Source organism: Gloeotrichia echinulata CP02 (assembly GCA_038087035.1).
GTDB classification, from domain to species: Bacteria; Cyanobacteriota; Cyanobacteriia; order Cyanobacteriales; family Nostocaceae; genus Gloeotrichia; species Gloeotrichia echinulata.
This window is the reverse complement of the sequence record CP051187.1, coordinates 3501183-3558853: the sequence shown is the minus strand read 5'-3', so window position 1 is coordinate 3558853 and position 57671 is coordinate 3501183. Positions and strand designations below refer to the sequence as shown.

42 protein-coding genes and 3 pseudogenes (1 of these 45 only partly in view) are annotated in these 57671 nt (G+C 43.1%); 22 read left to right on the top strand and 23 right to left on the bottom strand.

Annotated features, from left to right (window positions below):
• The first annotated feature begins 26 nt into the window (after nucleotides 1-26).
• Nucleotides 27-482 carry a pre-16S rRNA-processing nuclease YqgF gene (locus tag HEQ19_15600; GenBank protein ID WYM00722.1) on the top strand — a complete coding sequence of 152 codons (456 nt, stop codon included), beginning with the start codon at nucleotides 27-29 and terminating at the stop codon, nucleotides 480-482.
• Between the two features lie 222 nt (nucleotides 483-704).
• Here HEQ19_15600 and HEQ19_15595 read toward each other — a convergent pair whose 3' ends face one another.
• The 9 genes and pseudogenes from HEQ19_15595 to HEQ19_15555 form a co-directional block, all read right to left on the bottom strand.
• Nucleotides 705-968: a DUF3146 family protein gene (locus tag HEQ19_15595; protein WYM00721.1), complete on the bottom strand. Its 264-nt coding sequence runs from the start codon at nucleotides 966-968 to the stop codon at nucleotides 705-707.
• 357 nt (nucleotides 969-1325) lie between these two features.
• The gene (locus HEQ19_15590; GenBank protein WYM00720.1) at nucleotides 1326-1715 is read right to left on the bottom strand and encodes a type II toxin-antitoxin system VapC family toxin; all 390 of its coding nucleotides are present in this window, start codon (nucleotides 1713-1715) and stop codon (nucleotides 1326-1328) included.
• 5 nt (nucleotides 1716-1720) lie between these two features.
• Nucleotides 1721-1945 (bottom strand): DUF2281 domain-containing protein, encoded by a 225-nt coding sequence (locus HEQ19_15585; protein WYM00719.1) that lies wholly within the window; start codon nucleotides 1943-1945, stop codon nucleotides 1721-1723.
• 231 nt (nucleotides 1946-2176) lie between these two features.
• On the bottom strand, nucleotides 2177-2320 hold the full coding sequence (locus HEQ19_31075) for an element excision factor XisI family protein (GenBank protein ID WZI67234.1): 144 nt from the start codon (nucleotides 2318-2320) through the stop codon (nucleotides 2177-2179).
• Between the two features lie 84 nt (nucleotides 2321-2404).
• Nucleotides 2405-2740 (bottom strand): XisI protein, encoded by a 336-nt coding sequence (locus HEQ19_15575; protein WYM00718.1) that lies wholly within the window; start codon nucleotides 2738-2740, stop codon nucleotides 2405-2407.
• Nucleotides 2728-3144 (bottom strand): XisH family protein, encoded by a 417-nt coding sequence (locus HEQ19_15570; GenBank protein WYM00717.1) that lies wholly within the window; start codon nucleotides 3142-3144, stop codon nucleotides 2728-2730. The genes HEQ19_15575 and HEQ19_15570 overlap by 13 nt, the downstream gene beginning before the upstream one ends.
• A 73-nt stretch (nucleotides 3145-3217) precedes the next feature.
• Nucleotides 3218-3754: pseudogene (locus HEQ19_31070) on the bottom strand (GUN4 domain-containing protein).
• Nucleotides 3755-5582: 1828 nt separating this feature from the next.
• Entirely contained in the window at nucleotides 5583-6086 is a 504-nt protein-coding gene (locus tag HEQ19_15560) for a hypothetical protein (protein ID WYM00716.1), read from the bottom strand.
• Between the two features lie 290 nt (nucleotides 6087-6376).
• Nucleotides 6377-8533, bottom strand: coding sequence for a polyribonucleotide nucleotidyltransferase (locus HEQ19_15555; protein ID WYM00715.1), 2157 nt, complete (start codon nucleotides 8531-8533; stop codon nucleotides 6377-6379).
• Nucleotides 8534-8727: 194 nt separating this feature from the next.
• On the opposite strand from HEQ19_15555, the gene HEQ19_15550 reads away from it, so the two are divergent.
• Nucleotides 8728-9933, top strand: coding sequence for an ISL3 family transposase (locus HEQ19_15550; GenBank protein WYM00714.1), 1206 nt, complete (start codon nucleotides 8728-8730; stop codon nucleotides 9931-9933).
• Nucleotides 9934-9960: 27 nt separating this feature from the next.
• On the opposite strand, the pseudogene HEQ19_15545 reads toward HEQ19_15550, so the two are convergent.
• A pseudogene (locus tag HEQ19_15545) lies at nucleotides 9961-10489 on the bottom strand (N-acetyltransferase).
• 158 nt (nucleotides 10490-10647) lie between these two features.
• On the opposite strand from HEQ19_15545, the gene HEQ19_15540 reads away from it, so the two are divergent.
• Complete coding sequence (locus HEQ19_15540) at nucleotides 10648-13983, top strand: DEAD/DEAH box helicase (GenBank protein WYM00713.1); 3336 nt, start codon at nucleotides 10648-10650, stop codon at nucleotides 13981-13983.
• Between the two features lie 522 nt (nucleotides 13984-14505).
• Here the strand turns inward: HEQ19_15540 and HEQ19_15535 are convergent.
• Together HEQ19_15535 and tnpA (HEQ19_15530) are read right to left on the bottom strand one after the other, a co-directional pair.
• The gene (locus HEQ19_15535; protein WYM03433.2) at nucleotides 14506-15825 is read right to left on the bottom strand and encodes a hypothetical protein; all 1320 of its coding nucleotides are present in this window, start codon (nucleotides 15823-15825) and stop codon (nucleotides 14506-14508) included.
• Between the two features lie 732 nt (nucleotides 15826-16557).
• Nucleotides 16558-16965, bottom strand: coding sequence for an IS200/IS605 family transposase (tnpA, locus tag HEQ19_15530; GenBank protein WYM00712.1), 408 nt, complete (start codon nucleotides 16963-16965; stop codon nucleotides 16558-16560).
• 103 nt (nucleotides 16966-17068) lie between these two features.
• On the opposite strand from tnpA (HEQ19_15530), the gene HEQ19_15525 reads away from it, so the two are divergent.
• Nucleotides 17069-18376: a transposase gene (locus tag HEQ19_15525; GenBank protein WYM03432.1), complete on the top strand. Its 1308-nt coding sequence runs from the start codon at nucleotides 17069-17071 to the stop codon at nucleotides 18374-18376.
• Between the two features lie 61 nt (nucleotides 18377-18437).
• Here the strand turns inward: HEQ19_15525 and HEQ19_15520 are convergent, their stop codons facing one another.
• Nucleotides 18438-18719: a hypothetical protein gene (locus tag HEQ19_15520; GenBank protein ID WYM00711.1), complete on the bottom strand. Its 282-nt coding sequence runs from the start codon at nucleotides 18717-18719 to the stop codon at nucleotides 18438-18440.
• A 125-nt stretch (nucleotides 18720-18844) separates the two neighbouring features.
• On the opposite strand from HEQ19_15520, the gene HEQ19_31065 reads away from it, so the two are divergent.
• The 3 genes from HEQ19_31065 to HEQ19_15505 are packed head-to-tail and all read left to right on the top strand — an operon-like array spanning nucleotide 18845 to nucleotide 20515.
• Complete coding sequence (locus HEQ19_31065; protein WZI66924.1) at nucleotides 18845-19141, top strand: excisionase family DNA-binding protein; 297 nt, start codon at nucleotides 18845-18847, stop codon at nucleotides 19139-19141.
• A complete protein-coding gene (locus tag HEQ19_15510; protein ID WYM03431.2) occupies nucleotides 19072-19644 on the top strand; it encodes a tetratricopeptide repeat protein in 573 nt (190 codons plus the stop codon). The genes HEQ19_31065 and HEQ19_15510 overlap by 70 nt, the downstream gene beginning before the upstream one ends.
• A 34-nt stretch (nucleotides 19645-19678) precedes the next feature.
• On the top strand, nucleotides 19679-20515 hold the full coding sequence (locus HEQ19_15505) for an SWIM zinc finger family protein (GenBank protein WYM00710.1): 837 nt from the start codon (nucleotides 19679-19681) through the stop codon (nucleotides 20513-20515).
• A gap of 618 nt (nucleotides 20516-21133) precedes the next feature.
• Here the strand turns inward: HEQ19_15505 and HEQ19_15500 are convergent.
• From HEQ19_15500 to psbD, 3 genes are all read right to left on the bottom strand, one after another.
• Entirely contained in the window at nucleotides 21134-21757 is a 624-nt protein-coding gene (locus HEQ19_15500) for a Uma2 family endonuclease (GenBank protein WYM00709.1), read from the bottom strand.
• Between the two features lie 97 nt (nucleotides 21758-21854).
• Nucleotides 21855-23243, bottom strand: coding sequence for a photosystem II reaction center protein CP43 (psbC, locus tag HEQ19_15495; GenBank protein WYM00708.1), 1389 nt, complete (start codon nucleotides 23241-23243; stop codon nucleotides 21855-21857).
• Entirely contained in the window at nucleotides 23227-24282 is a 1056-nt protein-coding gene (gene psbD, locus HEQ19_15490; GenBank protein WYM00707.1) for a photosystem II D2 protein (photosystem q(a) protein), read from the bottom strand. Before psbD ends, psbC begins: the two co-directional genes overlap by 17 nt.
• A 586-nt stretch (nucleotides 24283-24868) precedes the next feature.
• Here psbD and HEQ19_15485 point away from each other — a divergent pair.
• From HEQ19_15485 to HEQ19_15475, 3 genes are all read left to right on the top strand, one after another.
• Nucleotides 24869-25435 (top strand): photosystem I assembly protein Ycf4, encoded by a 567-nt coding sequence (locus HEQ19_15485; protein WYM03430.1) that lies wholly within the window; start codon nucleotides 24869-24871, stop codon nucleotides 25433-25435.
• Between the two features lie 302 nt (nucleotides 25436-25737).
• Complete coding sequence (locus HEQ19_15480; protein WYM00706.1) at nucleotides 25738-26523, top strand: peptidylprolyl isomerase; 786 nt, start codon at nucleotides 25738-25740, stop codon at nucleotides 26521-26523.
• A 196-nt stretch (nucleotides 26524-26719) separates the two neighbouring features.
• On the top strand, nucleotides 26720-27907 hold the full coding sequence (locus HEQ19_15475; protein WYM00705.1) for a beta-ketoacyl-ACP synthase: 1188 nt from the start codon (nucleotides 26720-26722) through the stop codon (nucleotides 27905-27907).
• Nucleotides 27908-28136: 229 nt separating this feature from the next.
• Here HEQ19_15475 and HEQ19_15470 read toward each other — a convergent pair whose 3' ends face one another.
• Together HEQ19_15470 and HEQ19_31060 are read right to left on the bottom strand one after the other, a co-directional pair.
• The gene (locus HEQ19_15470; GenBank protein ID WYM00704.1) at nucleotides 28137-29219 is read right to left on the bottom strand and encodes a calcium-binding protein; all 1083 of its coding nucleotides are present in this window, start codon (nucleotides 29217-29219) and stop codon (nucleotides 28137-28139) included.
• Between the two features lie 840 nt (nucleotides 29220-30059).
• Nucleotides 30060-33605, bottom strand: a complete 3546-nt coding sequence (locus tag HEQ19_31060) for a hypothetical protein (GenBank protein WZI66923.1) — start codon at nucleotides 33603-33605, stop codon at nucleotides 30060-30062.
• Nucleotides 33606-33992: 387 nt separating this feature from the next.
• On the opposite strand from HEQ19_31060, the gene HEQ19_15450 reads away from it, so the two are divergent.
• Nucleotides 33993-35312, top strand: coding sequence for a folate/biopterin family MFS transporter (locus tag HEQ19_15450; GenBank protein ID WYM00703.1), 1320 nt, complete (start codon nucleotides 33993-33995; stop codon nucleotides 35310-35312).
• 130 nt (nucleotides 35313-35442) lie between these two features.
• Here HEQ19_15450 and HEQ19_15445 read toward each other — a convergent pair whose 3' ends face one another.
• Nucleotides 35443-36666 (bottom strand): type II secretion system F family protein, encoded by a 1224-nt coding sequence (locus tag HEQ19_15445; protein ID WYM00702.1) that lies wholly within the window; start codon nucleotides 36664-36666, stop codon nucleotides 35443-35445.
• 223 nt (nucleotides 36667-36889) lie between these two features.
• The gene (locus HEQ19_15440; GenBank protein ID WYM03429.1) at nucleotides 36890-38017 is read right to left on the bottom strand and encodes a type IV pilus twitching motility protein PilT; all 1128 of its coding nucleotides are present in this window, start codon (nucleotides 38015-38017) and stop codon (nucleotides 36890-36892) included.
• A 34-nt stretch (nucleotides 38018-38051) separates the two neighbouring features.
• On the opposite strand from HEQ19_15440, the gene HEQ19_15435 reads away from it, so the two are divergent.
• Entirely contained in the window at nucleotides 38052-38273 is a 222-nt protein-coding gene (locus HEQ19_15435; protein ID WYM00701.1) for a hypothetical protein, read from the top strand.
• A 20-nt stretch (nucleotides 38274-38293) separates the two neighbouring features.
• Here HEQ19_15435 and HEQ19_15430 read toward each other — a convergent pair whose 3' ends face one another.
• On the bottom strand, nucleotides 38294-40306 hold the full coding sequence (locus HEQ19_15430; protein WYM00700.1) for an ATPase, T2SS/T4P/T4SS family: 2013 nt from the start codon (nucleotides 40304-40306) through the stop codon (nucleotides 38294-38296).
• A 593-nt stretch (nucleotides 40307-40899) separates the two neighbouring features.
• On the opposite strand from HEQ19_15430, the gene grpE reads away from it, so the two are divergent.
• Nucleotides 40900-41646: a nucleotide exchange factor GrpE gene (grpE, locus tag HEQ19_15425; GenBank protein WYM00699.1), complete on the top strand. Its 747-nt coding sequence runs from the start codon at nucleotides 40900-40902 to the stop codon at nucleotides 41644-41646.
• Nucleotides 41647-41966: 320 nt separating this feature from the next.
• Nucleotides 41967-43928, top strand: a complete 1962-nt coding sequence (gene dnaK, locus HEQ19_15420) for a molecular chaperone DnaK (protein WYM00698.1) — start codon at nucleotides 41967-41969, stop codon at nucleotides 43926-43928.
• Nucleotides 43929-44368: 440 nt separating this feature from the next.
• Here the strand turns inward: dnaK and HEQ19_15415 are convergent, their stop codons facing one another.
• Nucleotides 44369-44542, bottom strand: a complete 174-nt coding sequence (locus HEQ19_15415) for a hypothetical protein (GenBank protein ID WYM00697.1) — start codon at nucleotides 44540-44542, stop codon at nucleotides 44369-44371.
• Nucleotides 44543-44851: 309 nt separating this feature from the next.
• On the opposite strand from HEQ19_15415, the gene dnaJ reads away from it, so the two are divergent.
• The 6 genes from dnaJ (at nucleotide 44852) to HEQ19_15385 (ending at nucleotide 54237) form a co-directional block, all read left to right on the top strand.
• Nucleotides 44852-45991: a molecular chaperone DnaJ gene (gene dnaJ / locus HEQ19_15410; protein WYM00696.1), complete on the top strand. Its 1140-nt coding sequence runs from the start codon at nucleotides 44852-44854 to the stop codon at nucleotides 45989-45991.
• A complete protein-coding gene (locus tag HEQ19_15405; protein ID WYM00695.1) occupies nucleotides 45988-46245 on the top strand; it encodes a sulfurtransferase TusA family protein in 258 nt (85 codons plus the stop codon). Before dnaJ ends, HEQ19_15405 begins: the two co-directional genes overlap by 4 nt.
• Nucleotides 46242-47357, top strand: a complete 1116-nt coding sequence (gene rsgA, locus HEQ19_15400) for a small ribosomal subunit biogenesis GTPase RsgA (protein ID WYM00694.1) — start codon at nucleotides 46242-46244, stop codon at nucleotides 47355-47357. Before HEQ19_15405 ends, rsgA begins: the two co-directional genes overlap by 4 nt.
• Nucleotides 47358-48429: 1072 nt before the next feature.
• On the top strand, nucleotides 48430-49026 hold the full coding sequence (gene cysC / locus HEQ19_15395) for an adenylyl-sulfate kinase (protein WYM00693.1): 597 nt from the start codon (nucleotides 48430-48432) through the stop codon (nucleotides 49024-49026).
• A 103-nt stretch (nucleotides 49027-49129) separates the two neighbouring features.
• Nucleotides 49130-50224, top strand: a complete 1095-nt coding sequence (locus HEQ19_15390) for a TIGR03032 family protein (protein WYM00692.1) — start codon at nucleotides 49130-49132, stop codon at nucleotides 50222-50224.
• A 203-nt stretch (nucleotides 50225-50427) separates the two neighbouring features.
• The gene (locus HEQ19_15385) at nucleotides 50428-54237 is read left to right on the top strand and encodes a hypothetical protein (protein ID WYM00691.1); all 3810 of its coding nucleotides are present in this window, start codon (nucleotides 50428-50430) and stop codon (nucleotides 54235-54237) included.
• A 344-nt stretch (nucleotides 54238-54581) separates the two neighbouring features.
• Here HEQ19_15385 and tnpA (HEQ19_15380) read toward each other — a convergent pair whose 3' ends face one another.
• On the bottom strand, nucleotides 54582-54989 hold the full coding sequence (gene tnpA / locus HEQ19_15380; GenBank protein ID WYM00690.1) for an IS200/IS605 family transposase: 408 nt from the start codon (nucleotides 54987-54989) through the stop codon (nucleotides 54582-54584).
• Nucleotides 54990-55068: 79 nt separating this feature from the next.
• On the opposite strand from tnpA (HEQ19_15380), the pseudogene HEQ19_15375 reads away from it, so the two are divergent.
• Nucleotides 55069-56400: pseudogene (locus HEQ19_15375) on the top strand (transposase).
• Between the two features lie 199 nt (nucleotides 56401-56599).
• On the top strand, nucleotides 56600-57671 hold the 5' portion of the coding sequence (locus tag HEQ19_15370) for an aminotransferase class I/II-fold pyridoxal phosphate-dependent enzyme (GenBank protein ID WYM00689.1). 2330 nt of this gene lie beyond the right edge of the window; the window shows 1072 of its 3402 coding nt (coding positions 1-1072); it begins with the start codon at nucleotides 56600-56602; the stop codon falls past the right edge of the window.

Here is a 57671-nt window from a genome sequence, read left to right as displayed (position 1 = left end):
TTAAATAAAATTTAAGTGTATTTGATATGACCTTACGTGAATTTTCACCGACACAACCTGTTATCTTGGGATTCGATCCAGGTAGAGATAAGTGCGGTGTAGCGGTGATGGGACTAGATCGGCAACTGTACTATCATCAAGTTATACCTGCAAATGAGGCGATCGCGACGATTGAGACACTGCGTCAAAAGTTTCCCATTTCTTTAGTAGTGATGGGCGACCAAACAACAGCCAAGCAGTGGAAAAAACAATTATCTCAAGAATTAACAGATGCGTTAAATATTATTTTAGTCGATGAGCGCTACACAACCTTAGAAGCACGCGATCGCTATTGGCAGATGTACCCACCCAAAGGGCTAACGAAGCTATTACCTCACGGTATGCGACAGCCACCACGACCAATAGATGACATTGTAGCCATTCTCCTAATCGAGAGATACTTAAATCGCCTAATAGAATCACGAATGAGGAGTGAGGAGTGAGGAGTGAGGAGTTAGGAGTTAGGAGTTAGGAGTTAGGAGTGAGGAGTGAGGAGTTAGGAGTTAGGAGTTAGGAGTTAGGAGTTAGGAGTTAGGAGTTAGGAGTGAGGAGTTAGGAGTTAGGAGTTAGGAGTTAGCAGTTAGGTGACAAATGACCAATGACAAATGACAAATGACCAATGACAAATGACAAATGACAAATGACAAATGACAAATGACAAATGACTAAAGTTCTGCCCGAATAGTAAAAGCATAGTCGCCTCCAGGCTCTAGCTGATAATCTTGTTGTTCCAAGAAGCGACCTAGGGGTTCTTTAATTAAAGCGCGACCTTGGGAAGGTTTAACAGACAGTTCTCCCCGGCGAAAATGCCACTGGAACTGCCACTCATAGTTACCCGCACTCACTTCGCCCTCAAGGAAGCCGTGTTGCCAAGATTGACGGGTAATTCGGACATGGGCTGTGGTTTCTGGCAGGCGTTTAGCACTCACAATGCTTGATGTCAAGTAAGAAATCAAAGCTGACCACGTAGGTTACTTCTTTTATTTAACAAACATAGCTTAAATTGACCAAAAAGCGAGACGCAAGCCCCTGGCTTTAGACATGGGGATAAGTCGGTAGGAACTTTTAAGTTCCGTAAAACGATTGTGTGGCTTGGGCCACAGTGGTATAATTGAACAGCAAATTGTGAGTAAGAACAACCATCTGCGCGTTGATTCATCCTAGTACGGAGCAATCCCGGCAACGGACATATCCAACTTGATTTGGAATAGTTAAAGGGCAAATAATGGCAGGATGTTGAGCGTACCTAACTGGCGTTGTGATAGTGATTAAGTAATAATGATTAATTAGTTTAAAACATTAATAATAGGATATTGAAGAATTTTTTGATCAACTGTAATAATTGTTAAGTCATGCTGAATCGCTTGGCAAATTATCAGACGATCAAACGGGTCACGATGTAGAGGTGGTAATTTAATTAATTGTGCAATACTTTGTTCATCAATAGATAGGCTATCAATTTGATGACGGATACGTTGTTTTGTTAAATAGATTTCTGGAGATTGAGGAAAGGAAAGTTTTCCTAGTTGATATTTGATGATGGCTTCCCAAATAGATGCAACGCTTAAAAATATGTTATTGTTAGGGTCTTTAATCTCTGCACAGAATTGCCTTGAAAGTTGAGGATCACCATTCAAAAACCAGAGAAAAATATGAGTATCGAGGAAAAGTCGCATAATTTTTATAAAGGGTTTTCAAAGTCCTGTAAGATTTCATCGGGTAATGGATCGTCAAAGTCAGCAGGAACAGTAAATTCTCCCTCACAGAGGGCGTAGGGTCTAGGCGTTTTTTGTTCTTTTTGTTGATTTCTTCGATTTTGGGTAAACAATAAAAAATCAAGCAATTCTTCGACTATTTCTTCAGGGACTTGTTGGATTTCTTGAATGAGTCTTTCTCTGGTTGTCATTAGATTGTCTCCTGTGATAGTGAGATTATAAGTTTTTGGTTTTTGCAATGTATGGCGATCGCCAATTAATAGTTGATTAATAATTGTCCATGATTCATTAACACCATAATTAGTATAGCGATTCTCAGTTAAGTGAGGTACAAAATTGTATCACGCGGTGTAGGGGCACGGCAATGCCGTGCCCCTACGGGTGTACCTTACTAGGGCGAGAAACGCTATACAAGGACGTTTCTAAGGGGGATGCAAACCTAAAATAATATCTGAAGCGGGAACTCCTTTTTCAACCAATTCTTGACCGATATCAGCTTCTGTCATATTATGTTGAATCCAGATTTTGCCGTCTTTAATATCTAAATGAATATAACAGGCATAAATACAATTTAGTCCTTGTCAGCCAAGATAAAGAATTTGATAATGATCATGTTCTGTATTAAAAATGAGTTGACATTCAATTATACTTTAAGCAACGCCATAGCCTGTATAAGGACGTTTATAGGGTGGTTGTAAACCAAAAACAATGTCCTCTTTTGGCACTCCCATGTTTACGAGTTGTTCAGCTAAATCTGTTTCTGTCGTATTTTGCTGAATCCAGATTTTGTTATCTTTGATATCAAAATGAATCACACTATGATAAATCCGGTTTAAACCATTCCAACCAACACGAAATAATTGATAATGATCATGAATGGTATCAAAAATCAATTCATTATCTATTTCATCATATTTAGGTTTAAATTGACTGTGTTCCTGGAGTATGGTTTGAATATATTGACGATAATTCTCTAAATTTGCCATTTGACAATTACCTCCATTATAGGATTATATACTATGATTTTAACTTTATGTCTTTCTACTGCAATCCTAGCAAGTCGAGTTTGAAAGAAGGATTTATAAGTTTCTTCGGGAACTGCTAAATATAATACTCGTTGTGATTCAGTCTCTTCTAACATTATTTGATAATTGAGAAATTGTCCTAATGCTGTATGAAATTCACTTACTGCTGAGTTACTAGCAAAACTTTTGATTTCTACAGCAATTTTTTCTTCTCCTTTTTCCGCTGCGATTAATCTTTCTGCACCTAAATCAATTTTCAAGGTTGTATCTTCTAATTCTACCTCTAATGGATCATCTGTAATTATCCATCCTTCTTTTGATAGTCCATTAACAACTGCTTGATGAAATAAGTCTCTAGCTGACATGGATATTTTAGTATTTGCTCTATTTTAGTAATATCAGAATTTTTCTGAATGACTTAGTAATTTTCTGTAACCTTTAAATGTTACAGTTTACAAGTCTCCACACGAGAGAAAAGAACAAGCCACAACGTTCCCGTTGATACAATTCCACCGCCACTATGGTTCCTAAACCATACAGTATTAGCCCCAAACCATACTTCCGCATATCCCCTGTAATCTTTGACCCCTGTAAAATTCCCCCAGGGAGGTGTCCTTCTGGTCCTTCTATATCAACAACAAAAGTTATAAAAAACAATTTTTCCCATCCTATCTTGTCATAGAAAGCTTCCCAGATTTTCCCATTGTAGTTCATTGCTCCACCTAAACTTTGATAAATTCGTTTCTGCACAGAAAACCCGAATCTACCATTACTGTACTTTACCCACAACTGGTCAATCGTGCGGAGGTCTTCACAGGGAAAATTATCAATACTCCGACTATCTATCCAACCTTCTTTTTCCCGTTTTGCAACTGCTAACATTACCCTTTCTGTTTCCTTGTCTGCTTCTTCCCACTTCCCCGCAGCAAGTAAATCTTGCAGTTTTGTATAGTCCATCCCTACGGCTGACTTTAGTGGTATCAAAGAACTAGCGGCTGGTTTAACTTCCTGCTGTTTTTGAGCTTGTAGTTTAGCTTGCTCTGCGGCTTTTTGTTCTTCTAGTTGTTTAGCTAGAACCGCCATATCCTCCTGAAGTCTCACTTCAACAAGCATACGACTAGCATCAGGATGTCCATAACTTTGAGCTTGTTCAAAATCAGCAATGGAACGCTCATAGTTACCATTTTGTAAATGATAAATGCCGTCATTATAGAAATCATCAGCTTCTTTCCGAAGTTCCACGATTTTGCTCAATAAATAATCTACTTTTCTCACTCCTTCTGTATCTTTACATCGTGTAAAACACTCTTTTAACTTCTCAAAATATTCTCTATCTTGGAAGGATAAAACTGAGCGTGTAGCCTCTAATAAATTATTATTATTTGCTATCACACCTCGCAATTGCAACCAATACCGAACAGAATAATTTAACTTTTCACTAGCCCAAGATTTATCAGGTAAATGACTTAAACTATGAGCAAAATCTAAAACTAATTCAGGAATCCAAGCAGAACGATCATTTTCAAAAGATTGATAAACTCCTTGATAACCTGATACAATTGTGTCAATTATTTGCGGTTCTAATCCATCTTCAATAAACTTAGGTAATAACTGGGGTAATAATGGTGTCACATCATGATAAATCAGATAGTGAATATCAATTATCCAGCCCGCAAATAGAGTATGAACAGTAATCAAAAACTGACAAAGAGCGTCAAAATCTTTGTTATTTAATTTGTAACGACGCGGTAAATGGCTAATATCAAAATCAAAACTTTTGAGTTGTTCTTCCTCTTCTAATATCTCTAAATTGTAGGTATCAGGCTCGTTAATTACTTTAGGATTCTTTCCCTGTTGAATTAGCATATCTCGCGCTGATTTCCACTTTCTTGCTCGTGCCTTAGCTGAATCATACATAATGTCCATATAAGGTAATCGAGCCAATACAGTTTCATATCTGTAAATAGTTTGTCCGTATCCCCAATAAGCTATACGAAAATTAAGATAATCCCCTTCAATTTCTGATTCTAAAATTAAAAGAGGCTCAGATTTTAGCATTTTAAAAAGCACTTGGATACTAGAGCCACCATGATATTTATTACTATCCCAAGCTCCATCTAATAATTGAACAGGTCTAATTTGACTATTCAGATGATAGTTTTTATCTAAAAATTGTCGTAAACCCTGAGCTAAAGTATTCTCCATTTTTGGTAAACCTTGAGTCGCACTGCCAAATTTATCAAAGTTCACCTCTGGAGGAGCAATAATTACTTTCAAAGGAGGGCGATTATTATTAATGTGAGAATCGAGAATTAAAGACGGAACAATTCTCAGCGGCCAATGTTCAAAAATTTTATTAACTTCTGGTAATGCAAGGGCTGTTTCTCGCTGTTTAGCTGCTATTTTTAATTGAGTTTCACGGGTAAACTCTGCTAACTCTAGTTGTAGTTGTTTTTGTCTGTCAAATTGCTCTAACTCAAATGCTTTTTTTAGTTCGTTTCTAAGATGCTCTAATTTTAATTGTGTTTCCTGATTTTTATCGGCTACTTTTAATTGAGTCTGCTGATTAATATAACTTGTCGCTACTTGTGCCACTACTTGAAAACCACCAGAAATTAAGCTGGAAAAAATATCTTTCATGGGTGATTTCTCCGGCTGATGTGGTTGTGTTGGAATTGGCGAATCAGACATAAAATTTATGAGGAAGAATAAAATTGAATTTTCAAAAAATATGCCAACTTCGATATAATAAAGATTGCTATATTTACCGAAGTTAGCAGATATTAAAAGCAGACAAATCTAATTATTGGTTAAGATTTTCAGCCGCTTTTTGATGGTAATAGTCCGCCTCTTTTTGCAATGAATCAGCCATATCAAAAGACCCCTCACTTGCCCAACTTGCGGCTCTATGCTCGTAATCTTTTGCCCAAGCTTCATTATGAGCCGCTTCGGCATAATTTGGTGTCGCCTCACGAGGTATCACCTCAGTATGAAAATTGCTTGTGGATAAATGATTTTCAAAACTAGGCGTTTCAATATAAACAGAATTGTGCAAGTGATCAAAGTTCGACTGGAAATCAGCACCAGAAAAAGAAACGCAATCAGAATGTAAAATTGTGTTTGGATGCAAATCGGTTAAAAAACTGTGAGAATGTTGGTCAATCCCCTGAGAGATTGGTTCAACATGACTGGAATAACTTGAGTTTAAATCGTGATTGATCTCAGATAAATTCTGCGCTGTATGATCAATAACCGCATCTGGGAAATGATGAGTATCGACGATTTCCCCATGATTTAATGCGTCCATCTGATTAACCCTTTAGTTAGTAAAATATAGTATAAAATAATTATACCTGTAATTACTGAGTTAAAATAGAGCAATACTACTTGAATGTTGCTCAGTATACCGAGATTTAACCTTTGATTTGACGGTGCTTCCACTGAGATACCCCATGTGTAAACGCATGGGGTTCTAACTCACGGAGCGAGTTTCATTTACCCTAAACTGAAAAAAGACTCGCAATTCATCTCATCGCTCATCTGATTACAGATAGAGCGAGAGGCTTCTTGCTATTTTAGCTAAAATCCCAAATCGATTTACCGATTCACTGCTGCAGCTTCCCGCGCCGCAGCTGCTTGATCAGGATGGATACCCAAGCGAGTGAGATTAATCCGACCTTTGTTGTCAATTTCCCGGACTTTCACAATCACTTCATCGCCAACGGCTACTTCATCCTCAACTTTGCCCACGCGGTAATCAGCTAGTTGAGAAATGTGGATCATTCCTTCCTTTCCAGGGAGAAATTCCACAAATGCACCTATAGGTATAATTCGAGTTACACGTCCTACGTATACATCGCCTTCGTGCAGTTTGCGAGTCATACCTTGGATGATGTTGCGGGCTTTCTTGGCCTTGTTTTCATCCACAGCAGAAATCGTTACAGTGCCATCATCCTCAATGTCAACTTTAGCACCCGTTTCTTCAGTGATGCCCTTAATTGTCTTGCCTCCGGGTCCAATAACTAGACCGATCATGTCTGGGTCGATCTTGATCGTCAACAGCCTGGGAGCATAGGGTGAAGTTTCGATGCGTGGTTGATCGATAGTCTGGAGCATTTTGTCCAGAATGTGCAAGCGGGCTGATTTGGCTTGATGGATGGCTTGAGCGATGACATCTAAAGACAGACCAGATATTTTCATATCCATTTGCAAGGCGGTAATCCCTGTGTCTGTGCCGGCGACTTTAAAGTCCATATCGCCCAAAAAGTCCTCAATACCCTGAATATCTGTCAAGACGCGGACTTCTTCACCTTCTTTAATCAAACCCATTGCTGCACCGCTGACGGGTTTGGTAATTGGTACACCCGCATCCATTAAGGCGAGGGTGGAACCGCACACCGAACCCATTGAGGTAGAACCGTTGGAGGAAAGCACTTCCGAGACGACACGAATCACGTAAGGAAATTTTTCTTTCGACGGTAGTACAGGTAACAGCGCTCGCTCCGCTAGGGCACCGTGACCGATTTCCCGCCTTCCTGGGGCCCGCATTGGCTTGGTTTCGCCGACGGAGAAGGGTGGGAAATTATAATGATGTAGGTAACGTTTGCTTTGATCTATTTGTAAATCATCATTGAGGTTTTGAGCATCTCCCGGTGTGCCGAGTGTACAAGCAGATAATACCTGGGTTAGTCCCCGGTTAAATAAACCACTACCGTGTACTCGCTTCGGTAAGACATCGACCAGACAAGAAACTGGGCGGACTTCATCGAGTTTGCGACCGTCAACGCGAACATTGTCTTCGATGATTTGACGGCGCATGAAGTGTTTGGTAATGTCTTTAAAAGTATTACCAAGTGCCTTGCTGTTTGCGGTTGCGGCTACCCGGATGGGGTCTTCTTCTGGAAGTTCAGTGATCGCTATTTCAATTGTTTCCTTAACTACATCCAAAGCAGCGTCCCGCTCTGGTTTAGTTAATTCAAATTGCGCCAAAATTTTCTTAATCTCAACGCTAGCGCGATCGCTGATGAAGTTTTCCAGTATGGGATCTACTTCCGGCGGTACTGCTTGTATAATCTCCAGACCTAGTTCAGCAATTAAATCTTCCTGGGCTTTGATTAAGTCGCGTACTGCTTCGTAGCCAAAATCAATCGCCTCGATGATATCTCGCTCTGGTAGCTGATTGGCTCCCGCCTCTACCATGATCACACCATCTGGTGAACCTGCTACTACTAGATCTAACTCTCCGGCTTCAATTTCCGCATAGGTCGGGTTAATAATGAAATCATCTCCCACTAAGCCTACCCGCACTGCTGCCATTGGTCCGTAAAACGGAATCTGGGCAATTAGGGTAGCAATTGAAGCACCTGTAACCGCTAACACATCGGGTGGTACTTGCTCATCCATTGACAAAGTCAAAGCGATAATTTGCAAGTCATCCCGCAACCATGAAGGGAACAAAGGACGCAGGGGACGGTCAATCAGACGACTAGTAAGAATTGTTTTTTCTGGTGGGCGACCTTCACGCCGCATAATCCCGCCGGGAATCCTACCTGCAGCATACAGTCTTTCTTCGTAATCTACTGTGAGGGGAAGAAAATCAATGCCTTCTCTGGCTTGCGATCGCGTAGCCGTCACCAAAACAGCTGTGTCCCCTGATTGTATCAAAACCGACCCACCAGCCTGGGGAGCTAACAGGCCTACCTTCAGTCGAATATCCCGTCCGTCGAAGGATATTGACTTATCAACTTCTGCCATTCAGTTTTTTTTCCTTCTATGCACGCTATTCTCTCTCTGTGGCAATCCTAACATTTATGCACTATGGCTGGCTTTAGTTACATACAAAGATCAACAACTTTCACTAGTAGCAAAGCGGTTCTTGGGTACTTAGCGTGCTAAAATGTTAAGATATTTTTTAATAATGTTTAATAAAATAAATTATGAAACGAATAATGACTCAACTCCTAAATTTGCCTGAAGTATTAGTAGAATCAAGCCTACAAGAGGGTCAAGTCCTAATTCTATCAGTAGGTAAAAAAGCGAAAAGTGCATCGTGCCCACACTGTGGTCAAAACTCAAGACATTTACATCAAAATCAAAAATGTTTAGTGAAAGATTTACCGATGGGGGATTTTGAAGTAATACTGAATGTCAATAGACGAAGATTCAAGTGTAAAAAATGCCGAAAAACATTTAATGAAAAGCTAGATTTTCTAGGAGCAAGAAAGAGGTATACATACCGATATGCGGAATATATTATCAAACAAGTGATTAATAGTAATGTAAGTAATGTGGCAAGAAATAATGGACTAACTAATGAAGAAGTCATATCAATGCTTGAAGATGTAGCTAAAAATGTGATGCCAATAGATGTCAAAGATTTAAGAAGATTAGGAATAGATGAAATTAGTTTGGTCAAAGGACAAGGAAAATTTATTGTCGTGCTAGTAGATATAGATTCAGGTAAATTGATAGGTTTAGTAAAAGAAAGAAAACAAATTGAAATCAAAAAAACCATGAGAATGTGGGGAGAAAAAGTTTTGTCACAAATAGAAGAAGTAAGTATTGATATGACAGGCAATTATAAATCTTTAATTGAGAAGATTTGTCCAAACGCCCTTGTAACGGTAGATAGGTTCCATGTTACTAAATTAGTACATGAAGAATTAAATCGAGCTAGGATAGCAGAAAAGAAAATAGCATCTGAGTTAAATGCCCCGGAAAGAAAAAAAGTATTTGAAAGTTTAAAAGGAAATAAATTTACAATTCTAAAAGCCGAGAATAAGCTCACCGAAAAGCAAAAAGATAAATTAAATAGAATTAAACAAGCTTCTCCTTTAATAGCTAGAATGCATTCATTAAAAGAAGATTTTCACAATTTATTTGAAGACAATAAAAATGTGGTAACGGGAACGCTAGAATTAATCAATTGGTTAAAAAAAGCTGAACCATATTATCAAAGAAGTGTGCAGACAATTAAACGGTGGTTTGGAGAAATAGTCGGATATTTTGAACGAAGGACTACCAGTGGAGTAGTAGAAGGAATAAATAATAAACTGAAGTTAATAAAGCGAAGTGGATTTGGATTTAGAAACTTTCGTAATTTTGAGATTAGAGCTTTACTTTCTTGGCATTATCCTATCAATTTAGCACGCTAAGTACGCAAGAGCCAGCAAAGCACGGTACTAGATCAGCGCGTCTATCACTTGCTGACGGACTAGCTTCACCGCCTGGGGAATGCGTCCAATGATCTCAAATCCCAATGACTGCCACAATGTAATTGAAGGTATATTAGTTTCAAACACCAAATTGAACATCACCGCCTCGTAGTCAAGGCTTGCGGCAATCAGGAGCATCGCCTCCCCCATGAGCCGCCCTATACCCTGACCACGCATTTGAGGTTGTACAATAAAACCAGCGTTACAAATATGGCTACAGCGAAGAGTGAAAGTTTGGCTTCAAGTAAAATGCCCCTAATATTTCTTTTTGCTTGTGTTTAGTATCCAGCTCAACTGTTCTGACAACAAAGGCATCCTGACTCAACCAGTAAGCCGCAAATTCTGATACAGAGAGAGGTTGCTTTTGTGGATAAGTTGCATCTTCAATAATCACCAGATTTAGTAATGCTCTTACTATCTCCAATTCTTGTGGATGCATATAATCTATTTCTCCGGGCATCCCATTTTTTAATTTTTTATACAAGGGTAACTTCATTATTAGCAAAAAATAGGCAATCCATAGTTACAGATATTTATTATAGTTTATATTTAAGTATAATAAATATCTGTGAAACAATACAAAAAAGTAATTCTGTAATTAGAAAATAAACCGATTAGATATTTTAGTTACGCGAAAATTAGAGTAGTTGAAAAATGGCAATTTTACACGGTATTTGGTTAAATATAAATCAAAATGGTAGTTTATTTATTTGGGGAGAAACTTGGCGGGCATCGCGGGTAAATTCCGAGTTTAGTCCATTTACAGATATACCATCACATCCATTGGCAATGACACCAATTGAGTTGAGTGAGTGGTTGCGATCTGCCTTCAAAAGCAGCGTTTCTCTGCGTTCCCTGCGGGACGCTACGCGTTCGCGTAGCGTCCCGCAGGGAACGCGATCGCAGAATCTGAAAATTTCTCCCCTCAAAGAGCAACCCCAAGTTACTGTTAGTGCTGGGCGAAAGCGTAAAAGTACACCTGCTGCCGAAATCAGTTTACCAACTCACACCCAAATCATTGCGCTACCAACTTACATCACAGAAAGCAGTGAAGACGGGACTGTAGCAATTTCTCCTGTGCATTCTGCTACCAATGGCTTGGCAACAGATACGCCACAATACCTACAACCGTGGCAAGTTGAGGGTTTTTGTCTCAACCCCAGCGAAGCGATGAAATTTCTCACATCTCTTCCCCTGAGTAATGTTAATGGTGAAGATGCCTTTTTGGGACCAGATTTACGCTTTTGGTCACAGATTGCCCGTTGGAGTTTAGATTTAACATCGCGATGTAAATTTTTACCAACTATCCAGCCACAATCAGATGGTGCGATGATTGCTAAGTGGCAAGTACTGCTAGACAGTGCCGTGGATGGGACACGCCTAGAAAAATTTTCGGCGAAAATGCCTCTGGCTTGTCGGACTTATCACTGGGGAGAAGGGGACAAGGTGACAAGGGGAGAATCTTTCGCCCCCAATTCCCCATCCCCAATTTATGTAGATTTCCCACTGCCACCGCAAGAATTGCTACTAGCATTTCTCAACAGTATGATAGATGCCCAAGTGCGAGGAATGATCAATTCCCAACCACCAATCGAAGCGAAAATGATGGCAACTTTACCATCAGCGGTGCGACACTGGTTGCAAGCCTTAACGAGTGCATCTCATCATGAAAGCGCAGACGCGATTGGTATCGAACGCCTGCAAGCGGCGCTGAAGGCTTGGACTATGCCCTTACAACACCAATTAACAGGGAAAACTCTCTTTCACACTTGTTTTCAATTGCGCCCGCCAGAGTCTGAAGAAACAGATTGGACACTGGCGTATTACCTCCAAGCGGCGGATGATCCAGAATTTTTGGTGGATGCAGCCACGATTTGGCAAAATCCAGTTGAGAGATTTGTGTATCAAAATCGTACAATTGAACAACCACAAGAAACCTTCTTGCGGGGTTTGGGGTTAGCTTCCCGATTGTATTCAGCTGTAGCACCCAGTTTGGAAACAGAATATCCCCAATCTTGTCGCCTCAACCCCATACAAGCTTATGAATTTATCAAGTCTGTAACTTGGAGATTTGAAGATAGCGGTTTAGGGGTGATTTTACCGCCCAGTTTGGCGAACCGTGAAGGATGGGCGAACCGTTTGGGTTTGAAAATCGCCGCCGAAACGCCAAAGCAAAAACAGGGGCGCTTAGGGCTACAAAGTCTGCTAAATTTTCAGTGGCAATTGGCAATTGGTGGGCAGACGATTTCTAAAGCCGAATTTGACCGTTTGGTGGCGTTAAATAGCCCATTAGTCAAAATTAACGACGAATGGGTAGAATTGCGCCCCCAAGATATTAAAATAGCTCAAAACTTCTTTGCCTCCCGTAAAGAGCAAATGTCCCTGTCCTTAGAAGATGCTTTACGTATCAGTAACGGAGATACCCAGGTGATCGAAAAATTACCCGTGGTGAATTTTGAGGCTTCTGGGACGTTGCAAGAGTTGATTGGGGCGCTAACCAATAATCAGTCTATCGCACCTTTACCCACACCAAAAAGCTTCCAAGGGCAATTGCGCCCTTATCAAGAACGAGGTGCTGCTTGGCTGGCATTTTTGGAACGTTGGGGCTTGGGCGCGTGTCTCGCCGACGACATGGGACTCGGTAAAACCGTGGAGTTTATTGCCTTTTTATTACACCTCAAAGAACAGGATCTATTAGAAAAACCAACACTGCTAGTTTGTCCCACTTCTGTTTTAGGTAACTGGCAAAGAGAAGTAAAAAAATTCGCACCCAAACTCAAAGTTTTGGAATATCACGGTGATAAACGCCCCAAAGGTAAGGCATTTCTGGAAATAATACAAAAGTATGATTTAGTCATTACCAGCTATTCACTAATTCACCGAGATATTAAATTATTACAAAGCATTTCTTGGCAATGCCTTATATTAGATGAAGCGCAAAATGTGAAAAATTCGGAAGCGAAACAGTCCCAGGCGGTACGACAATTAGAGTCAACATTTCGTATTGCCTTAACTGGGACACCAGTAGAAAATAGACTCCAAGAACTGTGGTCTATTTTAGATTTTCTCAATCCTGGTTATTTGGGCAATCGGCAATTTTTTCAACGGCGATTTTCTATGCCAATTGAAAAGTATGGTGATACCGATTCTTTAAATCAATTACGTTCTTTAGTTCAACCCTTTATTTTGCGGCGGTTAAAAACTGACAGAGAAATCATTCAAGACTTACCAGAAAAGCAGGAAATGACGGTATTTTGTGGTCTGAGTGCAGAACAAGCCACACTTTATCAAACAGTAGTAGAACAGTCTTTAACCGAAATTGATGAAGCCACAGGATTGCAAAGACGGGGCATGATTTTGGGTTTATTAGTTAAACTCAAACAAATCTGTAATCACCCGGCACAATATTTGAAATTAGCGACATTAGAAGCACATCATTCAGCCAAACTGCAACGGCTCAACGAAATGTTAGAAGAAGTTTTAGCAGAAGGCGATAGCGCTTTAATTTTCACTCAATTTGCTGAATGGGGCAAGTTATTACAACCTTATTTACAACAACAGCTAGGGCGAGAAATTTTGTTTTTGTATGGTAGCACTAGTAAAAAACAACGAGAAGAAATGCTCGACCGTTTCCAAAACGACCCCCAAGCGCCGCCAATTATGATTCTGTCACTGAAAGCTGGTGGTGTAGGACTAAATTTAACACGGGCAAATCATGTTTTTCACTTTGACAGATGGTGGAATCCAGCCGTAGAAAACCAAGCCACAGACCGAGTATTTCGGATTGGTCAAACCCGCAACGTCCAAGTACATAAATTTGTCTGCACTGGCACCTTAGAAGAGAAAATCCATGACATGATTGAAAGTAAGAAACAACTCGCAGAACAAGTCGTAGGCGCCGGTGAAGAATGGTTAACCGAAATGGATACAGACCAACTCCGCAACTTACTACTACTTGACCGCAACGCGGTAATTGATGAGGATGAGTGAATCAATTTTGGATTTTGGATACTTCTCTACGAACGCGAGTGCGTGTCGCAGACAGAGGCTACGCCAACGACTTAAGAGCGGGCGCCGAAGGCTACGCTCAGTACAAGTTTTGGATTTTAGATTGACCCCATGCATGAATGCAGGGGCTTCAATTAAAATTTTTTGATACTTCTCTACGAACGCGAGTGCGTGTCGCAGACAGAGGCTACGCCAACGACTTAAGAGCGGGCGCCGAAGGCTACGCTCAGTACAAGTTTTGGATTTTAGATTTATTAAGCGAATAAATTCGGGGGCTTCAGACCAGTTTAGATTTTAAATTTTGAATCTTCAATCCAAAATTTAAAATCTAAAATCTAAAATTCGGTGAGGAGTTAGCCTTTCAAGGTGGGTAAAAATTTTGCTCAAAGAAATCCCTGTTTAATCTTTTGTCTGTGTGGTTAAATAAATAACTTTTAACCGCTGAGGACGCAGAGAGCGCAGAGAAAAAAACAAATTTTACGACTCACCTTGAAAGGCTTAACTTTACACTATTGTGTTATAGGTGTAACTTACATTATTGGCAAAGTTAAATTGCTCAAATCCAGTGGTGGTCATGGTAATGCCGTCTAGCTGAAAAATAACAGTATTGTTATTTCCACTACCAAAACTTATCTGAAAGTTGTCTTTATTGTAAGCAATAAGGCTGAGTGTATCGTAACCGATACCACCCTCAACTTTAGCGTTACCAAAACCTTCCACAAAATCGTTACCCTCTCTCGTCTTTATGTTGACACCACCTCCAAAACTGGAGGCGATCACCCGATCATCTCCATTACCCGTATCAATAGTTCCGCCAAAGATACCGTAAGACTCAGAGGCGGTAGCATAGGCAACAATAAGATCGTCTCCACTCCCGGTACTAATCAACCCTCTAGTGTTGTCAATGGCGATCGCCTTATCAGAAGCCAAAGCAGCAGCTTCTATACTATCGTCTCCATTCCCGGTAGTAATAAACCCTTTAGTGTTGTCAATGGCGATCGCCTTATCAGAAACCGAAGCAGTAGCATTGGCGACGGCTTGGGCTAAAGCTTGACTGTTGGGGATGGAATTAGTGAAAGCAAAACCACTAGCGATTTGAAACTGATTAGGATTAGGATTAGTACTGGCAGTAGCACTGACAGTATCCGAATCATCTCCAGTGTTAAGTATACCTCCAGCATTCTTGATACCGATGGCAGTGATGCTTGCCTTAGCTAAACTTGTAGCTATTGCTTCTGCGAAAGCTGTCAGTCCTTGAGACGTAGGAGCTTCGGAGATAGCCTCAACAATGGCTGAAGCATCTACAGTGGCTACGGCTACCGCACTAATGCCACCTATAGCATCACTACCAATGCCGTCATTTCCGCTACCTGTATATATCGCACCTCCGGAGTTATCAATGCCCACAGCGGTGGTTGTAACGTTAATAGAGGCAAAAGATCGGGCTATCGCAGTAGCATCTGCTTCCTGAGCAATGGCTACGGCCTGAGACACTGTCTCTGCACTGGCACTGATTTTAGCTTCTGCTGTGCCACTGAGTATATCGTCTCCTTTGGCTGTATTGATAACTCCTTGGTTTTTGATACCATAGATAGCAACAGTAGCCTCAGCACTCAAGTCAGCAGAGCTGATCGCATTCAGGTCTTGAGATGCGACCTCTACAAAGGCTCCCAAAGCGAAATCCCCATTTATACTGGCAGTACCGATGATTTGATCATCACCTTGCAATGTATTTACAGATGAGGTATTGAATATCTCACTACCTGGATTGACTACATCAGAGTTGTTGGTAAATTGGACGTTGCTTAAGTTTAAGCCTGTCATCAAATTATCCTCTTAATATTGATTAAGTCCGCAAACTTCGTGAACACTGCCCACAAGGTAAGTAGGTAGGCCTTAAAAAATATAAGATAAACCTCAACCCCCAGCCCCCTTCCCTACAAGGGTTGGGCGAGTCAAAGCCTCTTCCCTACAAGGGGAGAAGAATGGAACCGAGGTTTTATATTTAATTGTGCCGAGCTACTTAAAAGTAAGGTATTTAGAAACCCTAGACAGTGCCCAAACTACAAAAATTGTCATCAGAGGATGTTTTAAAAGTCCCTAAAGGTGTAATTTTGCTGCTTTGACTTGGGTTAACAGCAATGAAACGGAAAATCAAGGTTTTAGCTATGCACTGAGATACTTTGCCGTTCTAAGCATGAGAGCAAAATACCCTTTTAAAACATCATCTCAGCAACTTATGCACGAAGTTATCTTAAATAAGCATATCACTATTTATTCCCTTACCGCTGAAAAATACTTATATGTATTGCATTATAATACATGCGTGTTTACAAGCTGCCGAAGAAGTAAACTAAGGGAGTCCACCACACAAACTTTGCTGGGTAAAGGAATAAACCACATACTCCTACGGAGAAGCAAGCGACGTGGAGCGTGTCGTAGACAGACGCTGGGCGAACGCGTTTCATAGAACCTCGCGGGATGCGGGAAACTCAGACACTTCAGTGCTGAGAGGGAAGCGGCACGAGCGACTTTAGTCGCAGTGTCGTTTTCTTTTTAATTTGAGGCGTGGTGAGGATCTTCAATGTACTTCCTAACTGCCTCGCTACTTATGTTACCAGCAGTACTCACAAAATAACTACTTGTCCACAGCGAGGGAAGCTTCAGAAGTACAGGAAATTCTTTTCTTAGAAGGTAACTACTTCGTCCTTTAAAAGCCTTAATTACTAAATGTGGTGTATCTGTAGGCTTGACGCTAACAAATAAGTGAATATGGTCAGGCGCTACCTCTAGGGCTAGAATATCCCATTTTTTTTCTATAGCTAATTCAGCAAATATCTGCCTAGTTCTAGTTGCTATCTCTCCTGTTAAAACTTTCTTGCGACGTTTAGGTATAAAGACAAAGTGATAGTTAATTAAGTATTTTACATGGTTATGGGTATTATAATCTTCCTGAATCAGCATCCTAGATTAGTAGATATATATTGACTTATCTACTATAGTCAATTAGTATATATAAAGCAACTAATTTTGTGGGTGTTTTAGGGTGGGAAAACCCAATAAAAACATGGGTGTACAACAAGTCCTGTTGTCTCCAGACAAGGAAACAAAAGCACTATTACAATATCTTTCTGAACAATCAGGAAAACTTTACAACATCGGAGTTTACTTTGCACGACAAACCTTTTTTAAGACAAATAAGTTATTAACAGGTAAGTTTGACTTAGCCTTTGAACCTTCAATTGCTAAGTCAATGCTTGCTCAATCTTTGCCTTCCACGCCAATGCAACAAACTTTAATGTCAGTTACAGAGGCATTTAAGTCTTTCAAAGAATTGATAAACTTATATTTAAAAGGTGAATTACATTTCAGACCAAAAGCACCGGGATATCTTAAGGGTTCTAAGTTATTCAAAGTTGTGTATCCTAATTCAGGAGGACAAAAACCAACATTAATTAATGGACAACTTAGGTTTTCTCTGGGTTTAACAGTTAGAAGATGGTTTGGGATATCTGAGTTTTTTCTTCCAATGCCATCAAACATTGACTACTCAAAGGTAAAAGAGTTTACGATTCTGCCAAAGAATGGTGCTTTTTATCTAGAAATGTCCTATATAGTGGATAAACAAAAACACGACCTAGATATAAACCAGGCATTATCTATTGACCTTGGAACTGCTGATAATTTAGCTGCTTGTGTCGATACATTGGGTAATTCCTTGTTGATTGATGCTCGTGCAATGAAGGCGATGAATCAACTCTGGAATAAGAAAGTATCGACACGAAAAGAAGGCAAGCCAGAGGTTTATTGGGATAACTGGTTAGACCGTGTAACCCGTAAACGCAACCACCAAATGCGGGATGGCATTAACAAAGCAGCTAAGTTAATTATTGACCACTGTCTTAAACATGGCGTTGGTACTCTAGTAGTTGGATGGAATGAAGGCTTTAAGGAATCTGCTAACATGGGTAGAGTGAACAATCAAAAGTTTGTTCAAATGCCCTTGGGTAAACTGAAAGACAGATTAAAACAACTGTGTGATTTACACGGCATTAGGTTTATTGAAACAGAGGAAGCCTACACGAGCAAGTCGAGCTTTTTAGATGGAGACTCCCTTCCCAAATATGGTGAAAAGCCAGTTGGTTGGAAAGCATCTGGAAAGCGGATTAAGAGAGGGCTGTATCAGTCAGCGAATGGTTCAATTGTGAACGCGGATTTGAACGGAAGCGCGAATATTTTGCGAAAAGTAGCCAGCAATCTAAGCATAGACTTAGGCTTACTGGGTAGGCGGTGTTTGACGACCGCAACGAGAGTTAGACTTTGGGTTCTTCCAAATTCTCCTCTGTCCGTAGAATCTCAGAGTCTTCAGACCTGAGAGTGTCAATGAGGCATTGCAGGGAGCGGCTAATCAACCAGGAGATACCAAAGTTATGCTCTCAAATGTGATGAATCATTTGGGTAAAACTGTGCCAGAAAGCGCCAGAACTCTCTTTACAAAAGAACAAACGCCATTTTTTGATGCCGCAACGGAAGATTTTCCCATTGCCATGTTGCGGGGAGGAAAGGGACTCTGCGACTTCTCGACGCTTTTCTTCTAGCTGAATTCTTAAATGACCAGGTATTGACAGCTTATCAAATCCGGCAGCTTGCTCTTCTAAAATTTGTAGTGACCGACGTGCCATTGCCAATGCAGGTGTGATCACTTCTTGATCAGTCATAATTTTGGGTAAGTCTGGGGCTGTGGTAAATTTTGAGAGTAATTTATAGGACGCAATTTACCTAGACATAATAGACATATCCCGACATATTCTGATATTATGGGATAAGTAACTTTTCTTAGTCCATGACGGTTAACTATGTACCTCCAAGAGTCGCTGCTACCAGATTGGGAGTCAGCACCAAAACACTCGAAAGGTGGCTCGAAGACGGGAAAATCGAAGGCATCTTTACCCAAGGTGGGCAAAGAAGATATAACCTCGATTCAGTGATGCTGGTTGGGGTGCCTACGATGTTGCTTGGATTCACTACTATCGCGCCGAGACAGAACGGGCAGCCAGTTGGGCAGCCCAGATGGCAGAGGCGATGGAACGGGGCAATAATCGTCGGGATAAGGCTACTGCAATCAGGTTGCAAGGATTAATTGCAGAACAACGCCAGAACTGGGCAGAGGCGCAGGGGCTGTATCAGGAGGCGTTAGCAATTTACCGAGAGTTGGGGGAGGAAGACGATGAGGCGATCGCTCTCAACAATTTGGGAGGGGTTGCGCGATCGCAGGGAGAATATGATCGTGCCGAGTCCTACTTCAAGCAAGGATTGGCGATCGCAGAAAAACTAGGAAATAAAGCAACACAAGCAACCTATTGCGGCAACTTGGGACTTCTCGCCCTTGACCGCAACCAACCCACAGCAGCCCGCCCCTGGTACGAGCGTCAGTTAGCCCTAGCCCAGGAAGTGGGACTGCAAAACTTGGTGGCTGATGCTCAATCAGGGCTAGCGCAAGTCCTGGAAGAGGAGGGGCGCTACACAGAGGCGCTAACCTTAGCACAGTTTGCCCTGGAAATCCGCGAGCGCCTGCGGGATAAGGAGTTGGATTGGACGCGCCAATTGGTCGAGCGGTTGCGCCGCCAGGCTGGGATAGAATAATTGTTATTTTTGAATTTTGAATTTTGAATTAATTATGACTAATGATACTCTGCAAGCAAGTCGCGAATGGTGGTCACAACGGTGGCTAGATTTATTAGATTCCTATCGCTTTAAGAAACGTTTAGAACGCGCTAGAAACTATTCTCGCCAGGGAAATGTTCTCAGCATCGAATTTCAAGGCGCAAAAGTATTAGCTAAAGTACAAGGTAGCGAACCAGAACCTTATAAAGTTTCCCTCTCTTTGGAACCATTTACTGAAGAAGAATGGGGTTATGTAATTGAAACAATGTCTAAACGGGCGATTTTTGCTGCCAAGCTTTTAGCAGGAGAAATGCCACAAAATATTGAGGAAGTATTCACGACAAATGGACTGTCTTTATTTCCTTTTACTCTATCTGATGTTAGTAGTAAATGTTCTTGTCCTGATAAAGCAAATCCTTGTAAACATGTTGGTGCAGTTTACTATCAGTTAGGTGATAGGTTTAGTGAAGATCCGTTTGTACTATTTGAATTACGCGGACGCACCAAAGAGCAAATCCTCGGCAATTTACGCAAATTACGCGGTGCAAACATTGACGTTTCTGAAACCGAAGCGCCTGAATTGGAACAGTTAAATTCTGACAACCAATACAAGATTAATATTGACTCATTCTGGCAATATAATGAGGCGTTAGAGTCTTCTTTAGTAGTGATTGCGCCTTCGGGTAGCGAGACTATCTTAGATGTATTGGGAGCAATTCCCTTAGCAAAGGAAGAGGAAAATGCAGTAAATTCAACTTCAGGTGATGTGGTGATGAAATATTTACAGACTGTTTACCAAAATGTCAGCCAGAAGGCTGTTTTAGCAGCGATGAATGTGGGAGAAAGTTGATTTTGAGGCACTAAACAATTAAAAAATATCCATCCAAATCGGTAATTAAACACACAGCAAAGAAAATCAGGGAATAAAAAACTCCACCCACACTTCGGCAAGCTCAGTGCATCGCAAGGGGATGGAGTTTTAGGGCATGGGGAATGGGGCATGGGGCATGGTAAAGATTCCCAATGCCCAATGCCCAATGCCCAAAGTCGGCGGGCGGTGGTCACTGAGCGGTCGTTGTGCTGTCCCTCTCCACCCACAAGGGGATGGAGTTTCGGCTCTTGCGTGTATAGCGTGCTTAATTATTAATGAAAGTCGATTAAATTGCTTTAATAACAAGGCTTATAGGCGTTTATAATTTGATTTTTAGTAACAGTAGCTCAAATACAAAAAATAATGGCTTTTATCGGAGCCAGGCAAGGGTTTCAAACTTATTTTTTAACAAATTCAGCACGCTAAGTACGGAAGAGCCGCAGTTTTCAGGTATTTAGACCACACCCCGATATCTGTATTTCTTTATTCCTTTGCGCCTTCTCTGCGAGACGCTCCGCGAATGCGCCTTCCCTACGGGACGCTCCGCGAATGCGTGAGATATAAAAATGTGGTTCATTTACCTGAAAATCGCTGTAATTAAATCACCGAATCAAATATTTGTTGAGCGGTTAGATTCAACTGCAAAAAAGTAGGCGATACAATGCGGTCAGCACCTCTAAATGGCGTCATTTGGTATTCGCCATCGATTAATTCACACACGAAAATAGTAGGAACTTTGGGATTTCCGATAAATTTGCGCCCACCCAAAGCAGCATAATCCACAATCCAGTATTCGGGAATACCCATAGTTTCATAATCCCTAATTTTGTTGTAATAATCATCTTGCCAATTGGTACTTACTACCTCAATGATTAAGGGTATGGATTGAGGATAAATTAGGGTGGATTGCTTTTTCCACAATGGTTCATGAATGAGGTTATCGTGATTAATAAGCAACATGTCGGGTATGTAAGCTGACTTACCATTGAGTGTTTTCACGAATGCAGACGCTGAAACTCGATAAGGTAGCTTAGACTCTTGAATTGCTAATAGCATTACTTCAAGTAAAAAACTGATAATATCCGTGTGGTCGCCCGTTGCTGGTGGCATTTCAACAATCACCCCATCATATAATTCGTAACGTACCAATGAGTTTTCTGGATACCATTCACTAAATTCATCGAAGGTAAGTAACTTTAGTTCTGGTTGTGTTTGGGTCATAAAAGTTAATGCCTCACGTGTTTTTTAGGTATAAAAAAGCCCTTGCTTTTACGCAAGAGCCTATAATGATTGTCAGTGATGAAGGAAAACTTATAAGTTAGTCGAGTTCATTCATAGCCATAACTGGCTCATTCTCACGGTCAATACCTTTCTCAAAACCACCAGCAGCAGCACGAGCGCGACCAGAGTGCCACAAGTGACCAATGAGGAAGAAGAAACCTAATACGAAGTGAGCGCAGGCTAACCACGCACGAGGAGATACGTAGTTGAAGGAGTTGATTTCGGTAGCCACACCACCTACGGAGTTCAGAGAACCCAGAGGAGCGTGGGTCATGTATTCAGCAGCACGACGAGCTTGCCAAGGCTGAATATCATTCTTGATTTTATCCAGGTCAAGACCGTTGGGACCACGTAGAGGCTCTAACCAAGGACCACGGAAATCCCAGAAGCGCATGGTTTCACCACCAAAGATGATTTCACCAGTGGGGGAGCGCATCAAGTATTTACCTAGACCTGTGGGGCCTTGTGCGGAACCGACGTTAGCACCTAAGCGTTGGTCACGAACCAAGAAGGTCATAGCTTGAGCTTGAGAAGCTTCAGGACCCGTAGGACCAAAGAATTCGCTGGGGTACACGGTGTTGTTGTACCAAACCATGATGGAAGCAATGAAGCCCATCAAGGAGAGAGCGCCCAAGCTGTAGGAGAGGTAAGCCTCACCAGACCAAATGAACGCACGACGTGCCCAACCAAATGGCTTAGTGAAGATGTGCCAAATACCGCCAGAAATGCAGATGAAGGCGATCCAAATGTGTCCGCCGATGACATCTTCCAAGTTATCAACGCTGACAATCCAACCTTCGCCACCAAAGGGAGCTTTAATCAGATAGCCAAAGATAACTGCTGGGTTGAGAGTTGGGTTAGTAATGACGCGCACATCACCACCACCAGGTGCCCAGGTGTCATAAATACCACCAAAGAACATAGCCTTCAGCACCAACAGGAGCGCACCGCATCCGAGGATGATCAGGTGGAACCCGATGATGTTGGTCATCTTGTTCTTATCTTTCCAGTCGTAACCGAAGAAGGAGGAATATTCTTCTAAGGTTTCAGGTCCACGAACGGCGTGATAAATACCGCCAAAACCCAGAACGGCTGAAGAAATTAGGTGGAGTACACCGACAACAAAGTAGGGGAAGGTGTCGATAACTTCACCACCAGCACCAACACCCCAACCCAAGGTGGCGATGTGAGGTAGCAGGATTAAGCCTTGTTCATACATCGGCTTTTCGGGGACGAAGTGAGCGACTTCAAATAATGTCATCGCTCCAGCCCAGAAGACAATTAAACCAGCATGGGCAACGTGGGCACCAAGTAGTTTACCAGATAGATTGATTAAACGAGCGTTACCAGACCACCAGGCAAAACCTGATGACTCTTGGTCACGTCCCGCGCCAAGGGACATAGATTTATTAGAGAGCGTTACCACGTGGTAATACCTCCTCGGGGAATACAAATTGTTCGTGGGGTTGATCTTGAGGTGCCATCCAAGCACGGATACCCTCATTCAGCAAAATGTTCTTGGTATAGAATGTTTCAAATTCCGGGTCTTCTGCTGCCCGCAATTCTTGGGACACGAAGTCATAAGCCCGTAGGTTCAATGCCAAGCCGACAATCCCGACTGCAGCCATCCACAAGCCTGTGACTGGTACAAACAACATAAAGAAGTGTAACCAGCGTTTGTTAGAGAATGCAATCCCGAAAATCTGTGACCAGAAACGGTTTGCAGTCACCATTGAGTAGGTTTCTTCGGCTTGGGTAGGATTGAAGCCTCGGAAGGTGTTTGAAGATTCGCCATCTTCAAACAGGGTGTTTTCTACGGTTGCACCGTGAATCGCGCACAACAAAGCACCACCTAACACACCTGCTACACCCATCATGTGGAAGGGGTTGAGGGTGAAGTTATGGAAACCTTGGACAAACAAGATGAAACGGAAAATTCCCGCTACACCAAAGCTGGGTGCAAAGAACCAGCTAGATTGTCCCAAGGGGTACATTAAGAAGACGCTGACGAATACCGCGATGGGGGCTGAAAAAGCCAAGGCGTTGTAAGGACGGATACCTACTAGCCGGGCAATTTCAAATTGGCGCAACATGAAGCCAATTAAACCAAAAGCTCCGTGGAGGGCAACAAATGGCCATAATCCGCCCAACTGGAACCAGCGAGTCAAGTCTCCTTGAGCTTCAGGTCCCCACAACAGCAATAGGGAATGTCCCAAACTGTCTGCGGGAGTTGATACGGCAACGGTAATAAAGTTACAGCCTTCTAAGTAGGAGGAGGCTAAACCGTGGGTGTACCAAGAGGTGACGAAGGTTGTACCGGTGAGCCAACCGCCTAGTGCTAGGTAGGCGCAGGGGAATAATAATATCCCTGACCAACCTACGAATACGAAGCGATCGCGCTTCAACCAGTCGTCGAGAACGTCAAACCACCCTCTATTGGGGGCGCGTCCAACTGCGATGGTCATTGAACTAAAATCCTCTTTTTTACTAAAATTGCAACGTTTTTTTTGGCAGCCTCGTAAGTCCAGCACTCCGGGCTGTTTTCCCGGCTTGTACTGCTTCGGCTTTGCTGAAGGTTAACAAGTAGTCTGGTTTCTTCCATAAGCTGCCCCGAGGAATTAACGTTTTTTGGCAATCTCAGTAGCTTGACAGCATCTGAGATTCTGAGAACTTGCTGCCTATAAAGATCAACATTTCCCAGGGTTATGCCATTACCCGTATCATTGGCTAGTTACCTAATGTGTGGTAACTTAATGATTCTTAACTTATCACATTCCTTCGGGTTTTTGCCCGAAGCACCCAAGTGAATCAGGTATTTAACACGAAGCTATATAGATCTTATGAATATCAGAATTTTTACAATCTGACACAAGTTTTCTCAGAAATCTTACAAAGTTTACGGAATTGGGGACTGGGGACTGGGGACTGGGGATTGGGGATTGGGGACTGGGGATTGGGGAAAATTCTCGCCATCACTTCCCCAACTTGCAAGAGGTGGCGCTAAAATGGCAGACTTTGTGTAGAGAATATCTCACGGGCCAAGGTAGTTTCATGACGGCATCAACAATTAACAAGGGCGATCGCGTCCTGCATCAAAACGTTCTCGGCTCTCGTCGGTTCAGCAACTACTGGTGGGCAACTATCGTTACCTTGGGAGCCACAGGCTTTTTGCTAGCTGGCGTATCCAGTTACCTGAAAGTCAATTTACTCATAGTTACAGATCCCTCTCAACTGGTATTCGTCCCCCAAGGCTTAGTTATGGGGTTATATGGCACCGCTGGTGTGCTTTTAGCCTTATACCTATGGCTAGTGATTGTATGGGATGTGGGAGGCGGATATAACGAATTTAATCAGGAAAGTGGCACAATCAAAATTTTCCGCAACGGGTTTCCAGGTAAAAACCGTCAAATTGAAATTGATGGTCGCATCCAAGATGTCCAATCTGTGCGAATCACTGTCAAAGAAGGGTTGAATCCTGTTCGAGCCATCTATTTAAGGGTTAAGGGTCGGCGAGACATTCCTTTAACAAGGGTAGGTCAACCGTTATCCTTAACAGAGTTGGAAACTCAAGGAGCAGAATTAGCCCGCTTTTTGGGAGTTCCCCTAGAAGGACTTTAAGGGACTGGGGTTGATGGGGCGATGGGGTGATGGGGGAAAATTGATCCCCTTGTATCCAATTCCCAATCCCCAATCACCCATCTCCATGCATTAAGATACGGTGGTTGATTGACATACCTCCTCGTCCTAAAGGAGCGAGGATTCGTTGACACTTCCCTGGGATGCGCCATTAAGTGGTCTTATCGTCCCTCCATGTCCGTTTAAAGTCTCCCAATGCCCTATGGCGACTATAGTTAGTCTACCAGAAAGCCGTCGTAGAAGGAGGGGGCTTGTATCCCATTAATTTTGGTCAGTAATTTGTAATGCGGTTAAAACTTCCACAATTTTTGGTTGCTCTTTTGATGGTTGCTGCTTTGGTGTTAGGAGGATGTTCAGCGCAGCAAGGGGTTTCTAAAGCTTCTTCTCCAACTTCTACAGCTACTTCTACAGCAACCGAGACAAGCAGCAAGACAACCACTGAAGCAACATCAGTATCACAAACTAAGAGTGAGAGTATTCCTGGAATGAAAGATTTACCACGGCTCGAAGGCACAGCTACTGTGGTGATTACGGTTAAAGGTTCGCCGATTACTATCGAAGTAGACGGCACTAATGCCCCAATTACAGCTGGAAACTTCGTAGATTTAGTTCAAAAGGGTGTATATGATGGGTTAGTATTCCATCGAGTTGTGCGTGACCCCCAACCATTTGTAGTCCAAGGGGGCGATCCACAAGGCAAAGACCCGAAATTTCCAGAAAATAGACTGGGAACAGGTGGTTTTATTGACTCCACTGGGAAGCAGCGCTATATACCTTTAGAAATTAAACCCAAAGGAGCAAAAGAACCAGTTTACGGTAAGACGATTACCGAGACACCAATATTGACCCATAAACTTGGTGCAGTCGCAATGGCGCGATCGCAACAACCAGACTCTGCATCTTCTCAGTTTTACTTTGCTCTAGCAGATCTGGGATTTTTAGATGGTAACTACGCTGTCTTTGGTAATGTCACCGATGGCTTCGATGTAGTGAACAAAATTCAGCAAGGCGATCGCATCGACTCTGCTAAAGTCACCGAAGGTGCCGAAAACCTGAAAACTGGCGGTTAAGAATAGAGGGAGTAAGGAGTTAGGAGTTAGGAGTTAGGAGTTAGGAGTAATGAGTAATGAGTAAGGAGTAAGGAGTAATGAGTAATGAGTCAAAAGTAAATTAATCCAATCCCCAATCCCCAATCCCTGGTAACAGAGCGGAGCCGAAGTGCAATCCCTAATCCCTAATCCCTAATCCCTAATCCCTAATTTCAAATTGGTTAAGGTTGTTGTTACTGGTATTGGTTTAATTTCCGCTTTAGGCAAAAACCTAGAGGATAGCTGGCGAAAGTTGATAGCTGGTAAGTCTGGAATTCAGTTTTATCAACCATTTCCAGAACTTTTACCACTTCCTCTAGGCTTGATTGCTCAACATCCTGCTAAATTGAAAACTCTAACTCAGCGAGTTGTTGCTGATGCTGTAGAAGATGCTGGGTTGGTTCCACCTTTGTCTGATTGCGGTGTAGTTATTGGTTCTAGCCGCGGTTATCAGGCTTCTTGGGAGGTGCTAGCGCACCTTCGATCTAGGGAGAAGCTAAATCAATGCGCCCCTCTCCCCCTGTCCTCAGACGCGCAGTCCGTGTGTTTAGAAGACTGGTTAGAAACCTTACCCCACATGAATGCGATCGCAGCGGCGCGACAAATCGGTAGCACGGGGATTGTTTTAGCACCGATGGCTGCTTGTGCTACTGGAATTTGGGCGATCGCCCAGGCTGCAAATCTCGTGCAAACTGGACAATGTGAGCGGGTCATTGCTGGGGCTGTGGAAGCACCGATTACTCCCCTAAGTTTGACAGGATTTCAGCAGATGGGTGCTTTGGCAAAAACGGGGTCTTATCCCTTCGATTTGCACCGGGAAGGCTTGGTTTTGGGCGAAGGCGGTGCTGTGTTTATCCTGGAATCAGCAGAGTTGGCTAGGGAACGTGGGGCAAAGATTTATGGTGAGATTCTGGGTTTTAGCTTGACAAATGACGCATATCATAGTAATGTACCAGAACCAGAGGGGAGGAGTGCGATCGCCGCTATCAAGCAATGTCTCGCACGTAGTGGACTAACTCCAGCCGATATTGATTACATTCATGCTCATGGTACGGCTACTCTGCTAAATGACCGCATAGAGAGTATGGTGATACAGCGGTTATTTCCCCAAAAAGTGGCGATTAGTTCAACTAAGGGAAGCTCAGGGCATACCCTTGGAGCATCGGGAGCTTTGGGTGTAGCTTTTTCCCTATTGGCTTTGCAGCATCAAATTTTACCACCATGTGTAGGATTACAACAACCAGAATTTGATTTGGATCTGGTGATGGCTGCACGTCATAGTAAAATTCAGCGGGTGCTGTGTTTTAGTTTTGGCTTTGGCGGACAGAATGCGGTAATTGGTTTGAGTCTGTATAGAAAAATTTAACTTGGTCTAAGTTAAACTTTTCTATACAAAACATGAAGTCATACAGAAGGACGAAAGTAGACTTGGAAGGCAGATCTAGTATTACAGCAATTTTCACTCATTTGAACCACAGATCTTCGTAGGGGCGCAATGCCTTGCGCCCCAAAAGCGTGGTCTATTTACCTGAAAATGGCTGTAATTACAGTAATTGAGAAACTGTAAACATCCTTTTCCCAAACTTTACTGGGTTTTAGGCGATAAACTCGATGTTGAGAGAGGGGTTAAATGAGGGGTTTTGAATGTTGGCGAATGCAGTGCCTTGGAATAACAAGTTACCAGTTGATGAGTTGTAGCTGAAATTGCTAAAGGAACTAGAGCCAAACCCTGATGTAGAAATCTGGATTTTGTCATTCTCAACAACGTTAAAGTCTGAGATGATATCCAATCCTTCAAATAGGCTGTTGAACACAAATTTATCTGCACCAGCACCACCATTGAGGTTGTCATTACCAAAGCCACCAATTAGGATGTCATCATCAAGGCCACCATTGAGGATGTCCGCACCAGCACCACCGATTAAGGTGTCATTGCCGCTTTCACCATTGAGGCTGTCATTGCCATCACCACCATCAAGGAAGTCATATCCATTGAAACCTAAGAGGGTGTCATTTCCTAAGCCACCAAGCAAGCTGTCATTGCCATCACCACCATTAATAGAGTCATTACCAGCGCCACCATTGATGTAGTCAGCGCCGCCATTCCCAATTAAGGAGTTATTTTGGCTGTCACCAAAGATACTGTCATCGAGATATGTACCTTTAACATTGTCAAAGTTAACGACTGTAAACGGACCGACACCAGGAACGCCATTTACCACCAAGGTTTGAGTCGTAAGGTTGACATTAATTGATGCACCAACTGCGCTGGAAGCATCTATGGTGTTATTACCGACTTTAGCATTGGCAATGATTTTCTCGATATCAATCAGTTGATCTGTGCCGGCACCCCCAGCTTTATTGACAGTTCCAGTTGGTAATAGAGTAATGCTCTGCGCCAGAGTGCTGTAATCAGCCGTATCAGAACCCGTATCTCCATTTAAGGTATCGTTACCAGTACTTCCCCTGAGAGTGTCATTATCAAAACCACCATCAAGAGAGTCATTGCCAGTGCCACCATTGAGGATGTCATTACCAATGCCTCCAAATAGGGTGTCATTACCAGCACCGCCATTGATGGTGTCATTGCCGGCCAGACCGGATATGAGGTCATGACCAGTGCCACCATTGAGGGTGTTATTGCCAGCAGTACCGTTGATAACGTTGATATTAGCCATAGTGCAAATTCGTGTTCGTTTTAATCAAACCGGTTACGTAAATCATTATTGATCAAAAGCTAAGTATCTTAACAAAACATAATATATTTTTATATCATTTTTAGTTAAAAGTACTTAAACGAATATACGATAAGTAATTATACGCAAAAAAGTAATTATTTTTACGGCAGAATCTCAAGCGTTTAGGCACTCTTGCCATCATTGACAGAGCATATGTACTAATATTATATTTACTTATATACAGGACTTACGCACTAGGCTATTTGTGGAGATCGGGCATAGGGCATAGGGCATAGGGCATAGGGCATTGGTTAATTTTTCGATTCCTATGCCCCCCAACCAATTTCAGAGAGCAATCTCAAGCGCAAGAAATGGATATGATAGAAAAGTAGATAAAACTTCAAAAATGTTTATCAAATGCTCATTTTTACCCCACATGAATGCGATCGCAGCGGCGCGACAAATCGGTAGCACTGGGATTGCTTTAGCACCGATGGCTGCTTGTGCTACTGGAATTTAGGCGATGTCTACGGCGGGCTACGCCTACGCTAATTAATAGCGACATATTAATGGCTTATTTGAAAAAATCTCTATCCCACAACTTTGAACAATGTGTCAAGGGCACAACAATAATTGTTGTGCCCTAAAGAAGGATGAAAGTAGATCGAGACTCAATACTGCTCGTTCAAGGAAATAATGTAGGCTGAAACCTATAATCCCCAAAAAAGGTTTAACCGCGCAGTATTGGATCTGTAATTTTGACATACTCCCCAACCTAAAGGCGTGGGGTTGAGGGGGTCAAACAGCGATCACAGGCATAACCCGTCTCATAACTGGGTTTTAGGCGATAAACTCGATGTTCAGAGAGGGAATAAATAAGGGGTTTTGAATGTTGGCGAATGCAGTGCCTTGGAATAACAAGTCACTGGTTGATGAGTTGTAGCTGAAGTCACTAAAGAAACTAGAGCCAAATCCTGATTGAGAAACCTGGATTTTGTCATTCTCAACAAAATTAAAGTCTGTGATGATATCAAATCCTTCAAATAGGCTATTGAAGACAAATTTATCTGCACCAGTACCACCATTGAGGGTGTCATCCCCATTACCACCAAAGAGGTTGTCATCTCCATCACCGCCATCAAGGAAGTCATTACCACTTTCACCAAAGAGGATGTCGTTGTCAGCACTACCAAAGAGGTTGTCATCTCCATCGAAAGCCGAGATGAAGTCATTACCATTACCACCATCGATGGTGTCATTGCCATCAATACCAAAGAGGTTGTCATCTCCAGCACCACCATCGATGAAGTCATCGCCGCCATTGCCAATTAAGGTGTTATTTTGGCTATCACCAATAATGATGTCACTTTCATTTGTACCTGTCACATTGTCGAAGTTGACGACTGTAAAGGTGTTGACACCAGGAGCCCCATTTGCTATCAAACTTTGAGTTTCTAGGTTGACGTCAATTGATACGCCAGCCTCAGATGTAGAAACATCTATGGTGTTACCGTCTACGGTTGCATCGGCAATAATCGTTTCGATTTGTACGAGTTGATCTGTAGCGAGACCAAAACCTTTATTGACTGTTCCAGTTGGTGAAAGGGTAATGCTATTACCAAGAGTGCTGTAGTCAGCCGTATCAATCCCAAACTCTCCATTTAAGGTGTCGTTACCACTACTTCCTTTGAGGGTGTCATTGTCAAAACCACCATTGAGGGTGTCATCCCCATTACCCCCATCCAGGAAGTTATTACCACTTTCACCAAAGAGGGTATCATTACCATCACCACCAAAGAGGTTGTCATCGCCACTGAAACCCCAGATGAAGTCATTCCCATTACCACCATCGATGGTGTCATTGCCATCAAAACCAGTGCCACCATCGATAAAGTCATCTCCGTCACCACCAATGATGAAGTCAGCGCCACCATTGCCAATTAAGGTGTTATTTTGACTGTCACCAACAATGATGTCGTTTTCATTTGTACCTGTCACATTGTCGAAGTTGACGACTGTAAAAGTGTTGACACCAGGAGCCCCATTTGCTGTCAGACTTTGAGTTTCCAGGTTGACGTCAATTGATATGCCAGGGTCAGATGTAGAAACATCTATGGTGTTACCGTCTACGGTTGCATCAGCAATAATCGTTTCGATTTGTACGAGTTGATCTGTACCGAGACCACCACCTTTATTGACTGTTCCAGTTGCTAAAAGCGTAATGCTATTACCAAGAGTGCTGTAGTCAGCCGTATCAATCCCAAACTCTCCATTTAAGGTGTCGTTACCACTACTTCCTTTGAGGGTGTCATTGTCAAAACCACCATTGAGGTTGTCATCCCCATCACCGCCATCCAGGAAGTCATTACCAGCGTCACCATTGAGATTGTCGTTGTCAGCGCCACCAATAATGAAGTCATCTCCGTCACCACCAATGATGAAGTCATTCCCATTACCACCATCGATGAAGTCATTGTCACCAATACCGAAGAAGTCACCAATGATGAAGTCATCTCCGTCACCACCATCGATGAAGTCATCGCCGCCATTGCCAATTAAGGTGTTATTTTGGCTGTCACCAATAATGGTGTCGTTTTCATTTGTACCTGTCACATTGTCGAAGTTGACGACTGTAAAGGTGTTGACACCAGGAGCCCCATTTGCTGTCAAACTTTGAGTTTCTAGGTTGACGTCAATTGATACGCCAGCCTCAGATGTAGAAACATCTATGGTGTTACCGTCTACGGTTGCATCGGCAATAATCGTTTCGATTTGTACGAGTTGATCTGTAGCGAGACCAAAACCTTTATTGACTGTTCCAGTTGGTGAAAGGGTAATGCTATTACCAAAAGTGCTGTAGTCAGCCGTATCAATCCCAAACTCTCCATTTAAGGTGTCGTTACCACTACTTCCTTTGAGGGTGTCATTGTCAAAACCACCATTGAGGGTGTCATCCCCATTACCCCCATCCAGGAAGTTATTACCACTTTCACCAAAGAGGGTATCATTACCATCACCACCAAAGAGGTTGTCATCGCCACTGAAACCCCAGATGAAGTCATTCCCATTACCACCATCGATGGTGTCATTGCCATCAAAACCAGTGCCACCATCGATAAAGTCATCTCCGTCACCACCAATGATGAAGTCAGCGCCACCATTGCCAATTAAGGTGTTATTTTGACTGTCACCAACAATGATGTCGTTTTCATTTGTACCTGTCACATTGTCGAAGTTGACGACTGTAAAAGTGTTGACACCAGGAGCCCCATTTGCTGTCAGACTTTGAGTTTCCAGGTTGACGTCAATTGATATGCCAGGGTCAGATGTAGAAACATCTATGGTGTTACCGTCTACGGTTGCATCAGCAATAATCGTTTCGATTTGTACGAGTTGATCTGTACCGAGACCACCACCTTTATTGACTGTTCCAGTTGCTAAAAGCGTAATGCTATTACCAAGAGTGCTGTAGTCAGCCGTATCAATCCCAAACTCTCCATTTAAGGTGTCGTTACCACTACTTCCTTTGAGGGTGTCATTGCCATCAATACCAAAGAGGTTGTCATCTCCAGCACCACCATCGATGAAGTCATCGCCGCCATTGCCAATTAAGGTGTTATTTTGACTGTCACCAACAATGATGTCACTTTCATTTGTACCTGTCACATTGTCGAAGTTGACGACTGTAAAGGTGTTGACACCAGGAGCCCCATTTGCTGTCAGACTTTGAGTTTCCAGGTTGACGTCAATTGATATGCCAGGGTCAGATGTAGAAACATCTATGGTGTTACCTTCTACGGTGGCATCAGCAATAATCGTTTCGATTTGTACGAGTTGATCTGTACCGAGACCACCACCTTTATTGACTGTTCCAGTTGCTAAAAGCGTAATGCTATTACCAAGACTGCTGTAATCAGCCGTATCAATCCCAACGTATCCATTTAAAGTGTCGTTACCACTACTTCCTTTGAGGGTGTCATCACCATCACCACCATTGAGGGTGTCATCACCATCACCACCATCGAGCATGTCATCACCAGCGCCACCATTGAGGGTGTCATTACCAGCGTCACCATTGAGCATGTCATTGCCAGTGCCACCATTGAGCGTGTCATTGTCAGTGCCACCATTGAGCGTGTCATTGCCAGTGCCACCATTGAGCATGTCATTGCCAGTGCCACCATTGAGCGTGTCATTGCCGGCGTCACCATTGAGCGTGTCATTGCCGGCGTCACCATTGAGCGTGTCATTGTCGGCGCCACCATTGAGCGTGTCATTGCCGGCGTCACCATTGAGGATGTCATTGCCTGCAAGACCATTTATGGTGTCATTGCCAGAAGTACCGTTGAGGGTATTATTACCAGAATTACCGTTGATAATAGCCATATTCAAAACTAGTGTTATTTTTCAGTCAAACTGTATACATAAGTAATTATTCATTCAAACCACTGGGTTTTACGCATACTTTACACGAAATTTATATATGACCCTAGTGAATACAATGATGGTAAATCTACTGTAAATAATTCTACGTAAAAAGGTAATTATTTTAGCGCATAATCTCAAGCATTTAGGCGCTCTTGCCATCCCTGACAGAGCATATGTACTAATCAGTACTTACGCACTAGGCTATTTGTGGAGATCGGGCATTGGGCATTGGGCATTGGTTAATTTTTCGATTCCTATGCCCCCCAACCAATTTCAGAGAGCAATCTCAAGCGCAAGAAATGGATATGATAGAAAAGTAGATAAAACTTCAAAAATGTTTATCAAATGCTCATTGACGCTTCTGGCTTGTCCAAGGTCAAAGACTCAGTAACAGAAAAAATTTTCTTCGGTCATAAACCTAATGCCGAGTTAATTGCAATTCTTACCGTCTACTTTATCGAAGGGATTGTAGGGTTGGCGCGTCTAGCGGTTAGCTTCTTTCTCAAAGATGAACTGGATTTGAGTCCAGCAGAGGTGTCAGCACTATTGGGAATAGTCGCCTTACCTTGGATTATCAAGCCGTTGTTTGGTTTTGTCTCCGATGGCTTGCCGATATTTGGCTATCGCCGACGACCATACTTAATTTTAGCTGGGTTACTGGGTGCTTTATCGTGGGTAAGTTTTGCCACTATAGTTCATAGTACCTGGGCAGCTACGGTAGCGATCGCCCTCTGTTCCCTCTCCATCGCCGTCAGTGACGTGATAGTTGACTCAATGGTTGTCGAACGGGTAAAATCTGAATCGCAAGCCGATGCAGGTTCGCTACAATCCCTTTGCTGGGGAAGTTCCGCACTTGGAGGTTTGATCACAGCATATTTTAGCGGTATGCTGCTAGAGCATTTTACTACACGTACCGTCTTTTGGATTACGGCTTTCTTTCCTCTGATGATCTGTGCGATCGCTTGGTTAATTGCTGAGTCGCCGATTAGCAAAGAAACCCAAAGTGATCATACCAACATCTTAAGAATTAAGCATCAACTGGCGCAACTACGCCAAGCCGTTACCGAAAAAACTATTTGGCTGCCTACGGCCTTTATCTTCCTCTGGCAAGCTACCCCAAGCGCTGACTCAGCCTTTTTCTTTTTCTCCACCAACGAACTACACTTTCAACCGGAATTTTTAGGATGGGTGCGGTTGGTGACGAGTTTTGCGTCTTTAATTGGAATTTGGATTTTTCAACGTTTCCTCAAAAGCGTTCCCTTCCGCCTGATTTTTGCTTGGAGTACGGTCATTTCATCAGTTTTGGGAATGACAATCCTACTACTAGTGACTCACACCAACCGACTACTAGGGATAGATGACCATTGGTTTAGTTTGGGTGATAGTCTAATTCTGACAGTAATGGGGCAAATCGCCTTTATGCCGGTGTTGATTTTGGCAGCAAGGCTTTGTCCCTCTGGCGTAGAAGCTACATTTTTTGCCTTGTTGATGTCAGTTTTTAACTTAGCAGGAGCAGTTTCCTCACTACTTGGGGCAGCAATCATGCATACACTGGGAATCACAGAAACTAACTTTGAATTGTTGTGGTTACTAGTGTTAATTACTAACCTTAGCACTCTGTTACCGCTGCCGTTTCTCAACTGGCTACCAAATACTGAAGATTGACGTTCCCACCCCTTCTAGGATACCGCTCTCGATCCCCCTAAATCCCCCTTAAAAAGGGGGACTTTAATATATGGTTTTCCGGTTCGGGGGAGCGAATTCCATGCAGCTTAATAAAAAATTGGTATCACTCTTAACCCAGCTTTTCAAATACCTTGAATAGGGGCAAATACATTGCCATCAAAATTGTCCCAACCATACCCCCCAAAAATAAGATCATAATTGGTTCTAAAACGCTGGTTAATGCTTTTACTGCTTGTTCAACTTCATCTTCATAGAAATCGGCAACCTTCATCAACATTCCATCTAATTCCCCAGTTTCTTCGCCAATACTAATCATTTGAATTGCCATAGCTGGAAAAACTTTTTCTTTTTGCAAGGCAATACTAATCATACCTCCTTGTTGAATTTCTACACGAGATGCATCTATGGCATTGGCAATTACCTGATTTCCAGACGTATCCCGTACAATTTCTAAAGAAGTGAGAATAGGAACGCCTGAACGAGTCAGAGCGCCAAAAGTCCGGCTAAAACGGGCAACTGCTGATTTTTGAATCAAGTCACCAAATAATGGCATTTTCAAGGATAAGCGATCTATTGTTACGCGACCCATAGGGGTTTTGTAATATTGCCCATAGGCAGTTTTTGCAGCTACAAGCCCAGCGATAATAACTAGAACCTTCCAACTTCGCAAAATCAAACTGCAATCCATTAAGAATTGGGTGAGAGGCGGTAATTCTGTTCCTAGTCCTACGAAAATTCCCGCAAAAACAGGAATTAGAAAAACAGTCATCCCGACGAAAATACCTGTTGCTAAAATACCTACAACTACCGGATAAGCCAAGGCTGATTTAATTTGGTTTTGTAATCTCGCAACATCTTCTAACAACTTGGCTAAACGATTTAGCACTTCGTCCAAAACACCGCCAACCTCTCCCGCCTGAATCATACTGACATACAAACCATCAAAACAGTCAGGATGTTTACGCATTGCTTCTGAAAGATTCATCCCACTTTGAACATCGTTGCTAATGTCCATTAAGGCTTGTTGTAGTTTAGGATTACTACACTGTTCAGCCAGCACACCCAGACTTCTAACTATTGCTACACCCGCACTCATCAAAGCAGCAAATTGACGGGAAAATACTGCTTTGTCTTTAATCGCAACCTTAACGAGAGAATTCTTGAATTTTTTTAAATCAAAATTGAACTGCAAGCCTTGAGATTCTTTCAGATCTTGAATGACAAAACCCTGCTGTCTCAGATTAGTACGGGCTTGAGCTAAGGATTCTGCAACAACTTTTTCTGTTCGGGATTTTCCTTGTGAATCCCGAATACGAGCAACATAATTTGGCATAAATTATTAAATTTAAAATTCACAATTCACAATTCAAAAACTGGTTTGTAATCATACCAACAGCTATGATTACAAACTTATTACCTCAGTACAGCATTTCATTAATTCGTAGCGAATTAAATTTGGCAATACTCCATGTCCCTCTGCGTTTAAATTTCCACCCTCAATTCGCCACAATTTTATGCAAAGCAGTACTCAGAACATTCCACTTCCAGATGAAAATTTAATGAGATTTAACAGCGGCGCCAGGTTTTGCACCAGCAGCAGGTGGCGGTGCTGTTGTACCAATGAGACGTTGAACTTCATCTGGTTTAGAAGTTTTAGACATCGCGGCTTCAAAAGAGATAGTTCCCGCTTTGTAATAATCAGCTAAAACCTTCTCTAAAGTTTGCATCCCCAATTTTCCGCCAGTCTGAATAGCTGAATAAATTTGAGAAGTTTTACCTTCTCGAATCAAGTTGGAAATAGCGGGAGTGATGATCATAATTTCCTGAGCCATTACCCGACCATATTCACCCGGTTTAGGGTTTTTCTTTGGTACCAAGGTTTGACTAAATACTGCAACTAAGGAGTTAGACAACTGTACCCGCACTTGAGTTTGTCTTTCATGGGGGAAAACGTCAATAATCCGGTCAACGGTCTGGGCTGCAGAACTGGTGTGCAATGTTCCAAATACCAAGTGTCCTGTTTCTGCTGCGGAAATAGCTAAGGAAATTGTTTCTAAATCTCGCATTTCTCCCACCAGAATAATATCTGGATCTTCCCGTAAAGCTGCTTTTAAAGCATTAGCAAAACTCTTTGTATCTTCCCCTAATTGCCTTTGATGAACTAAACTTTTAATAGGTTCGTAAACAAACTCAATTGGGTCTTCTACTGTTAAAATATGCTCGGCTTTGGTGCGGTTAATTAAGTCAATCATTGCCGCTAGAGTGGTAGTTTTGCCAGAACCTGTAGGTCCGGTGACTAGAATTAGACCTCTGGGCTTGTCTGTCATTTCTCGCACAACATCTGGCAGACCTAATTTTTCAAAGTTAGGAATTTTAGAACTTAAAGCACGCAAACAAGCAGCATAGGAACCACGATCTTTATAGACATTAACCCGAAAGCGTGCTAAACCTTTAACACCATAAGAACAATCTAGCTCCCAAGTCTGCTCTAATGTTTTACGCTGGGTATTATTGAGCATACTAAAAATCAGTCTTTGGCACTGATCAGCAGTCAATTTTTCATCGCCTATGGGGGTAAGTTTGCCACTAATGCGGAAGTAAGGTGGCAAATCTGCAGATAAATGCATATCCGAACCACCCATTTCAATCATCCGTTCCATCAAGTCTTCAATCATTAATTCCATAATTATTTGTCCTTTATTATTTGTCATTTTTCATTTGTCATTTGTCCTTTGTCCTTTGCCCTTTGTCATTACTCATTACTCATTACTCATTACTCATTACTCATTACTCATTACTCATTACTCATTACTCATTACTCATTACTCATTACTCATTACTCATTACTCATTACTCATTACTCATTACTCATTACTCATTACTCCTTACTCATTACTCATTACTCTTTGTCATTTGTCATTTGTCCTTGACCAATACTAATGACTAATGACCAATGACCATTAGTCTTCAAATCGAGGCCTCAAACAGTAGGGACAATCTAGCCATTCTGGTTTTAATGTGGCCTCGCAAGTCCGACAGGTAAGACCAGTTTTGCGCTTGGCTTTTAATTCTGCTTCTAAACCAGTATCGGTAAAAGTTACCCGTTCGACTTCTTCGAGGGTGGTGGCACCTTGACGGACTAAATCTAGACTGTAAGCCAGCAAGGTTTTCATCCCTTCTTCCACTGCGACTTCCTTAATGCGTTCGGTTGGCGCGTCTTCGTTGATTAAGGTTTGCAGGTTTTCGGTGACTCGCATTACTTCGTAAACACCACAACGGCCTTTGTAGCCAACACCATTACAACTTGGACAAAGATTACCTTTGGCTTTAGCTTCCGTTATTGCTTCTATTGATAAGCTATTGGCTTTGTAGAAGGTGATGTTGACCTCTTGGGAAGCCGATAGACCGTAACGAGCCAGTTCTTCAGTTGTGGGAGTATAGGGAATACGACAATCAGAACAGACACGTCGCACCAAACGTTGTGCTAAGACACCAATCAGAGAACTGGAAATCATGAACGGTTCAATACCCATTTCTCCCAAACGGGCGATCGCTCCTGGGGCATCATTGGTGTGTAAAGTAGTTAATACCAAGTGACCTGTTAAGGCGGCTTCAATTGCCGTTTTTGCGGTTTCCTTGTCCCGCGTTTCACCCACCAGCAGTACATCAGGGTCTTGTCGCAAGAACGCCCGCAAAGCGGCACCAAAATCTAAGCCTTTTTCTCGAATCACCTGTACTTGAGTAATCCCTGGTAAGCTATACTCAATTGGGTCTTCTACGGTACTGATGTTAATTCCGGGAGAGTTCTTTTCTGCTAGTGCAGAATACAATGAGGTGGTTTTGCCAGAACCAGTCGGCCCAGTCACCAAAATCAGTCCGAATGGTTTACTTACCATATCTTGGACAATTCGTAAAGTTTCAGGATCAGTAATTAATTTATTTAATCCTAATTGGGTTGAGGAGTTATCCAAAATCCGCAGTACTATCTTTTCACCGTAGCGACTGGGTAAAGTATTTACGCGGAAATCCACTTTACGTCCCTCAAACATCCGGCGGATGCGTCCGTCTTGGGGTGAACGCCGTTCAGCAATGTCTAGGTTGGAGATGATTTTAAATCGGGCTGTCACCGCCGGGATAATTTTCTTTGGCAGGGGGTCGAAAGCCTCACGCAGCACCCCATCCTTCCGAAAGCGAATGCGGAGGTTTTCTTCCTGGGGTTCAATGTGAATATCAGAAACCTTTTCATGCAAAGCTTTAGCGAGGATTCTGTTGACCAGGCTAATAACTGGGGCGTCTTCTGCACCCTTCATCGCCGCCCCTAGGTCAGCCTCCATATCTTCGGGCGCATCTTCTAGGTCAAGATTGCCCAGATTTTCTAAATCTTGATTGATGTCTGTATACTTTTCTTGCTCTATATGTTTTTGCCGAACAGCCAATTCATCCAAATATTGATTAATTAACTGCTGGTAATCCTCCTGGGTAATCACCATCCGCTGCAATGTCAAGCCTTGTGGGCGCAAAATGCGGTTGAGATCATCCGAAGCTTCCAGATTATCTGGATCGACCATTGCCACTAAAACACTGTGGGGGTTTTGGTGTTCATTTTTCGATAGTGGTACTAACCGATGCCGACGACAGATATCCACCGGGATGAGGGTTTCAATCAGCGCTCCCATCATCGTATCAGCAAGTTGCTTGACTTCCGGATCTAGGGATTCAACACCGTATAGTATTTTTAGTTCAAATAGCTGTTGTTTTTTGTACTGCCTAAGTAACTCAGGTGATAGTTGTCGCCCAGTGATTGACTCTAGCATTTCCGTCAGCGGTATGCTAGATTTGCGGCTTTCAACCAGGGCTTGTCTCATCTGCTCGCTATTGACATAGCCAGTTTGCACCAGCTTTGTGCCAAAGGGAGAAAACTCTGTTTTTGTAGTTAAAGCGGTACTGCGCCGTTGTGATGACGAGTAGGACATAAATGAACAATGAGTACGGAAAACCTTTAATTAAAGTATTCCCAATCTGGGGCAAAGAATTCTCATTGACATTTAATAAATTCCCGTCTACAATTTTTCGTTTGCTTTGTCCCAAAATTGCTCTACTACAGGACTTACGCACTTGGCTATTCGTGGAGATAGGCCTTGTGGGCATGGGGCATGGGGTATGGGGCATGGGGCATGGGGCATGGGGCATGGGGTATGGGGTATGGGGCATGGGGCATGGGGCATGGGGCATGGCAATACTGCGTAGGTTTTGGAATTTCTTGGTTGAGGCAAGCTCTTGGAGCAGGGGGAGAAATGGAGGCTGGCGTTGAGTTTTGCCTCCCCTGCTTCCCCTGCCTCCCCTGCCTCCCCTGCAAATCCTACGCAGTATTGCCGTCAGGCGTGCCATTAGCTTGACGGGGGGTTTACCAAAGAAATGGGTTCACGATTTGCCACAATGAAAAGACAGTGATATCAGCGAAGAAAAAATATCGGCAATGCAATCAGCCTTTGTTACCACCCGTTAATTCTCACGGTTGCAAGATCTGCTGACTTCATGCCGATACAAGATCTCGGATGATTAGACAATGATCGACGAAAATAAACAGGTAAACAATACAAGCCAGCAATTGGGTGAACCAATAGAGGTAAAGCAAGCGATGACCAGTGATTTCTCAGCCCCAATCAACGCCAACGAATCTGGTAGCGAGGTTACAGAGCAAGTGCCCGCCCAAACCAATGTATATGTAGATACAGCAAAATCCCCAGAAAATGGCGTTGCTGCGACTGAAACAACAGAAGTGGAAACGGCAGCTTTAGGAGAATTGGCTCAACAAATCGAGTCTCTCAAAGCACAAGTAGAAGAGCGTAGTACTCAGTATATGCGGATTGCTGCAGATTTTGAGAATTATCGCAAACGCACGCAAAAAGAAAAAGAAGAGTTAGATTTGCAGGTGAAGCGGAACACGATTCTGGAATTGCTCCCAGTAGTCGATAATTTTGAGCGGGCGCGATCGCACCTCAAACCGCAAAGTGAGGGCGAAATGGCCATTCATAAAAGTTATCAAAGTGTTTACAAACAATTAGTAGATAGCTTGAAACGCCTAGGTGTATCCCCTATGCGCCCTGAAGGTCAAGAATTCGATCCCAACCTGCATGAGGCTGTATTGCGGGAACCTACGGATGAACATCCTGAAGGAACAGTGTTAGAAGAGTTAGTACGCGGATATTTCTTGGGTGAACGCGTGCTACGTCATGCAATGGTGAAGGTAGCTGCACCAAAGGCAGATGCACCACCAGCACAAGAAAATCAGTCGAGTCAAGCCTTCAGTTAATCTGTAGTTGCTCGCCTCACTGACCACAAGTGCTTTGGTTCCAGTAAAGGCGAGCATCGTCTTCTCATCCGCCACAGGGCTGTTGACGGTTTGCCGAAATTACGCAGCCCTGCGGTAGAAGCTTTCACACAGAGTGCGGCTCTGTGAAAGACGCCCCCTAGACTACACACAAGCCTCCAGAGGAGATCTCTGGGCGCTGGCTCTGGTATACATTTGTTTGCTTAAACTTCTCCCTTGCCACCAGCATCCGGGTTTATCCATAGGTTTCCGTAGTCGGCGAAACATCACGATCAAATAAAACCTTAAAAAAACTGATAAGCATGGGGAAAGTTATTGGAATTGATTTAGGTACTACTAACAGCTGCGTCGCTGTGTTGGAAGGTGGTCAACCAATTGTGATCGCCAATTCCGAAGGCGGACGCACCACTCCTAGTATTGTCGGCTTTGGTAAGGGTGGTGAACGCTTGGTTGGCCAGATGGCAAAACGCCAAGCCGTTACCAACGCCGAAAATACAATCTTTAGTATCAAAAGATTCATCGGTCGTCGTTGGGAAGACACGGAAACAGAACGCGATCGCGTTCCCTATAGCTGTATCAAAGGCCGAGACGATACAATTGATGTGCAAATTCGCGGACGTAACTTCACACCGCAAGAAGTTTCCGCTATGATCCTGCAAAAACTCAAACAGGATGCGGAAGACTTTTTGGGCGAATCGGTTAGTCAGGTAGTGATCACCGTACCAGCGTATTTCACTGATGCCCAAAGACAAGCAACTAAAGATGCTGGTACAATTGCTGGTCTGGAAGTTTTACGGATCATCAACGAGCCAACGGCTGCGGCTTTAGCTTTTGGCTTGGATAAACAAGACCAAGAACAGCTAATTTTGGTTTTTGACTTGGGCGGTGGCACCTTCGATGTCTCCATCCTCCAACTAGGGGATGGAGTTTTTGAAGTTAAAGCAACTAGTGGTAATAACCAACTCGGTGGCGACGATTTTGATAACTGTATTGTCCGCTGGATGATGGAACTCTTCGAGCAACAAGAGAAAATAGATCTTACCCAAGACAAAATGGCACTGCAACGCCTGCGAGAAGCAGCAGAAAAGGCCAAAATTGAACTCTCTAGTATGATGAGTACCTCAATTAATTTGCCCTTTATTACTGCTGATGAAACAGGCCCTAAACATCTAGAAATGGAACTGAGCCGCTCACAATTTGAAGAACTGGTAGGGCATTTAATTACAGCTACTATCGAACCAATGATCCAGGCGTTGAAAGACGCAGGACACAAACCACAAGATATAGATCGGATTATTTTGGTAGGTGGTTCTACTCGGATTCCCGCAGTCCAAAACGCCCTGATTAAGTTTTTTAATGGCAAAGCACCTGATCGCTCTGTTAATGCTGATGAAGCTGTGGCGCTGGGGGCGGCTATTCAGGCTGGGGTACTAGGTGGGGAAGTTGATAATCTCCTGTTATTAGATGTCACCCCCCTGTCTCTGGGAATTGAAACTTTAGGAGAAGTATTTACCAAAATTATTGAACGTAACACCACAATTCCTACCAGCAAATCCCAAATTTTTTCTACAGCAATAGATGGGCAAACTTCGGTAGAAATTCACATCCTGCAAGGCGAACGGGCAATGGCGTGGGATAATAAAAGTCTCGGCAAATTCATGTTGACCGGAATTCCCCCCTCTTCCCGTGGTGTCCCTCAAATTGAAGTATCTTTTGAAATCAATGTTAACGGCATTCTCAAAGTTTCTGCCCAAGATAAAGGTACGGGTAGGGAACAAAGCATTCGGATTACCAATACAGGTGGTTTGAATACTAATGAAGTAGAACGGATGCGACAAGACGCCGAAGTATTTGCTGAAGAAGATAGAAGACGCAAACGACTAGTTGAACTGAAAAACCAAGCAGATCATCTGTTTTTTAGTTACGAATCGACTTTAAAAAATAATGGTGATTTTATCGGCGACCAGGTGAAAGACCTGGCGAAACAAAAAGTCTTACAACTCCAAGCAGCAATGACTGATTCTAGTATTTCCATTACAGAATTTCAGCAGCACTTAGAAGACTTCCAACAAACTTTATTTGCCATTGGTGCTGATGTGTACAACCATGTACACACTCAAAATGGTGATCACCTAAACGAGCGTGCTGAGAGTTCATTACCTCCAGAACAGGAGCAACCAATTAATGGAACTCTAATACCACAATTTAACTTTGATTTTGAGGAAGAAAGCACCGCACAAGTGGATTATGAGGCGATAGATTAGGGATTGCACTTCGGCTCCGCTCTGTTACCAGGGATTGCACTTCTCTGCGAGACGCTACGCGAACGGCTCCGCTCTGTTACCAGGGATTGCACTTCTCTGCGAGACGCTACGCGAACGGCTCCGCTCTGTTACCAGGGATTGGGGATTGGGGATTGGGGGTTAATCAACAGAAAGTGAAGTTTCGCGTTCTGAGGTTGAAGTTCCGAGTTCGGAAGCTGAAGTTTCGAGTTCTGAGGTTGAAGTTTCGAGTTCTGAGGTTGAAATTCCGAGTTCAGAACCTGAAGTTCCGAGTTCGGAAGCTGAAGTTTCGAGTTCTGAGGTTGAAATTCCGAGTTCTGAGGTTGAAATTCTGAGTTCGGAAGCTGAAGTTTTGAGTTCTGAGGTTGAAGTTTAGAGTTCTGAGGCTGAAGTTTCGAGTTCCGAAGCCAAAATTTGAACTTCTACCCATCCCCAGCGATGCACTGAGCTTGTCGAAGTGTCCCCAATCCCTGGTCACTGAGCGGAGCCGAAGTGCAATCCCCAAGCCCTAAGTTTGCTAGATTGTAGAGGCTAATTAATGTGGGGTAGATGGTGTCCCAGTACAGATGCAAAAATTCATTTGGTGGGTTTTCCACACCTCATGGTACGGCTAGCACCTCTGGTTAAGGGGCGGGGTTATCCGTGCCTAAATAACACAATTGAAAAAGAGACAGTCTCAGGCAGTTAGAATTGCGAACAAACTAGAATTGTACTCGTAACTCCCATAGCTTTTGTCGTCTCCCACGACGAAAGTATCTGTTGTTCAAAACTTGCTGGTGATTTTTGTGAAGCAGAAAAGGTAAAATCAATTATTAACAAAAATTAACTTCTACCTTCTGCCTTCTGTTTTCTGCCTTCTACCTTCTGCCTTCTGCTTTCTTCCTTCTAACTTTTACCTTTGCTATATGGCCCGCGACTATTATGAAATTTTGGGTGTCTCTCGTGACGCCGACAAAGAAGAAATTAAACAAGCCTACCGCCGCCTAGCCCGGAAGTATCACCCAGATGTGAACAAAGAATCGGGTGCGGAGGAGCGTTTTAAGGAAATTAACCGCGCTTATGAAGTGCTTTCTGAACCGGAAACCAGAGAGCGTTACAACCGTTTTGGTGAAGCTGGTGTGTCTGGTGCTGCTGCTGCTGGCGCTGGCTACCAAGATATGGGCGACATGGGCGGTTTTGCTGATATTTTTGAAAGTATTTTCAGTGGTTTTGCTGGGGGAATGGGTGGTCCGACGCAACAAAGACGGCGCAGCGGACCTTCGCGGGGTGATGACCTGCGACTAGACCTGAAGTTAGATTTTCGCGAAGCGGTATTTGGCGGTGAAAAAGAAATTCGGATTTCTCATCTAGAAACTTGTGATGTCTGTAGCGGTTCGGGTGCAAAACCAGGAACTCGCCCTCGGACTTGTTCGACTTGTAGCGGTTCGGGTCAAGTGCGCCGGGTGACAAGAACGCCTTTTGGTAGCTTCACTCAAGTTTCCACTTGCCCTACCTGTAATGGTACAGGAATGGTAATTGAAGATAAATGTGATGCTTGTGACGGTAAAGGCACAAATCAAATCACTAAGAAGCTGAAAATTACCATTCCCGCTGGGGTGGATAATGGCACCCGTTTGCGAATCTCCCAAGAAGGAGATGCAGGACAACGGGGTGGACCTGCTGGTGATTTGTATGTGTATTTGTTTGTCAATGAGGAGGAAGGTTTCCATCGAGATGGGATTAATATTCTGTCAACCATCAAAATTAGCTACCTCCAGGCAATTTTAGGCTGTCGCTTGGAAGTGAATACGGTAGATGGTCCAGTTGCTTTAGAAATTCCGGCGGGAACTCAACCAAATGATGTCAAAACACTGGAAAATCGCGGGGTACCACGTTTGGGTAATCCTGTTAGTCGGGGTGATCATTTGATTACAGTGTTAATTGATATTCCGACTAAAATCATTCCAGAGGAGAGAGAATTGTTAGAAAAGCTGGCTAAAATTAAGGGAGATCGCACTGGTAAAGGTGGTCTAGAAGGATTTTTAGGAAATCTTTTTAAATCATGAAGCCCTCTAGTCTATCATCTGCTGATGCTCAACTGGACTTGCGCGGTACGCCTTGTCCAATTAATTTTGTGCGGACAAAACTAGTTCTAGAAAAAATGCCAGCAGGCGGTTTGCTGGAAGTTTGGTTAGACCCAGGAGAGCCAATTGAGCAGGTTCCCGATAGCCTCAGAATGGCTGGCTATCAGGTAGAACAAATTTCTGACAACACTGGTTATTTTTCGCTTTACGTACGCCGTCCCGTAGCTACCGAATGAAAGGTGATACTATTTCTGAGACTAGCTCAATGCTGGGTACGGTGTTAGCCGTGCAGGCAAATTTTTATCGCGTCCAGCTAGATGAGGAAGATCAGGGGATAAGGAAACCAGGGGACAAAGAGCATAATACTCCCCCTCGCTCCCCCCATTCCCCCCTCCTGCTCTGCACCCGCAGAGCTAGGTTGAAGAAAATCGGTCAGCAGGTTATGGTAGGCGATCGCGTGATGATCGAAGAACCAGATTGGGCTGGGGAACGGGGGGCGATCGCTGATGTTCTCCCCCGTCAAACTGAGTTAGATCGTCCACCCATCGCCAATGTCCATCAAATCATGTTGGTATTTGCTGTGGCGGACCCCCCTCTGGAACCTTACCAGCTCAGTCGCTTTCTGATTAAGGCTGAGTCTACAGGTATAGATGTGGTTCTATGTCTGAATAAAAGCGATTTGGTTTCACCCCAACAACAACAGGAAATTAGCGATCGCCTTGGGGCTTGGGGCTACCAACCGCTGTTTATCAGCGTGAAGCAAGGTATCAATCTTGACAAATTATCTAAATATTTACACGATAAAATTACGGTGTTTGCTGGACCTTCTGGCGTGGGGAAATCTAGTCTGATTAATCGGCTGATTCCCAACGCTAATCTGCGCGTGGGTGAAGTTTCTGGTAAACTGGCTCGTGGTCGCCATACTACCCGCCACGTGGAGTTATTTGAATTGCCTAACGGTGGTTTATTGGCAGATACTCCCGGCTTTAATCAGCCTGATTTAGATTGTACCCCAGAAGAATTAATACATTATTTCCCCGAAGCCAGAGAACGGTTAGCGGTTGGTAATTGTCGGTTTAGCGATTGTCTGCATCGAGATGAGCCGGATTGTGTGGTGCGGGGAGATTGGGAACGATATCCACATTATCTAGAATTTTTGACCGGAGCGATCGCCTATCAAACGCACCTTCACCAACAAGCTGATCCAGAATCAACTCAGAAGTTGAAAACTAAAGGTAAAGGTCAGAGTCAATACGAACCAAAGTTAGAAAGTAAAAAATATCGTCAAAAATCCCGGAGAACTCAACTGCAGGATTTACAGAATTTGTATGACGATAGCGAGGGGTGATCACTATAGGACTAATTTGGCTTGAATGCTGATAAATCAAAGCTTACAAGCATTAAGTTTTAATTGAGGTATATGTGCCAGTTCACATTTTTTTGTGCCACTTGCGTAAGTAATAGGTATGACAGTCCCTTGAACTGTATTGCAAACCTTCTGCCTTCTTCACCATTAATAAATACTGATTAAAACTTTACTATATCTTTAAATACAAAAATACACTTTTATGCAGGGTTATTTTACCATCAGATAATTAAAGATTTTATGAAGTTGTTGAAATAATGTACTTAATTTGACTAAAAATGACATATTCTTCTTATAGAAACCGAAAAAGAATACTAATCTACTATTTAGTATTGTTGCTCGCGTAATCAGCGCAATTTCTCATTAACCATTTAAGTCCAACTGGTCAACAGGTGGTACTTAGAATGACCATAATGACTATATTGTTCTAGTGTTCTGCTGTTCTAGTGTTCTGCGTTTTGTTTTTTGCAGAAATTATTTGTTAAAGCAAAACGTGTTTAGGGGCTTGTGTACCGACAGATAAGCAATTATATGTAGTTTGTACGGATATTATTTGTCTTTTTGTGACAAACACTACAATACATATCGGCTTTTGTTTTTCAGAAATCCCTATTTTGGCTTTTTAGGTTCAATAAATTAGTTGCATTAACCGTTATTAACTACTTTGAGTTAGTAATAATGGCTTAATTTACAGTTACGATTTTAGATTTTAGATAATGAAATATGTTAGGTAGAAGCCGGACTCTTTGTATATGGAACAAATCTAGAATCTTCAACCCGTTCGATTAATTCATAATTCAAAATTAAAGACAATCGGTGCTTGCTTGCAGCACTGATTGTAGACTACTGAATTAAATTCAGTGGCTCTTTACAGAATTAATTAATTAATTCAAAATAATTTTGAATTTTTAATTGAAAAAATATCATCATAACGTCTACAGAAGGCAATATAAGCAAACAAATATAAAACAGGGTTAAGATTTAAATCTGGGTTAAATTGTTTGTACAGATTTAACTGATGTTTTTCCAAAACTATCCATAAGTTTCAATAAAGATGCAAGAACAAGGAATAACAATTTGGTTTACAGGTTTAAGTGGTTCAGGTAAAACCACCATTTGTCGAGCAATGGAGAAAAAGTTAATAAATCTGGGATATAAGGTCGAAGTTTTAGATGGCGATATATTACGCCAGAGGCTATCTAAAGAACTTGGCTTTAGTCGAGAGCATCGAACTGAGAATATTCGACGTATTGGTTTTGTAGCTCAGATATTAACTCGCAATGGAATTATTGTCCTTGTTTCTGCTATATCACCATATCGTGAAATCAGACAAGAGGTGCGGCAACAAATAGGAAACTTCATTGAAGTGTATGTAAATGCTCCTCTAGAGGTTTGCGAACAACGGGACGAAAAGGGATTGTATAAGCGTGCCCGGAGTGGTGAAATCTCTAACTTTACTGGCATTGATGATCCCTACGAGCCACCTATTAATCCTACAGTAGAGTGCAGAACAGACCAGGAGAGCGTAGCGGAAAGTGTCGCTAAAGTTTGGCAAAAGCTAGAGGAGATTTTCGGGTTAGCAATGTCAGCAAGTTTAACCGAAGAAATCTCAAGTGAAATTGTGCATCATGAGGCTTTGCAGATATTTTGATGCTAAATTATTTTCCGGATAAAATATCAAAATACTAACCATAAGTCCGAGCCAAAGTTAGCAAAAAAACGGGAATAAATCTAAGAGTTTATCGTAAAATCTAATGAGTATAGAATCCACCACTCAGGAAAAGCCCACTCTGAAAATTGATGCTTCGCGTCAGTTCACGTCTTGGTTGTATGAGCAGAATATGAGTTTAGCTTTTACGACTTATCAAGCAGGGAAATTATTATTCATCGGTTTACAACCGGATGGCAAATTGTCAGTATTTGAACGTACTTTCAATCGGTGCATGGGGCTATATTCCCATGACAACAGACTGTACATGAGTTCTTTATATCAGTTGTGGCGATTTAAAAATATCTTGGAGGCTGGCCAATCGCATAATGGCTACGACGCTATTTATCTACCACAACTGTCATATGTTACCGGAGACTTAGATATTCACGATATTGTTATCAGTGATTCTCCCTACCAAATTCCCCACTCACCAGCCTCCAGCCTACCAGCCCAAAAACCGATTTTTGTTAATACCCTATTTAGTTGTCTGGCAGCGATTAGCGAAACCCATAGTTTCTTGCCTCTTTGGAAGCCTCCCTTCATTAGCAAGCTAGCGGCAGAAGACCGCTGCCACCTGAATGGTTTAGCGCTGCGGGATGGACAACCCAAATATGTCACTTCTGTTAGTCAGTCGGATGTGGCAGAAAGTTGGCGGGAGCATCGATCATCTGGGGGCTGTGTGATTGATATAGAAACCAATGAAATCTTGGTGAGTGGTTTGTCGATGCCGCACTCGCCCCGTTGGTATCAAGATAAGCTTTGGCTGCTCAATTCTGGCACCGGCGAGTTTGGCTATGCCGACCTAGAAAGGGGGCAATTTGAGGCCGTTGCCTTCTGTCCAGGCTACCTGCGAGGCTTTGCCATTCATGGCAATTTTGCGATTGTTGGCATTTCCCAACCCAGGCATAACAAGACCTTCAGTGGTTTGGTCTTGGATGAAAAATTACAGGATAAAAACGCCGAACCTCGATGTGGGTTATTGGTGATTGATCTACGGAGCGGGGACATTGTCCATTCTCTTCGCATCGATGGGGTAATTCTGGAATTGTACGATGTGGTGACTTTGCCAGGGATTCGCAGACCTATGGCGATCGGCTTACGCACTGATGAAATCAGGCGAGTAGTGACGGTGGAATAAATATATCCACTTTCACCTAGCTGGTGCTGGTTCGGTTGCATGGGATGAATGGATTGAAACGCCTGATAGGAAAGGATTTCGAGCATGTTCAGTGTCATTTCATGTAACTCTTGTCCTGACTGCATTTCCAGGATTTATCCCATGCTACCGAACCAGTACCATCTGGCTCAATACAAACAAAACAACAAGGACAGTTAACAACAATGGCTAATTCATCTTTAAAAGGTTTTATTATTAATGGCCTCGCAGCTGGAGATCTCTCCGGCTTCTCTGTCAGCAACGCTGGAGATATTAACGGTGATGGTTTAGACGATATACTGATTTCGTCACCCGGTGCTGGCTCCAACGGTAGTGCTTCGGGGCAAAACTACGTGGTATTCGGCAGTTCTCCGGGTTTTCCCGCTAGTCTCGACCTCTCCACTCTCAACGGTAGCAACGGCTTTCAAATTAATGGCATTGCCGCCGGTGACCAGTCAGGTTATTCCGTGAGCGGTGCCGGAGATATCAACGGGGATGGTATAGATGATATAATTATCGGGGCTAACCTAGCCGACCCGACCGGAACTTTATCCGGGCAGAGTTACTTGATTTTCGGTCGTGCGAGCGGGTTTTCCCCTATTCTCGACCTCTCCACCCTCAACGGTAGCAATGGCTTTAAAATCAATGGCATAGCCCCCGGCGATCGCTCCGGCACTTCCGTCAGCCGGGCTGGGGACATTAACGGGGATGGTATTGATGATGTAATTATCGGAGCCCGCAGCGCCAGTCCTAATGGCACAGCATCGGGACAAAGTTACGTGATTTTCGGCAGAAAAGACGGTTTTGATAGTGACTTCGATCTAGCTACTCTCGATGGCAGCAATGGCTTTATTATCAACGGGGAAGCGGAGGGTGACAATTCGGGAGTCTCTGTCAGCGACGCTGGAGATATCAACGGGGATGGTATTGACGACCTCATCGTTGGAGCCTCGACCGGACCTATCGGACCTGCGCCATTCAACCCCAATAATAGCTCGTCGGGGAAGAGTTACGTAATTTTTGGCAAACGCGGTGGCTTTAGTTCCAACATTGAACTCTCGACCCTCAACGGTAGCAACGGCTTTAAGATTAATGGTGTTTCTCCCGATGATCGGTCGGGCTATGCGGTCAGTAGTGCTGGAGATATCAATGGTGATGGCCTTGATGACCTGCTGATTGGGTCATATTTTGCCTCTCCTAACGGCATCAGTTATGCCGGGCAGAGTTATGTAGTGTTTGGCAGCCGCAATGGATTTGCTGCGAACCTTGACCTTTCGACCCTCAACGGCAGTAACGGCTTTAAGATCAATGGTATTGCGGAATTCGATGTCTCAGGGGCTGCCGTCAGTAGTGCCGGGGATATCAACGGTGATGGACTTGATGATCTGCTGATTGGTGCCCCCTATGCCTCTCCCAACGGCTTTAGATCCGGACAAAGTTATGTGGTGTTTGGCAGCCGCAAGGGATTTAGTGCTGACTTGGATCTTTCGACCCTCAACGGCAGTAACGGCTTTAAAATCAATGGCATTCTACCCGTTGATATAGCGGGTGTCGCAGTCAGTACTGCGGGGGATATCAACGGTGATGGTTTTGATGATTTACTTATTGGCGCAGCCTATGCCTCCCCCAATGGCAGTAAGTCTGGACAAAGTTATGTAGTGTTTGGTGGGGCCGATATCGGCTCTGGCGGAACATTTGAATTATCCCAACTACTTAGTAGCCAGACTCTGGGAACCCCTGGGGATGATATTCTCGTTGGGAGTCTAGGCAACGATGTCATACAAGGACTCGACGGTGATGACAACATATTCAGTCTCCCTGGAGACGACACACTTTCTGGTGGTGCTGGCGCTGACGTCCTGGTCGGGGGGGATGGAAACGATCAACTCTTTGGGCAAGATGGTGCTGACTTCATCTATGGTGATGCCCAAATCCCTGGCGTCGGGGGAAATGATACTATCGACGGTGGCGATGGTGCTGATTTAGTCTTTGGTGAGGACGGAAACGATAGTATCAGTGGCGGTAATGGTAATGATGTCCTCAATGGCGATGCTGGCAATGACACCATCGATGGCGGTAATGGCAATGATGTCCTCAATGGCCAGTCTGGCAATGACAGTATCACAGGTGGAGCAGGAAACGACATTTTCTTTGGTGAAGCTGACAATGACACTCTCGTCGGTGGAGCCGGAGACGATCGCTTTTTTGCGGGAACTGGCGATGACCAAGTTTTTGGTCAGAACGGTAATGACTATATCGAAGGGGAAGGAGGAAACGACCTCCTCGAAGGGGGCGCTGGCAAAGATGTTCTCTTTGGAGCTCTGGGCAATGATACTATCGACGGTGGAGACGATGCCGACATTCTCATTGGTGAAGCAGGTAGTGACTCCTTAACAGGTGGCAGTGGGGATGATGTACTGATTGGGGTAGATCCTTTCCTCACATTCAACGGATTTGGGGGAACTTCAGACAATCCCGATGCTCCCTTTGAAATTGATACTCTAACCGGAGGTAGTGGTAATGATAAATTCTACCTCGGTGGCGACGGCTCCATACCCGGTATCAACCGATCTATAGTCGGCACCCAGAATCGTAATCCTGAACTTTACTATGTTGGTGGCGGTAATGCTGACTACGCCTTGATTACTGACTTTAACCCCAGCCAAGATACGTTACAGCTACCTTCAAAAGTCAGTTTTAGTGATCTCGTATTGGGGATATCTAACGGCGGCAGTATTTCCCAGGGAATAACACTATCGTTTAATGGCGACTTAATTGCCGTCCTTCAAGATGTTTTTTCGCTCCCGTCCCTTCAAGTCTTTACGGGAACCCCTGGTAACGACTCTTTTACCGTCAATTCTCCTTTTCTGTCAGATAGCTGGATTATACAAGGACAAGCAGGCAAAGATTCTCTGACTGGGGGCAATGTCAATGACTATATATATGGTGAAGCTGGGAATGATAGCTTGTCTGGTTTAGCAGGCAATGACTTTCTCGACGGAGGTGCAGGTAATGACACCCTTAACGGAGGTGCAGGTAATGACACCACGCGAGGAGATGTCGGAAACGACACCTTCATTGGTAGCCTGGGCAATGATAGTTTTGATGGTGGGGCAGGAACAGATGTTGCCGATTACAGCAATCTGTCCAACAGTAGTTCTGCAGCCCAAAGTATCACTCTTTTGACGACTGGGACTGTATCTAAAGGCACTAGCGGAACGGATCAACTGTTCAAAGTCGAAACTGTGATTGCTAACGCATCTGCTAAGAATAACGCGATTGATGTTTCTACCTCTCTATCGCCTATTTTTGTTGTAGTTGATTTAGCAGATGTGAACTCCAACTTACAAGTTTTTAACTCAAGCAGTTCGCCCATTCCCTTCTTAGCCTTCAATGTTCGCAACTTTGATGATGTCATTGGCACTAATCAAAACGACAGAATTACTGGAGATAGCCAAAATAACAAACTGTTCGGCAATAGCGGTAATGACACCATCAATGGCGCAGAAGGCAATGATACCATTGACGGTGGTTTCGGCAATGACTCGCTCAATGGAGGTGAGGGTGCTGATTCCCTCGTTGGTGGTGCGGGCAAGGATATCCTACTGGGCGGGGCTGGTAACGATTTATTAACTGGGGTCAATTCCTCGAGTTCAACAGCAGGAGCCAATGAAATCGATACTTTAACCGGAAATGGCGGTAATGATCGCTTTGTTTTAGCTGATTCAACTAAGCTCTACTATCAAAACACCAGCGCAGTAGCTTTTGGGGTGAATGACTACGCTAGCATTACCGATTTCCAATCTGGGGTTGATAAGTTGGTTCTCAAGAGTGGTATTAATTATTTCACCAGTTCATCAAGTCCGGTTGCGGGCATTACAGGCAATTTCTTTGTCTACCGAGATAATGCGTCCGTAGGAACTCTCACGGCTGCGGATGATCTAGTGGCAGCTATCACAGGAACCTTTAAGAGTTCCGATGTAGTGCTGGTCTAGAGTCGGTTTTTGAGGAGGGTGGGCAGGATCTATGATTCTGCCCAAGACTCCCAAAAATTATTTGAGCTTGTGCTTGCATAATTATTTGGATTTAGTCTGATAAGTAAACGGGAGAATTCAACTAGGGTGTTGACTATGTGCCTTTTTAGGGGCTTAAAATTCATGCAAAATATGTGTGTTATGTGTGATGTTTATTTCGCCAAAAGCTTATTTAACGAAGCGCGAAAGTCCCCACCTTCAGCGTACTCGCAAGGTGGGGATGAATAGCGGGCTGCGACGATTGCATCTATGACCAAAATCGACCGCAAGGTTGATAAGGGAATGGATGTATGAGGAGTAGCCATTCATTCATTTGGGGATTCTTGAGATTGTATATATTGCTTAATTTTTTCAATTGGTGCGCCGCCAGTAGAAGAGACATAATATGAACTAGACCAAAAAACAGGTTGACGATAAAAATTAGATAGATGTTCTGAGAATTCTTTCTGAATAATTCTTCTTGATGCTGATTTTAGACTACCTACAAGAACGGATAAGTTGTTATCTGGGTGGAAATCAACTAGCAAATGAACATGATCCACTTCGCCTGAAAACTCGATTAGTCTGCACTTGGTTTTTATACAGACATTTGCAAATATTTTTTGCAACCGTTCCAACATTGAAGCGGTTATTGTTTTGCGTCTGTACTTGGTTACAAACACAAAATGTAGGTGAATAGAGAAAACAGAATGAGAGCTTTTTCTGGGAACCACTTGACAAACCTATAGGTCAACTCTAATATAATAGAATAAATGTAAAAAGGAGGCAAATAAATCAGTGGCTACAAGACGGATGACTTTCAGGTTATACCCAAATAAGCAGATAGAGCAGTCTTTGCGGTATCACCGAAAGCTCCATAAAGACTTGTATAATGCTGCTATTTATAACAGATTCACTCAATATCAAAAGTTCAACCACAAGGTTGATTATTTTGAACAACAGAATTGTTTGCCAGAGTTCAAAGAAGTTTGAACAGAGTATAAAGAAATCAATTCTCAAGCTCTACAAGCAACTTTGAAACGTGTTGATTTTGCTTTCCAACGCTGGTTTGCAGGATTGGGTAAACGCCCTAAATACAAGTCAATTCGCCATTATTCTGGCTGGACATATCCAGCTAAAACTGGGTATTCTGTGGAATCTAACGGCGAAAACGGTTACTTGAATCTGTCTAAGATTGGACGCATTCAAATGCGAGGTCAGGCTAAGTATTGGGGAACACCTACTACTTGCACCATTGTTTTTAGAAATAACAAATGGTACGCATCTATTACCGTTGATGTTTTAGACCAAGTTCTCAAACCAGAAAATTTACCAACAGGTGCTATTGGTATAGACTTAGGTTGTATTTCAGCATTGTCAATTACTGATGGTCTAAATCATCAACAGATTGAAGCTCCCAAGTTTTTGAGAAATGCAGAACATCAAATCAAAAAAGCGTCTAAGGAGAAGAGGCGTAAACGCGCACCAAATAGAAAAAAGAAGATTAAGGCTTCTAGAAGATGGAAAAAAGCCCAAAATAAAGTTAGTAAACTAACTCGTAAAGTTGCTAACCAGCGTCAAAATTGGGTACATCAAGTTGCAGCAGAAATTGTCAGCGGTAATAGCTTCATTGCAACTGAGAAACTAGAAGTAAAGAACATGACAAGTTCGGCTAAGAAAGGTAAGCGTAAAAAGCAAAAAGCAGGTTTGAATAAGTCAATACTTGACGTAGGTTTTGGAATGCTACGCAGTGCCATCAAGTACAAAGTTGAGCAAATTGGTGGTGTATTTGTTGAAGTTCCAACCCTGAAGGTAAGGCCTAGTCAAACCTGCCCCAAATGCGGTCATCAGCACAAGAAAACACTCGATGTTAGAGTTCACGAGTGTAGTGTTTGTGGATATCGTCAAGACCGAGATATCGCCGCTGCCGAGGTAATGCTTTACTGGGCTAAAGGCACTCTACCGGAGTCAGGAACTGGCTTCGTAGGCGCAGAGCCATCTAGCTCTACTTCATGTACTCGTAAAAAAGCGGGAAGCATGAAGCAACTAGGGGCAAAGAAGCGTCAAAAATCTACAGAAAGCTTTGCTAGAAACGAACTGAGGGACGTAGAAACCCACAGTTCAGGCGAAGCCAACTGTGGGTAGTTCATCATAAACTTCGCGCTCATATGGACACAAAAGTTCCGTGAACTAAAAATGTGGAAATTCCATCAAAATCAACACCCTAGGATTAAAGCAATTCGCAATTCGCAATTCGTATGTTCGCTTTAAGTTAGGCTCAAAACTTAGCCTGAAACCCTGATTATTTCGTTGAATTACACAAGTTTTCGATTTACTGAAAGTTATGCTTACAAATTCGTTAGCAGATTGCAAAAGTCAAACCGGTACTATCTTGGAGGTACTGCAAAATTGGGCGTTATCGCAACCCCAGCAAGTAGCTTTCACCTTTCTCGAAGATGGTGAAACAGAGTCAGCACAAATAACCTATGCAGAACTTGTTAGCCGCGCTCGATGCATTGCTGGCTGCTTGCAAGTGCATGGAATACAACCTGGCGATAGGGCTTTACTGCTTTACCCGTCAGGACTGGAATTCATCACGGCCTTTTTGGGGTGCTTGTATGCTGGCGTGATTGCAGTACCCACTTATACCCCCCAATCTAAACGGCACTTGCCCAGGCTCCAAGCCATTTCCACGGATGCTAAGGCCAGCATTGTCCTCACCGATAGCCAAATATTGGCCGAACGTAACCGGAAATTTGCTTATCCCCCAGAGCTAGAGGTGATACCCTGGGCGGCCACCGATACTCACCAATGGACAGAAACTTCCCTCATCACAGAAATTACCAGTGAGACTTTAGCCTTTTTGCAGTACACATCGGGTTCAACTAGTCGGCCCAAAGGTGTGATGGTCAGTCATAGTAACATTCTCCACAACGAAAAATTGCTTGAGAAAGCTTGGGAGCATAGCTCTCAAACAGTTTATGCAGGCTGGCTACCACTGTTTCATGACATGGGACTGGTCTGTAATGTCCTACAACCCATTTACTTGGGTATTCCCTGTGTTTTTATGCCGCCAGTAGCTTTTTTACAGAGTCCAGTGCGCTGGCTAAAGGCTATTTCCAAATATGGGGCAACAACAAGTGGTGGACCTAATTTCGCGTACGATCTCTGTGTTCAAAAAGTAAGTGAGGCTCAAAAATCACAACTAGATCTCAGCAGTTGGTCGATCGCCTTCAATGGTGCAGAACCAGTCCGCCTTCATACATTGACAAAATTTGCTACTGCCTTTGCACAGTGTGGTTTTCGATTGGAGTCTTTTAATCCTTCCTATGGCATGGCTGAAACCACGCTGATTGTGTCTGGCAGTAATAAATCTGCGGCTCCTGTAGTGCGGTCATTTAATAAATCTGCCCTCT

Excerpts from the sequence above, each read along its gene's own strand:
- HEQ19_15600 (WYM00722.1), top strand. The coding sequence starts at position 27 with ATGACCTTACGTGAATTTTCACCGACACAACCTGTTATCTTGGGATTC.
- HEQ19_15590 (WYM00720.1), bottom strand. The coding sequence starts at position 1,715 with ATGCGACTTTTCCTCGATACTCATATTTTTCTCTGGTTTTTGAATGGT.
- HEQ19_15585 (WYM00719.1), bottom strand. The coding sequence starts at position 1,945 with ATGACAACCAGAGAAAGACTCATTCAAGAAATCCAACAAGTCCCTGAA.
- HEQ19_15575 (WYM00718.1), bottom strand. The coding sequence starts at position 2,740 with ATGGCAAATTTAGAGAATTATCGTCAATATATTCAAACCATACTCCAG.
- HEQ19_15570 (WYM00717.1), bottom strand. The coding sequence starts at position 3,144 with ATGTCAGCTAGAGACTTATTTCATCAAGCAGTTGTTAATGGACTATCA.
- HEQ19_15560 (WYM00716.1), bottom strand. The coding sequence starts at position 6,086 with ATGGACGCATTAAATCATGGGGAAATCGTCGATACTCATCATTTCCCA.
- HEQ19_15555 (WYM00715.1), bottom strand. The coding sequence starts at position 8,533 with ATGGCAGAAGTTGATAAGTCAATATCCTTCGACGGACGGGATATTCGA.
- HEQ19_15550 (WYM00714.1), top strand. The coding sequence starts at position 8,728 with ATGACTCAACTCCTAAATTTGCCTGAAGTATTAGTAGAATCAAGCCTA.
- HEQ19_15540 (WYM00713.1), top strand. The coding sequence starts at position 10,648 with ATGGCAATTTTACACGGTATTTGGTTAAATATAAATCAAAATGGTAGT.
- HEQ19_15535 (WYM03433.2), bottom strand. The coding sequence starts at position 15,825 with ATGACAGGCTTAAACTTAAGCAACGTCCAATTTACCAACAACTCTGAT.
- tnpA (WYM00712.1), bottom strand. The coding sequence starts at position 16,965 with ATGCTGATTCAGGAAGATTATAATACCCATAACCATGTAAAATACTTA.
- HEQ19_15525 (WYM03432.1), top strand. The coding sequence starts at position 17,069 with ATGGGTGTACAACAAGTCCTGTTGTCTCCAGACAAGGAAACAAAAGCA.
- HEQ19_15520 (WYM00711.1), bottom strand. The coding sequence starts at position 18,719 with ATGACTGATCAAGAAGTGATCACACCTGCATTGGCAATGGCACGTCGG.
- HEQ19_31065 (WZI66924.1), top strand. The coding sequence starts at position 18,845 with ATGACGGTTAACTATGTACCTCCAAGAGTCGCTGCTACCAGATTGGGA.
- HEQ19_15510 (WYM03431.2), top strand. The coding sequence starts at position 19,072 with ATGGCAGAGGCGATGGAACGGGGCAATAATCGTCGGGATAAGGCTACT.
- HEQ19_15505 (WYM00710.1), top strand. The coding sequence starts at position 19,679 with ATGACTAATGATACTCTGCAAGCAAGTCGCGAATGGTGGTCACAACGG.
- HEQ19_15500 (WYM00709.1), bottom strand. The coding sequence starts at position 21,757 with ATGACCCAAACACAACCAGAACTAAAGTTACTTACCTTCGATGAATTT.
- psbD (WYM00707.1), bottom strand. The coding sequence starts at position 24,282 with ATGACCATCGCAGTTGGACGCGCCCCCAATAGAGGGTGGTTTGACGTT.
- HEQ19_15485 (WYM03430.1), top strand. The coding sequence starts at position 24,869 with ATGACGGCATCAACAATTAACAAGGGCGATCGCGTCCTGCATCAAAAC.
- HEQ19_15480 (WYM00706.1), top strand. The coding sequence starts at position 25,738 with ATGCGGTTAAAACTTCCACAATTTTTGGTTGCTCTTTTGATGGTTGCT.
- HEQ19_15470 (WYM00704.1), bottom strand. The coding sequence starts at position 29,219 with ATGGCTAATATCAACGTTATCAACGGTACTGCTGGCAATAACACCCTC.
- HEQ19_31060 (WZI66923.1), bottom strand. The coding sequence starts at position 33,605 with ATGGCTATTATCAACGGTAATTCTGGTAATAATACCCTCAACGGTACT.
- HEQ19_15450 (WYM00703.1), top strand. The coding sequence starts at position 33,993 with ATGCTCATTGACGCTTCTGGCTTGTCCAAGGTCAAAGACTCAGTAACA.
- HEQ19_15445 (WYM00702.1), bottom strand. The coding sequence starts at position 36,666 with ATGCCAAATTATGTTGCTCGTATTCGGGATTCACAAGGAAAATCCCGA.
- HEQ19_15440 (WYM03429.1), bottom strand. The coding sequence starts at position 38,017 with ATGGAATTAATGATTGAAGACTTGATGGAACGGATGATTGAAATGGGT.
- HEQ19_15430 (WYM00700.1), bottom strand. The coding sequence starts at position 40,306 with ATGTCCTACTCGTCATCACAACGGCGCAGTACCGCTTTAACTACAAAA.
- grpE (WYM00699.1), top strand. The coding sequence starts at position 40,900 with ATGATCGACGAAAATAAACAGGTAAACAATACAAGCCAGCAATTGGGT.
- dnaK (WYM00698.1), top strand. The coding sequence starts at position 41,967 with ATGGGGAAAGTTATTGGAATTGATTTAGGTACTACTAACAGCTGCGTC.
- dnaJ (WYM00696.1), top strand. The coding sequence starts at position 44,852 with ATGGCCCGCGACTATTATGAAATTTTGGGTGTCTCTCGTGACGCCGAC.
- HEQ19_15405 (WYM00695.1), top strand. The coding sequence starts at position 45,988 with ATGAAGCCCTCTAGTCTATCATCTGCTGATGCTCAACTGGACTTGCGC.
- rsgA (WYM00694.1), top strand. The coding sequence starts at position 46,242 with ATGAAAGGTGATACTATTTCTGAGACTAGCTCAATGCTGGGTACGGTG.
- cysC (WYM00693.1), top strand. The coding sequence starts at position 48,430 with ATGCAAGAACAAGGAATAACAATTTGGTTTACAGGTTTAAGTGGTTCA.
- HEQ19_15390 (WYM00692.1), top strand. The coding sequence starts at position 49,130 with ATGAGTATAGAATCCACCACTCAGGAAAAGCCCACTCTGAAAATTGAT.
- HEQ19_15385 (WYM00691.1), top strand. The coding sequence starts at position 50,428 with ATGGCTAATTCATCTTTAAAAGGTTTTATTATTAATGGCCTCGCAGCT.